Here is a 48,247-nt window from a genome sequence, read left to right on the forward strand (position 1 = left end):
TGCTCACATTTATTGACTGTTAATTGTTAAAGAACCGAATGGTGTAAATTCTTTTCCGCTCAAATCTAAGCATTTATTTACCTGATTTAGCAACGAAGCGTTGTGTTCGTTTGCAGCAGAGAAGCGATATTATGCAGCACTTTATTTACCCTGTCAACTCCCTTGCTGCTTTTGCTGTTCGTTTCGATGCATCTTATGCAGATGTTGTCGCTTTCGCGCCAACTTCATCAAATCAAACCACCGGAGTTACCTGGCTGCTGCTTTCTTCTTACTTCCCGTTTTAGCGGGAGGAGAACTATAGCAAAGGCATGCCTATGAAAGCAAGCGAATCAGAAAATAATTTATATAAATAAAACAAGTGCATTCAATAAATTCGACTCTGGAAGTCAAACGGCAGTCATCAAATCCATATACCATGGATGCATAAACAAATGATCAACACTACTAATACCGAAGATTGAATTAATTTCGCATGCTCTGCTCAGCCTGAATTTTTGACTCCTGCTACTGTTTTCTATCAATAAGGGTGGTATATGTCTCTTGCATTTCCTGATAACAACGAAGCAGAAATTATCACTTTGCCGCATCCCTCTCAACACGAACTAGAAATCGGCTTACTGGCGGATGCGGCACATACGTCCCCTAAGTACTTATATGATGCGGTGGGCTCGGTACTATTTGATGCCATCTGCGAATTACCTGAATATTACCCAACCCGCACTGAGGCCAGCATCTTCACTCAATACATGAGCGACATAGCCCATGCAATAGGACCGCACAGCACGCTGATTGATCTCGGTGCAGGAAATTGTCGCAAAGCAGCACGACTGTTTCCGCTATTGCATCCAAATCAATACGTGCCTATCGATATCTCTATTAAGTATCTGGAAGACGCGGTGCAACGTTTGCAACAGCGCTTTCCTTATATAGAGATGACAGCTCTAGGACTGGATTTTTCAAAGCCATGGACCCTGCCGGATGAGATCCGTAGTGACAAACGTCTATTTTTCTATCCCGGCTCATCGATAGGCAATTTTGAACCGAGTCAGGCACATACCTTTTTACGGCACTTACGTTCTGAATGCGATGCTGATGGTGGACTGTTGATCGGCATCGATCTGATTAAGGATCACGATACCTTGCATCATGCTTATGACGATGCATTGGGCGTTACCGCTGCCTTCAACCTGAATGTGTTACGGCACATCAATCAAATACTCGGCACCAACTTTGACGTGCACCAATGGCGTCACCATGCGCTGTTTAATACAAGTCATTCACGCATCGAAATGCATTTAGAAGCGCGGACTGCACAAACAGTCACGTGGAAGAATATGCACCGACATTTCTTGCCAGGCGAAAAAATTCATACTGAGAATAGCTACAAATATAACTTAGATAAATTTTTAGCCTTGCTTGATTCCGCAGGTTTTGGACATGCGCAATGCTGGACAGATAGTAACAACTGGTTTGCCGTGGTTTATGCTAAAGCTTTGTAAAGCGAGGATCAGATCATGCGGACAACTACCTTAGCAGAGCGTTGGAAGCAAACCAGACAGCGCACACTGAACATCGCTACGCTGGTCAGTGCTGAAGATGCCTGCGTGCAATCGATGCCTGACGCCAGCCCATTGAAATGGCATCTGGCGCATACAACCTGGTTTTTTGAAACCTTTGTGCTGGAAGCGTTCGATACAAACTTCATCCCATTCCATCCGCAGTTCAAGGTGCTGTTTAACTCGTATTACAACAGCGTCGGTGAAAAACATCCACGTGCACAACGTGGTTTGCTGACCAGGCCAGCGCTGTCTGAGATTTTAGAATACCGCCACGCTACTGATTTGCGTATACAACATTTGCTCAGCACGCTCAAATCAGAAAAACTCGCAGAGCGCATAGAACTAGGCATACAGCATGAACAACAGCATCAGGAATTGATGCTGACAGATATCAAACATCTACTGTCATGCAATCCTTTATATCCTGCACTACTGAGTGAACACCCTCACGCTGAACAAGCAGATGTCAGTGATCATTGCATCAGCAATACGCCACTAGAATGGCATCGCTTTGACGCGCACTTGCTGGAAATTGGTTATGAAGGATCTGGCTTTTGCTTTGATAATGAAAAGCCACGTCACCGACAATTTGTTGAGCCTTTTTCCCTGACATCACGCCTCATCAACAATGGCGAATATCTACTCTTTATTCAGGATGGCGGTTACCAAAACCCAAACTGGTGGCTGGCCAAGGGCTGGGATTGGTTACGTCAGCATCAAATCCGTCATCCGCTTTACTGGCACTCCGGCGCGCATTGGCAGGAATTCAGTCTGAACGGACTGCAACCCCTTGATATGCATCAAAGCGTCAGTCATCTCTCTTATTTTGAAGCGGCTGCCTATGCGAGTTGGGCAGGAGCGCGCCTACCCACGGAAGCGGAATGGGAATGCGCGGCACAAAAAGACGACAATCTGCACCAGCTATTTGATAGTTGCTGGCAATGGACCAGCAGCAGTTACGCGCCTTATCCTGGATTTGAAATTCCAGCTGGGGCAATAGGTGAATATAACGGAAAATTTATGGTGAATCAGTATGTATTGCGCGGTTCATCGAGTTTCACGCCGCCGCACCATAGCCGACTCACTTATAGAAATTTCTTCCCCAGCCATGCGCGCTGGCAAAAAGCCGGCATACGCTTAGCACGCTCAATATCCGATACCGACGATTAACCACCCACTGACAAAGAAAGGAGTAAGCCATGCCGACCGCGATCTGGAACAACAAAATCATAGCCGAAGCCTCTGAGAATGAAGTTATCGTATTGGAAGGAAATGTGTATTTCCCTCCACAAAACGTCGATCGAAATTATTTGAAGCACAGTGACAAACAAACGGTGTGCCACTGGAAGGGTACGGCGAATTATTTTGATATCGTGGTGGATGAGCAAACCAATGCCAATGCGGGTTGGACGTATCTGCAGCCCAAAGATGCCGCAAAAAAGATTACTGGCTATATTGCATTCTGGCGTGGCGTGCAAATCGTCGCGTAGGTTCGTACTTGAAAATAGAAAACATGGCGGCGACAGCAAAACCACCATGTTTTCCATGAAATCTTTATCGAACCTTAACCCGCACGCTTTGCAGCCAGCGCATTACCAGCGCGACTCACGGCTTTGCGACCGAGATGCTGAGAAATAAACTGCCCTGCATCAACGACCGCATTCAGATCGATACCGGTATGGATGCCCAGACCTTGCATCAGGAATAACACGTCTTCGGTAGCGACATTGCCTGTCGCGCCTTTAGCATACGGGCAGCCGCCCAGACCCGCGACACTGGAATGAAAAATCGAAATTCCGACTTCCAGACTCGCGTAGATATTCGCCAATGCCTGACCATACGTATCATGAAAGTGACCGGATAATCCTGTGATGGCAAATTCTTTGGCGGCATGTTGCATCACATTTTGTACCTGACGCGCGGTTCCCACACCGATCGTGTCGGCAATATCAATCTCATCGCAACCCAGATCGCGCATACGACGCACTACATCAGTCACACTGCTGACGGGCACATCGTCTTGATACGGGCAACCAAAGGCGCAACTGATGCTGCCGCGCAAGCGTATCTTGTTTTGTTTGGCTGCTGTCGCAACGTCACGGAAGCGTTCTATCGATTCTTCTATCGAGCAATTGATATTTTTTTGCGCGAACGCTTCTGAAGCGGAGCTAAAAATCACCACTTCATCCGCACCTGCCGCCAACGCCGCTTCAAAGCCTTTCATATTCGGCGTCAATACGGAATAAATCACGCCCGCTTTACGATGGATGCCCGCCATCACTTCGGCTGAAGTTGCCATTTGCGGCACCCACTTCGGTGACACGAAAGAGGCCGCTTCGATATTTTGAAAACCTGCAGCGGTCAACTGGTCAACCAGCGCGATTTTGACATCGACAGGAATACTTTCTTTTTCGTTTTGCAAACCATCACGCGGCCCGACTTCGACGATTTTGACTTGTTGTGGTAGCGACATCATTAATATCCTTTCGTTGGATCGACGATTCCGCGAATTGCTAAGCCTTGTTCAAGCGCCTGGATTTTTTCGGCAATTTGCGCAACACTTTCTTTAAATAAACTCATTGCTGCCATATGCGGCGTGATCTGTATCCGTGGTTCACGCCAGAATGGGTGTTCAACGGGCAAAGGCTCTTGCTGAAACACATCCAGCGTTGCACCAGCAATATGCCCACTTTGCACCAAAGCAAGCAAATCATCTTCGTTCACATGAGCGCCACGTGCGACGTTGATCAGGTAGGAGCCTTGCTGTAATTTTAGTAAATTTTCCTGATTTAAGAGGCCGTTCGTTTCAGTGGTCAGCGGCAAAATACACACGACCACGCGACTGGCACGTAAGAAGGCGTCCAGGCCATCAGAACCTGCGTAGCAGGTTACACCGTCGATGTGCTTGGGATTGCGACTCCAGCCAATCACAGGAAACTCAAACTGCTTCACGGCATCGACAATACGCTGTCCCAACACACCAAGACCGAGAACACCAACGCTGAAATCACTTTTCTCAAATGGCATTAAGAAATTCCATTGCTGCTGATCGCGCTGCGCCTCGTATTGGTCAAAGCGACGGAAATAGCGCAACACAGCGTGGCAAACATATTCAGCCATTTGCACCCCCATACCGGCGTCATCGAGACGCACGATAGGTACGCCAGTAGGTAACGCAGATCCCAATTGCAAAATCGCATCAGCGCCGGCGCCGAGGATGAAGATCGCCTTTAGACTGGTGCGCCCCGCCAGCATCTCTGCGGGTGGTTTCCATACAATCGCATAATCGGCTGGGGCATCATCACCTGCAGACCAAGTGCGAATTACATGCTGCGGAAACGCAATGTGCAATGTACGTAACCATTCTTGTTCGTGCTGGCTGTTGGCATAAAAAAGGATACTGGCCATAAATCAAATTATTGATTCAACGACTGGGTTTGACGAATAATGTCCATGTATTGTTTAACGACACTGTCTATGCCCATTTCCAGGCTTTCGACAATCACGGCGTGACCTATCGAAACTTCTAAAATACCCGGTATTTCTAAGAATTTTCCGAGATTATTCAGATTCAAATCATGTCCTGCATTGACGCCCAATCCGGACTGCTGCGCTAGTTTCGCGGCCACCGCAAAGCCTTTAAAAATTTCTTCGCCTAATTTTGTGCCTACAAATTCCGCATATGGTTCGGTGTACAGTTCAACACGATCAGCACCGAGCTCCTTAGCGACTGGAATATCGGGATTATCAAAATCAACAAATAAACTGGTGCGTATATTTAAAGCTTTCAGTTCAGCAATGACGCTGCGTAGCATCTCGCCATCTTTTTTAAAATCCCAACCATGATCTGAAGTCAGCTGATCTGGCGCATCAGGTACTAAAGTACATTGTGCCGGACGGTGACGCTTCACCACCTCGACGAATTCGCGTGCAGGAAAACCTTCTACGTTCAACTCCGCACCGCGTTGTTTGCATAAGGCACCCAGACTTTCGACATCAGAATAACGTGCATGGCGTTGATCTTGACGTGGGTGCAACGTAATCCCCGCAGCACCAAGATCCAGGAAACGTGCCGCAAACGCATCGACATCTGGATAATTGCGGCCGCGCGAATTGCGTAGTAGTGCAATTTTGTTGATATTAATAGAGAGTAAGGTCATGTCGTTTCCTTATAGCGCCATTCTTACGACGCAGTGTGGCAAGTAGGCAATAGCCATATTTATAGGCTTATTGTATGCTTTTGGTTTGCAATGCGTGATAACTCGCTTCTGACACTGCTGCTCTCTCGCTGTGCATTTGATTGTTCCAAAAGCGCAAAACCGTTCTCTGTTGCGCTCGCAAATCGGATTTGCAAATTCAGCAGACTACTCCCCGCTACGGCAAACGGTAGCGGGGGGAAAATTCTACAACTTACTGCGCAAACGCTAATAACTGCGCGCCTTCTGTCACCTGATCACCAACCGCATACAACACTTCATCAATCACACCATCGTGTGGTGCAGAAATTGTGTGTTCCATTTTCATCGCTTCCATAATCAATAAGGCATCGCCTTTTTTGATTTCTTGCGATTTACTCACCAACACGGCAACGATTTTGCCTGGCATTGGTGCGGTCAAACGGCCACCTTCTGCTTCGCTTTCGCCAGCGTGTGCTAGCGCATCGAGGTAATGCAAATCGGTATGCACATCTTGATTGAAAACATGGAAGTGTTCGCCATCGCGCACCACCGTTCCAGTCACGGTTTGATCATCGATCGCCAGCACAAAATCATGTCCAGATGTTGAAACCAATTTAACCTGAGCAACAACATCGGCGCTGCTGATCTTCCAGCCATCAGCAAGATAAGTGACCGTCACATCATGTGTCGTCGCTTCTTCAATAAATTGCAAACCGCGCTGCATATGGCTATTCATGCGCCAGCCGTGACTGCTTTTCCACGGATCGCTCCCGATCGCTTTTTCAGACGTCAACAAAGCGGCTACTGCTAATGCCAGACGATGCATGCTGGCTGGCTTCACCGCAGGGAACAATTCATCCTGATTACGTTCAATCAAGCCTGTATCCAGATCCGCAGAAGAAAATGCGGTGCTACTGATTAAACGCGACAAGAATGCGATATTCGAATTCAATCCAACGATCTGATATTGCGATAAGGCTTGCGCCATGCGGGCTAAAGCTTCCTGACGGTCTTTACCCCAGACGATCATTTTCGCAATCATAGGATCGTAGAAAGGTGAAATCGTATCGCCTTCACGGACACCGCTATCGATACGGAATGCTGCCGGATCGCCATTACCACCGAGCTCAAAATTCACAGCAGCAGGTGTACGTGCGTGACGCAAAGTACCAATTGAAGGCAAGAATCCTTTTTCTGGATTTTCAGCATACACACGCGCTTCAATGGCATGGCCATGAATACGCAATTCAGATTGTTGCAAAGGCAGCTTTTCGCCAGCAGCAACGCGCAATTGCCATTCAACCAGATCGGTACCGGTGATCATTTCTGTCACCGGATGTTCCACCTGCAGTCGGGTATTCATTTCCATGAAGTAGAACGAGCCATCTTGGTTGGCGATAAACTCAACCGTACCAGCACCTACATAGCCGACTGCTTTTGCCGCAGCGACTGCCGCTTCACCCATCGCGGCGCGACGCTCTGCAGTCATGCCAGGAGCGGGGGCTTCTTCTAATACTTTTTGATGACGACGTTGCACGGAGCAATCACGTTCAAACAAATAAACGCAATTACCGTGTGTATCGGCAAACACCTGAATCTCGATATGACGTGGACGTTGCAGATATTTTTCTGCCAGTACTTTATCGTCGCCAAATGAATTAATCGCCTCGCGCTTGCAGGAGGCCAGCGCATCTTTAAAGTCAGCGGATTTTTCAATCACGCGCATGCCTTTACCACCGCCACCAGCACTCGCTTTCAACAGCACCGGATAACCGATACGATCAGCTTCACCGTGTAAAAAATCAGCATCCTGATTATCGCCGTGATAGCCAGGAACCAATGGCACATTGGCTTTTTCCATTAAGGACTTCGCGGCAGATTTGCTACCCATCGCTTCGATGGCGGATGCTGGTGGGCCGATAAAGGCGATGCCGTTCTTGGCGCACGCTTCAGCAAATTCACTATTTTCAGATAAAAAACCATACCCGGGATGAATCGCCTGCGCGCCCGTCGCCAAAGCCACTTCGATGATTTTGTCAGCGCGCAAATAGCTTTCTTTCGCTGCCGCTGGTCCAATCAACACAGCCTCATCACAGACCGCCACATGTTTCGCATTGGCATCCGCTTCCGAATACACTGCGACAGTTTTGATACCCATGCGACGTGCAGTAGCAGCAACGCGGCATGCGATTTCGCCACGATTGGCGATCAGGATTTTGGTGAACATGTCTCTTCGCTCTTGGTTAATTTTTTAAATAAATGAATTTTTTGCTTAATCGTTAGCTGCAGCTACCCGCTTTGGCTTCTACTTTGCCGCGAGTCTTCAAACCGAGTTTTTCTAATAACACGCGATCGTCTTGTGCTTCGGGGTTTTGTGTCGTCAGCAGCTTGTCGCCGTAGAAAATCGAATTCGCGCCAGCCAGGAAACACATTGCTTGTACGGCTTCACCCATTTGACGGCGGCCTGCAGATAAACGCACCCGAGCTTTTGGCATGGTGATGCGAGCGACCGCAATGGTGCGTACAAATTCGAGTGGATCAAGTGGGTCCAGGCCGTGCAGAGGCGTGCCTTCAACTTGCACCAGATGATTGACTGGCACTGATTCTGGGTAAGGATTTAAGTTCGCCAATTGCGCAATCAGGCCAGCGCGTTGACGGCGAGATTCACCCATGCCGACGATACCGCCGCAGCATACTTTGAGGCCAGCATTTCGCACGTGACCTAGCGTATCAAGACGATCCTGATAATCACGGGTAGAAATTACGTTGCTGTAAAACTCAGGCGCGGTATCGAGGTTGTGGTTGTAATAATCGAGACCCGCATCAGCCAAGCGTTGTGCTTGTTCTTCTTTGAGCATGCCCAACGTGGCGCAAGTTTCTAAGCCCATGGCTTTCACTTCGCGCACCATGGTTTCGACTTTTTCCATATCGCGCTCTTTTGGTGAGCGCCATGCTGCACCCATGCAGAAACGGGTGGCACCGTTTTCACGGGCAGCTTTCGCGGCATCTAAGACTTCACGCACATCCAGCATTTTTTTGGCTTCGACACCCGTGTCGTAACGTGCAGCTTGTGGGCAGTAGCCGCAGTCTTCTTCGCAGCCGCCAGTTTTGATCGACAACAAAGTCGCCAATTCCACATCACCATCGGGAAAGTTAGCGCGATGGGCGCTTTGTGCCTTGAACATCAGATCGTTAAATGGCAGATCGAACAGTGCCAGCACATCGTCAACCGGCCAGGTTTCTGCTTCTATCTTTTTTACCGGTGCTTGAAACTGTACGGCTTGTTGCGGGATGTCATTCGCTTGCATATGTCTTCCTTCACTTCAAAGTTTACTACTCAATTATTTCAGGATATCGAGATCAAGATATGTCGCTGCGTTCTTCATATTGTCCGCCATGCTTCCGGACAGTCGTGGAATATGGCCTAACAAAGGAGCACCTATTCGCTGCTGTATCGCAGCGATGTTCTCTGCCAGATACAACATATCTTGATCAACGGTGTTCGCAACCCATGCGGCCAGACGTAAGCCACGGGCACGGATCGCTTGTGCTGTCAGCAGCGCATGGTTGATACAACCAAGTCGCAGACCAACCACCAAAATTACTGGTAAATCTAATTGCTGCGCCAGATCTGCGGTATCGACGGTGTCGTTCAGTGGCACGCAAAATCCACCCACGCCTTCGACGATTACTGCCTCTGCGGCGTGTATCAGTTGTTGATAACTCGCTAGTATATGCGGCACAGAGATATCGACATTTTCTTGTTTTGCCACGATATGTGGCGCTGCCGGGGTCTGCATCAGATACGGGCACACCAAAGCGGTATCGGCCTTTACGCTGGAAGCTGCAATCAGGCTGTCCACATCATCGTTATGCCAGACACCGTCGTGCAATTCTGCGCCCGACGCGATGGGTTTCATGCCGACGCTGCTTGTACCGCCTAGTGCGAACGCTTGCAACAAGGCACTGCTGCTGAACGTTTTACCGATCTCGGTATCCGTACCAGTTACAAAAAAATCGTAAGGACGCTTATTATTCATCAGGCAACCTCAGCAAAACATTGTGCGACATAGCTCATTTGATCAAGACGATTGATCGCTTGCGCCAATTGGTACACTTGCAATTCTGTGTGCGCGGCTGACAAGGTCACGCGCAGGCGTGCGGTGCCGACTGGTACGGTAGGTGGGCGGATTGCACCGACCCAATAACCTTGTTCTAATAGATTACCCGCAATCGTCAACATTGCCGCATTATCACCAATGACGACAGGTTGCACAGCCGTCAGCGACGGCATGAGCTTCCATTGCTGCAGGTTCAGACCAAGGCTAAACATTTGAATGAGCTTGTTCAGATGCGCGCGACGCTCGTTACCCTCAGCACCAGAAATAATGTCCAGGCTAGTCAGCAGAGCATGTGCCAATGCTGGTGCTGCCGCCGTCGTATAGATATAAGCACGGGCTTTTTGAATCAGCCATTCAATCACTGTTTCATGCGCCGCGACGAAGGCACCACCAACACCTGCGGCTTTGCCGAGCGTGCCCATGTAAACTAGGTTGGGTGACTTCAGATTGAAATGTTCTAAAACCCCACGACCATTTTCACCTAATACGCCAAAGCCATGTGCATCATCCACGATCAGCCACGCATCATATTGCTCACACAGCGCCAGCAAAGGTGGCAGGTCAGCAATATTACCATCCATGCTAAATACGCTATCAGTAACGACGACGCGTTTTTTTGCGGTACATGCTTTGAGCATTTGCTCCAGCGCCGCATAATCTTTATGCGGAAATACCTTGGTCGCTGCACGTGACAAACGCACGCCATCAATCAGCGACGCATGATTTAACTCTTCTGAAAAAACTGCCGCATCTTTCGCCGCCAGTGCGGTAATAATGGCTTGGTTTGCCATGTAACCTGTACAGAAATACAAGGCACGCGCTTGCTCGACATTGGGTGCCATAAACTCGGCCAGGCGTTCTTCCAAGGCCATATGCGCGCGGCTATGACCGCTGATCAAATGCGAAGCACCGCTGCCTGCGCCGTACAAACTCGCGCCTTGTTGCAAAGCTTGCACCACCAGCGGGTGCGTCGCCAGACCCAGATAATCATTACTACAAAACGCCAATAATTCTTTGCCTTCTGCCTGCAAGGTCGCGCCCTGCGCACTATCCACAGTCCGACGACGGCGGATCAGATGTTGCTGTTCTAATTCTGCTAATTCGTCCTGCAAAGCCTGCAACAAAGGCATTCTGGCCGCTGCTACATGCAGGTTACTACGGTTGCCACTCATGCCATTACCTCTTCAAATACGTTCATCGTTTTCTGTGCCAGCAGAGCAATTTCTTCTTCGCTCAGGATATACGGCGGCATCAGATAAACACTGCGACCTATCGGACGCATTAATAATTCTTGTTGCAAAGCGGCGCTGAAAAAACGCCGCGAAAAAGTACTTGCGCGCTCCGCATCATCGACCACCGCATCAAACGCGAAGATCATACCTTGCTGACGCACATGCTTGACGCGTGCATCGTCTTTCAGGCCAGCAAATGCAGAGGCGATCATTTGTGACTTCTGACGATTCGCCGCGATCACATTTTCATCTTCAAAAATCGCCAGTGTTGCGAGTGCTGCGCGGCAAGCCAGAGGATTGCCAGTGTACGAATGTGAATGCAAAAAGCCACGACGCACATCAGCATCATAAAAAGCCTGATACACGGCGTCGGTTGTCATTACCAGACTTAATGGCAAATAACCACCGCTGATCCCTTTAGACAGACACAAAAAGTCTGGCCATATTTGCGCTGATTCACACGCAAAAAAAGTACCGGTACGACCACAACCCACCGCAATTTCATCAGCAATCAAATGCACCTGATATTGATCGCACAATTCACGCAACCGCCGCAAATAAATAGGATCATGCATCGCCATGCCGGTGGCGCACTGCACCAGTGGCTCAATAATCACCGCCGCGACTTTGCCCTGACGTTGCTGTAAGATGCGCTCCAAATCCGCAGCGGCACGCAATGCCACATCTGCCGCGGTTTCACCGTCTTGTGCTAAGCGAGCATCGGGTGATGCCACCACATGCGCACGTTGCAACATCGGGCCGTAGGCTTCGCGGAACAGACTTACATCGGTGACCGCCAAAGCACCAACGGTTTCACCATGATAGCTACCTTGGATACAGATAAATTCTTGCTTCTCCGTCTGACCACCATTGCGCCATGCATGAAAACTCATCTTCAATGCAATTTCGACTGCCGAGGCACCATCCGAGGCATAAAAGCTATGCCCTAAGGCATGTCCCGTCAGAGCCGATAATTTTTCAGACAATTCAATCACTGGTGCATGGGTGAACCCTGCCAGCATTGCATGTTCCAACTTATCCAACTGATCTTTGAGCGCCGCATTGATCCGTGGATTAGCGTGGCCAAACAAATTCACCCACCACGAGCTGATCGCATCGAGGTAGCGTTTGCCATCCATGTCGTACAGCCAGATCCCGCGTCCATGGCTGACCGGAATCAGCGGCACGGTTTCATGATGCTGCATCTGGGTACACGGATGCCAGACATGCTGCAAGCTACGTGTGACCCAGTTATTTTGTGTTTCCAAAATGACTCCAAACTACAAGACAGACCCGTTCAATGTATAAATAACCAACATCAAGTACTGCTGGTCTGGTTAAAGAAGACGCGTATTTTATGCGACTTTTCCGGCAGCATCCGTTTTCATGGCTAATTGCTCCGTTAATTAAGGGTTTTCTCTTATTTCCACCAATCTTTATTTATCTTTATTTATCTTTACTTTAAAGCAACCACGATGGTTTGCGCTTCTCTAGAAACGAGCGTACGCCTTCTCGCCCTTCTTCCGATGCGCGAATCTGGGCAATCCCTTCCACTGTCGCTGCGACTAATTCCGGCGTGATTTCGCGGCTGGCGACATCTTGTACCAACTTCTTGGCTTGCTTTACGGCATTCGGGCTATTTGACACCAACGCTTTGACGATCTCTGCCACTTTGCTATCGAGTGCTTCTGCATTCACAACTTCATGCACAAATCCGATACGCTGTGCTTCGCTGGCGGCAAAACGTTCAGCGGTAATGAAATAACGACGTGCCGCACTTTCACCCATGGCTTTAATCACATACGGTGAAATGGTCGCTGGAATTAAACCTAATTTGACTTCACTCAGACAATAATTTGCGGTATCAACACTAACCGCGATATCGCAAGCAGCCACCAAGCCCATACCACCGGCATAGCAATCACCCTGTACTTTAGCAACGACTGGTTTGCTACAACGATAGATCGCTGCCAGCATTGCTGCCAACTGACCTGCATCAGCCAGATTTTCGGCATGCGTATAGTCGGCCATCTTTTTCATCCAGTTCAAATCTGCACCGGCGCAAAATGCCGGACCGTTCGCAGCCAGCACAACGGCGCGCACCGAAGTATCAGCGTCGAGTTGCTGAAACACCTGCGTAATTTCTGCGATCGTGGTTTCATTGAACGCGTTGCGGACATCAGGACGATTCAGCGTCACGGTGGCGAGTTGTGATTCAATCTGGAAATTCAGCGTTTCAAACATGTCGTCCTCATTACTTGTTTTCATTGTTGGCAGCAAAACCATGTGCATCCAGGAATCCACCCACCACAGGCGCCCACAGTTTGATGCCATTCGCAAATAAGCTATGTCCATTTTTGGAAAATGACGGCATCAATCGAAATTCTGCTACGCCACCCGCTTTGGTATACGCATTAAACCAAGCCTGACTATATTTAGGCGCGAAAAACAAGTCATTTTCTGTGTACACCCAGAGCATAGGTACTTTGCTGGTACTGCCAAATTTTTCATACATTTGTTCTAACTTATAAGCCTCGCAAGGCTCACCCGGATGTGTGTCAGGATCTCCACCTGCGCCACCAGCAAAATTAACCGCCGCAAGTACGCCAGGCGGATTCTTGGCGGCAGTTGCAACCGTCGTATAGCCGCCGACCGACTGCCCTACGATCAACACTTTTTTAGGATCGACATAGGGCAGTTGCTTTGCATAGTCGAGTACAGCAATAACTTCAGTTGATGCAGCCTCTGCTGACGGTGCATAATTTTTATTCCGGCAAGAACCACTATCTTCCGGATCAGGCGTTGTACCCAACTCACCATAACCAATGCGCGTGGGCACAAATACCGCAAAACCACGCTTTACGAAATATCTTGCTTGTGCGGTATAGCGAAATCGCGCTGGCTGATCGCGATTAGTTCCACTACGCCCATGATTTAAAATCATCATTGGAAATGGTCCATCACCATTCGGCTTAAACTGCGTAAGGACGACCTTCCCTGTCACTTGACGTCCCAACAGGTCTTTCACCGAAACATCAATATTCACCACAGATTCAAATAAGTCAGCCGCCATCGCTATGGGTGCAGTCGCATTGGTATTCGACTCTTGTGCCATGGCGGAAGAAGACATTGCCAACGCCACACCAATAGCGGTAAAAAAAACATATCTGATTGAAAGCCGCATCGTCATCATTACATCCGGAACACACCAAATTTCACATCCGGAATCGGCGCGTTCAATGCCGCCGACAAACCGAGCCCAAGGACCATACGCGTATCCGCCGGATCAATCACACCGTCGTCCCACAAGCGGGCGGAGGCGTAGTAAGGATGTCCTTGATGTTCGTATTGATCTTTGATCGGTTGTTTAAATGCGACTTCTTCTTCCGCGCTCCAGGTACCGCCTTTGCCTTCAATACCATCACGTTTGACTGTCGCCAATACACTTGCGGCTTGCTCGCCACCCATCACGGAGATACGCGCATTTGGCCACATCCACATAAAACGCGGTGAATAAGCTCGACCGCACATGCCGTAGTTACCAGCACCAAAACTACCGCCGATGATCACCGTAAATTTCGGTACATTTGCGGTTGCTACGGCGGTCACCATCTTGGCGCCATTGCGGGCGATGCCTTCGTTTTCGTATTTGCGTCCCACCATAAAGCCGGTGATGTTTTGCAAAAATACCAGCGGGATTTTGCGTTGGCAGCACAGTTCAATAAAATGCGCGCCTTTTAACGCGGATTCTGAAAACAGAATACCGTTATTGGCAATGATACCAACTGGCATGCCGTAAATATGGGCAAAGCCGCACACCAAAGTCGTACCGTACCGTGCTTTGAATTCATCAAAATGGCTACCATCGACAACACGCGCAATCACTTCGCGGACATCGAAAGGTTTGCGGGTATCGACCGGAATCACGCCATACAATTCGCTGGCAGGGAATTTTGGTTCTTCGACGTCTTTCATGACCACAGTTTGTGGTTTTTGACGGTTCAGATTCGAGACGATAGTGCGTGCCAGTGACAAGGCGTGCGTATCGTTTTGTGCCAGATGATCAACCACGCCAGATAAGCGTGTGTGCACATCGCCACCACCGAGGTCTTCGGCAGTGACTACTTCACCAGTCGCTGCTTTCACCAATGGTGGACCACCGAGAAAAATCGTGCCCTGATTTTTAACAATAATCGATTCATCGCTCATCGCCGGCACATACGCACCACCAGCGGTACAAGAGCCCATGACCACGGCGATTTGCGGGATGCCTTTGGCGGACATGTTCGCCTGATTGTAGAAAATACGACCGAAGTGATCACGATCCGGAAATACGTCATCCTGATTCGGTAAATTAGCACCACCGCTATCAACCAGATAAATACATGGCAAATTATTTTGCTCTGCAATTTCTTGCGCACGCAAATGCTTTTTCACGGTCATTGGATAGTAGGTGCCGCCCTTGACGGTGGCATCATTACAGACGATCACGCATTCCTGACCAGCAACGCGGCCAATGCCGGTAATCACGCCAGCAGATGGGGCTGCATTGTCGTACATATCATAGGCGGCAAGCTGCGAAAATTCCATGAATGGCGTACCCGCATCCAATAACATTTGAACCCGATCCCGTGGCAATAATTTTCCACGCGCCAAATGCTTTTTACGTGCATCGTCACCACCACCTAAAGCGATTTTTTCTATTTTGGCCTTGAGGTCATCGACCACGACTTGCATCGCAGCAGCATTGGCTTTGAATTCTTCAGAGCGAGAATTCAATTTGGAATCTAAAGTTGTCATCGTATATTTATCCAAAAATCAGTTATTCGTGTAAATAGCAAAAAAGCAGTCTGACTATGCCTGTCTAATGAATGATCCCATTGACGTAAAACCATTTGCCGTCATACCTGACAAAGCGACTCACTTCATGCAGCTTATGTGCTCGTCCGTTAATCTTATATCGGGCAATAAATTCAACCGTTGCCGAGTCACCATCATGGGTGTGCTGTTTAACTTCCAGACCCAGCCATTTGGTCGGATCATCATGCGCAATGCATTCCTGAGGGCAAGTTCTTTCATCCCAGGTCGCGCGTAAATAGGCTTCGTCATTCAAGGTATATGCGGTGTACCGGGAACGCATTAAGGCTTCTGCGCTTGCTGGAATCGCATCGCCAGACAAAAAGGTGGCACAACAATCTTTGAACTGCTTTTGTGAACCACAAGGACAGGCGCCGCTTTGCGCTTTGCCTGTCTTATTTTTGCTCTCTTTACTACGCATACTTACTTTTTACTTTCTTTCACTGCGACGGGTGCCCCTGCGGCTTTCCACGCGCCGAAACCGCCATCAATATGCGCGACATGTTCCAGTCCCATGTCTTGCACGGTCTTGGTCGTCAGCGCGCTGCGCCAACCTGCGGCGCAAAATAAAATAAATTCTTTGGCTTCACCAAAAACAGGTTTGAAATACGGTGAATCCGGATCAACCCAAAACTCTATCATGCCGCGTGGTGCATGAAACGCGCCGGGGATAATGCCTTCTCTTTCCAATTCACGGATATCACGTACGTCTACGAATTGCACTGCAGGATCGGCTAACTTGGCCTGTGCTTCGGCGACACTATACGTTTTGATTTGTGCATTTGCCTCGTCGACTAATTGCTTGTAGCCTTTTTTCATTTTTTATCTCCTGAATATCGTGTACATCAACGTTTGTTAAATTAAAACCCGCCAGTAGCAAGCCATTTCTCGACTTGCGGCAAACGATCATTACCCCAGAAAGATTCACCATCAACGACGATCCACGGCGCCCCAAATATGCCCTTGGCGATGGCGGCGTCACAATCCTGCTTCAAGCGCTCTTTACGATCAGCATCGCTACAGGCATCTGGCACTTGCGAGCCATCGAGCCCTAAACTATCGACAAAATTTGATAGCCATGTCAGATCATTAATGGCAGCCGGGCCAGAGAAATAGGCCCGCGTCACACCACGGACGAAATCACTAACACGCTCCGGCGCAATCTCTTGTAACCACAAACAAACCCGCGCCGTATTTTGTGTGCCAATCGGAATTACATCCGGCAAGACAAAGGGTACGCCCGCATAACGCGCAGAGCGTTCGAAGTCATTTTTGTAGTAGTTGGTCATGACCGGCGGACGCATCGTCAATGGACCTGAACCCGTCGATTTAAATACCTGACCAAGCAAGATCGGTTTCCACTCAACTGTACGGCCATATTTAACGGCCAAAGCTTCAATCGATTGACTTGCAATATAGGCATAAGGTGAAACAAAATCAAACCAGAATTCAATTGTCTTACTCATTGCTGTCTCCTCGTTTTTATTGTCTTGCTTTGGTCACTTGTGTTGACTACCGAAATAAAATCTCTTTTAGTTCTGCAATTTATCCCGCTGCTAAGGCACGACCGATCAAAATTTTCTGAATTTCTGAAGTGCCTTCATAGATCTGGCAAACGCGCACGTCACGATAAATTCGCTCGACTGGAAAATCACTGACATAGCCATAGCCACCATGAATTTGAATCGCATCCGAACAAACTTTTTCTGCCATTTCTGACGCAAATAATTTCGCCATGGCGGCTTCTTTTAAGCAAGGCTTACCAGCATCTTTCATGCTGGCCGCATGCCAGATCAGTTGACGCGCTGCTTCAATCTGGGTCGCCATATCAGCCAGCTTGAATTGCACGGCCTGATGTTCATAAATCGATTTACCAAAACTGCTACGGTCTTTGGCATACGCCAGCGCCGCCTCAAATGCGGCACGCGCCATGCCGACCGATTGCGACGCGATACCGATACGGCCACCTTCTAAACCAGACAAAGCAATCTTGTAACCCATGCCTTCATCACCAATCAGATTCTCAGCTGGGATGCGGCAGTTTTCAAATAAAATCTGTGCGGTGTCAGAGGAGTGTTGACCCATTTTATTTTCTAAGCTTGCGACGATGTAACCCGGCGATTTGGTGGACACCCAGAAAGCGCTGATGCCTCTTTTGCCTGCTGCTTTGTCCGTCACTGCCATCACAATCGCCACATCCGCATGTTTGCCGCTGGTAATGAATTGTTTAACGCCGTTCAAGACGTATTCGTCGCCTTCACGACGGGCGGTCGTTTTTAGGTCTGAGGCATCGCTACCGGCGTGTGGTTCGGTCAGGCAAAATGCGCCTAACATTTCACCACGCGCCAAGGGCGTCAACCATTGCTTTTTCTGCGCATCGTTTGCGTACATCATCGCGATACTGCACACTGGGCAATTATTCACCGACACCACAGTGGAGGTACCACCATCACCCGCAGCGATTTCTTCCAACACCAGCGCCAGCGACAAATAATCCATGCCTGCACCACCGAACTCTTCTGGCACCGCCACACCATACGCCCCCATCTGCGCCAATTCTTTTAATTCTTCAGCAGGGAAATGGTGTTCTTTATCCCAGCGTGCTGCATTTGGCACTAAACGTTCCTGGGCAAAGCTGCGAATGGCATCGCGTATCATTTCGTGTTCTGGTGTCAGTAACATGTGAGTCTCTTTTCAATTTCTCGTTTTTATTTCAGGTCTTACCAGCTCAGACTGGCGCCATCTTCTGCATTAAAAAAACCGCCATTGCTTTCGGCTTTTAAACCTTCAAGCAGTGTGCGTATGCGTTGTGCACTATCGCTAATTTCTAAATCAGCGCCAGCGCCACCCATATCGGTTTTCACCCAGCCAGGGTGCAGGGCCACGCAGGTGGCTTTACTGGTGTTGAGCGACACATCTTTCAATACTGAATTCAAGGCTGCTTTGCTGGCACGATAGAGCCAACCTTGTGAAGCCGAGCGACTCGCAATCGACCCCATGCGCGAAGAAATCACCGCCAATTTACCTTGTGCATTTTCAACCAGTGGCAAAATGATGGGCAAAATGCGCATCGCAGCTAACACGTTGGTGTGCATCACGTCATCAAACTGTTCTTGCTGAGGCGAAATCAAGCCAGTGGTATGCGGCCCGTAGACACCGGCATTTAAAATCGCAACATCAATTTTTTCATCATCCAGACGCCAGCCCAACCCAGCACAATCATTGAGATTATTGACATCTAACGGCAAGGCTTCAACGCCATTTGCTTGCAGCGCCGCAAGGTGATCCGCATGTCGCGCAGTCGCAATCACGCGCCATCCGGCCGCCTTGTATTGCAAAGCCAACTCGTGCCCAATACCACGCGAAGCCCCTATGATTAATGCTGTCGGCATGTTGCTTCCTTTAACTTATATCTGTGCACACTGTGCACACTGTGCATCTTCGTTTTTATGCTTTTAGTGTTTCTTGCAGTGTCGCTTTTATATCGTGCGCACGTTCATTCAATGTCCGGGATGCAAAGCAATACGTCGGTATTGCGCGCATGTGCAACGCCGCTATGCGCCAGGACTTTGAATGAGCGCAGCGCACAGCATCAATTAAACCAATTCGATGGCCATGGCGGTACCTTCTCCACCACCAATACACAACGATGCCACACCACGCTTCTTACCTTGCTTTTTCAATGCACCAATCAGCGTGATGATGATACGCGCACCGGACGCACCGATAGGGTGACCCAGAGCACATGCGCCGCCGTGTACGTTGATCTTGTCATGAGAAATACCGAGATCTTTCATGGCTGCCATAGGCACTGCGGCAAAGGCTTCGTTGATTTCGAACAAGTCAACGGTGTCAGTCGTCCAGCCAGTTTTTTTGTACAGTTTTTCAATCGCGCCAATAGGTGCGGTCGTGAACCAGCCTGGTTCTTGTGCATGGGTTGTGTGTGCCAGAATCTTTGCGATGGGTGTTAAACCTAATTCTTTGGCTTTGGATTCGCGCATCAAGACCAATGCGGCAGCACCGTCATTGATGGATGATGAAGATGCGGCGGTGATGGTGCCATCTTTTTTGAATGCTGGCTTCAAAGAAGGAATCTTATCTAACTTAGCTTTCAACGGACCTTCATCTTTATCAATCACCACGTCGCCACCACGACCAGAAACAGTCACGGGAGCGATTTCCCACGCAAATGAGCCATCGGCGGTTGCTGCTTGCGCGCGCTTAACGGAAGCAATTGCAAATGCATCCTGATCTTCACGGCTGAATTGGTATTTAGCGGAGCAGTCTTCAGCAAAGGTGCCCATGGAACGACCTTTGTCGTACGCATCTTCCAGACCGTCGAGCATCATGTGATCAAAAATCTGTCCGTGACCAATACGATAGCCACCGCGTGCTTTCGGGATCAGGTATGGTGCGTTGGTCATGGATTCCATGCCGCCAGTGACCAGTACTTCATTGCTGCCCGCTGTGATAGCGTCAAATGCCATCATGGTGGCTTTCATGGCAGAGCCGCACATTTTGGACAATGTCACAGCACCAGTGGACATCGGCAAACCAGCTGCCAACAATGCCTGACGTGCAGGCGCCTGACCTTGGCCTGCCATTAAACAGTTACCGAACAACACTTCTTCGACCAATTCTGGTTTAACGCCAGCACGTTCCACAGCTGCTTTAATCGCAACGGCGCCAAGCTGACTCGCTGTCAAAGAAGAAAAGTCACTTTGAAAAGCACCCATAGGGGTACGTGCAGCGCCAACGATAACGATAGGGTCGTTCATTACATTCTCCAAAATAAAAATGGTCGAAAAAATTATTACGTTTGATTACGTTTGATGATGTTTGATTACGTTTGATATGTTTAATTATGTTTGATGACAGAATCGGATCTCTTGCGGGTACGGAAAAACGTCATCCACTTTGCCCGCAACGATGCGCTGTTTGCGTCCATCCCAGTATTGGGCGGTCAATAAATCAGCATGATGCTTCATAAAAAATTGCTTTACTTTTTGATTACCCAGCAAGAAGGTGCCAAACTGTTCTGGAAAGACATCGTTCTTAGCAATCGGGTACCACGGCTCAGCGGACATTTCATCTTCCTCGTTGCGCGGTGCCGGGATAGTGCGAAACTTGCAATCGGTAATGTATTCGATTTCATCGTAATCATAAAAAACGACTCTGCCATGCCGTGTCACACCAAAATTTTTGTAAAGCATGTCGCCAGGGAAGATATTGGCCGCCACCAGATCTTTGATGGCGTTACCGTATTCCAGCACGCCATGTTCCATGGCTTCCATATCACCACGTTGTTCTGCTTCGGTCAGGTAGATATTGAGCGGCGTCATGCGACGTTCTATGTACAAATGTTTGATGACGACTTCATCATCATTCACTTCTAACAATGACGGTGCATATTGCTTAATTTCATTGAGCAAATCATCTGAAAAACGCGAACGTGGAAACGCGACATCGGAATATTCCAAGGTATCTGCCATGCGGCCAACACGATCGTGATTTTTAACCAATAAATACTTTTCTTTGATCAACGCTTTGGTCGTTTCTTTTGGCGGCGGGAAGCTGTCTTTAATCAATTTGAAGACATATGGAAACGATGGTAATGCAAATACCAGCATGACCAATCCACGAATACCAGGCGCAGCGGCAATTTGATCCGATGAATATTTAAGGTGATGCAAAAAGTCGCGGTAAAACAAATTTTTACCGTGCTTTTGCAGACCAATCATGGTGTAAATTTCACTGCGTGGTTTTTTTGGCAGAATACTACGAATGAATTGTACATACGCTGAAGGCACTTCCATGTCGACCATGAAATAAGCCCGCGTGAAGGAAAACAATACCGTGATTTGCATGGTATCAAACAGCACCGTATCGAGTACCAGAGATCCTTTGTGCTTGTGCATAATCGGAATAACGAACGGGTATTCGCGATTGCCGTTGATGCCTTTGCCGATGATGTAAGCGGATTTATTCCGGTAGAACAAGCTCGCCAACACTTGAATCTGATGATTTGGTTCTAGTTTCTCGCTGCCAAAATTTTCTCTTAGCCGGGCTTCAACCAGCGCCACGTCGCGGTCGAGATCTTCAAACTCAGCCTTCAGTTGAAAATTGGTGACAATGCGTTTAATCGTGAAATTGAGTCCATCGGTTGCCGGATAGTAAACCCGATAAGTGGGTGGCGTGTCTTCACGCTCCAGATATTCTGTCGACGTTGCCGGACGCACAAAAATGAAATCATTATGAAAATAATTCCGGTGGAGAAGCTTTGTGCAGACCGTATTGAAAAATGTTTCTGCCAGCTCTGGACGCAGATGATCGACCAACAAGCCCATGTAATGCAATTTGACTTCGCGCCAGACTTCATCCGTCAGATCGGCTTCTTCATATTCATCTTCCAGCGCTTGTACGCACTCGCGTACGCGTGTGTCGTAGAACTGAATACGTTCACGGGCGGCAATCTGTGCAGCTTTCCAGTCGCCTTCTTCAAAGTGCTTTTTTGCACCCTGGCTACTGGCACTAAACAAACGATAATGCTTGTCAAAACCGTCCAGTATCATGCGGGCAATATCAAACGCAATTTGTGAAGACAACAATTTGGGGAAGTGGGTATTAGGCATAGTCATTACTCAAGCGAGGTTAAACTGGGTTTTCCAAGCTTGTAGTTTAACCAAATCCACGCCAATGCCACCACAAATCACCAATAATGGTTTTTTGAACGCTTGCAATTCAGAAAGATTCTGATATGCAACTGCGAGCGTTGCACCACAGGCGGGTTCCACGAGCGCGCGCATATCATCGGCAAATTGAAGGCAGGCGTCGACGGCTTGCGCGTCGCTGACCAACACACTTCGGATATCATGTTCGCGCGTCAGGTCAAAAGCCTTTTGAGCGACCCTTCTTGAGCCTAAAGAATTAGCAATACTGGTAATTGCTGGCAAAGTCACACATTCTTTGGCGAGCATTGCTGCGTGCAATGAAGCTGCACCTTCGGTCTCCACTGCAATGACCGGAATGTGCGCCAGAGCGTTACGTTGCAGACCTTGAACGATGCCGCTCATCAGACCACCGCCGCCCACGGAACAAAGCACGACATCAAAATCCAATTGTCCCGCGACTTCGTCGATCAAGCTGGCATTGCCATCCCAGATGTCAGGATGATCAAATGGGGGAATATAGAGGGCACCGGTTTGTTGACACAAAATAAGTGCAGCTTGATTGGCGTCATCCCAGACCGTACCTTCAACAATGACGGTGGCGCCAATTGCACTAATTGCACTACGAACATTTTCTGGCGTGGTTTGTGGCACTACGATCGTCGTCTGCAAACCCAATGCAACACCAGCAACGGCGGCGGCAAATCCTGCATTGCCACCTGAAGGGCAGACGAAATGCTTTGCCCCTTGCGCTGCCGCGCGCTGGCACATTAAACCTATGCCGCGTAATTTGAAGGATCCAGAAGGCTGCAAATTGTCCATTTTCAGCCACACTTGTTTGTCTAGCGCTGATGACAGTGCTCGGTGAGCTAACAAGGGTGTATTCAGATGTAGTGGCTTCATACCTGATTTCCGGAGGCGGATGTCAAAACTTCGATGCGGCGTGCGTTGCAAAAGCGCACGCCAGGTAACGTATGCTCAAAATGCTTATCGGCGTTGCTGCGTTGCTGCAAGCAGCGCCGGACAATATGCGGATTAGCGGGTTTCAGCAAACAATTCGCGGCCAATTAACATACGGCGGATTTCACTCGTGCCTGCACCAATTTCGTACAGTTTGGCATCACGCCATAAGCGACCAACCGGATATTCATTAATATAACCATTGCCGCCCAGGGTTTGAATTGCTTCACCTGCCATCCAGGTCGCTTTTTCTGCAGAGTACAGTATCGCGCCAGCAGCATCTTTACGCAGTGCGCGGACAGCGTCGGGTGTCGTCGCACGATCGCAGGCCTGCCCAACCGCATAGACATAAGCCTTACATGCCATCATGGTGGAATACATATCCGCCAATTTGCCTTGCATTAATTGGAATTCACCAATCGGCTGGCCGAATTGCTTACGGTCATGCACATAAGGAACGACAGAATCCATACACGCTTGCATAATGCCCAATGGGCCACCAGACAACACCGTACGTTCAAAATCGAGACCAGACATCAAGACGTTGACACCTTTGCCTAAGCCACCAAGGACGTTTTCAGCAGGTACTTCGCAGTCCTCAAATACCAGCTCACCGGTGTGCGACCCGCGCATACCGAGTTTGTCGAGTTTTTGCGCAATGCTAAAACCTTTAAAGCCTTTTTCGATCAGGAAAGCAGTCATGCCACGTGGGCCAGCTTCGATGTCATTTTTTGCGTACACCACCAGCGTGTCTGCATCAGGACCATTGGTAATCCACATTTTGGTGCCGTTCAATACCCAACGGTCGCCTTTGAAATCAGCGCGTAATTTCATACTAACGACGTCAGAACCTGCATTTGGCTCCGACATTGCTAATGCGCCGATGTGCTCACCAGAGATCAATTTTGGCAAGTATTTTTGTTTTTGTTCCTCAGTGCCGTTGCGTTTGATCTGGTTCACACACAAATTGGAATGCGCGCCATATGACAAGCCGACCGATGCCGATGCGCGGGAAATTTCTTCCATGGCAATAATATGTGCGAGATAACCCATACCAGCGCCACCATATTCTTCACCAACGGTGATACCAAGAATGCCCAAGTCACCCATTTTGCGCCATAAATCCATCGGAAATTGGTCATTACGGTCGATTTCTGCGGCACGAGGTGCGATTTCTGCGGCAGCAAATTGTTGAATCGCTTCGCGCAATGCGGCGATATCTTCGCCGTGATCAAAGGTTAAACCTGGAAGATGGAGCATGTCGTCCTCACTGAATGTTGGAGTTAGTTATCGTTACGCTATACAAATTTCAAACCACAGGACTGAAATATTGGTCTTCCAACCGACTCTATCAGGCCTGTCGCCTCACTCTTGCAGTTTTCCTGTCTTGCAGCTTGGCTATTTTTTGGTTCAACACCGTGGCGCCTCATAAAAAGAATCAAGATGCCATTTGCTATCTGACCATCATCTGACCATTATCCGACGCAACCGTCGAAATTTGCATAAACAAAAATAATACTTTGAATTGACGTTTACGTAAACGTCAATTCGATTACTTTTTCTGTTTGACCCAAATTTACTCTTTCAATTTTCCCTCATTACTCATTTCCAGTAAGCGACAACTCTCCTCTTCATGGGCACTGATTTCCGCTAACATTACTTCAATATCTTCGCGTTGTTGTTCTAATGCCGCACGATGTCTTGCCAAAACAACCAGAAAACTTTGCAATTGTGTCTCTGTATCCTTGGGTGAACGATACATGTCTACCAGACTTTTAATATCGGACAAGCTTAAGCCCAGACGTTTGCCACGTAGTGTCAGTTTTAGGTGTGTACGCTCGCGCGCCGTATAGACGCGGTTACGGCCGCTAGGTCCTTCGCGCGTCGGGCTGAGTAAGCCCTGATCTTCGTAAAAACGGATCGCTCGTGGCGTAATGTCGAATTCGCGGGCTAATTCGGTAATGGTATAGGTGGCCATAGTTTTAGATACAAAAATCAGTTTTCTGATTACAATCTTAAATTGACGTTAACGTCAATTAAATAAAAACGCATTGTAGGCTATTCCGACCACAGCGTCCTATCAAGACACATTGGACTGAAAAAAATAATTCCCGACAACGGAAAACCCACTCTGACTGAGTGCTAGCAGTCCTGAAAATGAGACAAACATGAATCAGCTTGAACAGCAACTCGACTACCCTTTTGGCGATACCTTGCCAGAATCCGGCAAAACTCTGGAAATCATGCCTGGGGTGCTTTGGATACGCATGGGTCTCCCTTTTGCGCTTAATCACATCAATTTATGGCTCTTAGAAGACGAGCTTGAGACTGAACATGGCCGCGTGCATGGCTGGACTGTCGTCGATTGTGGTATTTCAAGTGACACGACACGCGATAGCTGGGAAGTACTGCTAGGCGACCAGAGCAATCATTTACGCGGCTTGCCGATTGTGCGAGTCATCGTCACACATTGCCATCCTGATCATGTTGGTTTGGCGGACTTTTTGTGTAGTCGCTGGAAAGTGCCACTGTGGATGACTGCAGGCGAATATGCGTTTGCCCGCATGATGTCAGCCAGTTTGCCTGGTGCGGATGGCACGGCCATGTTCCCGCACTTCCGCAAACATGGGTTAAGTGACCCAGCGATGTTGGAACAAATTCAGGAACGAAAATCGCACTACACCCGTTTAGTACCAACCGTACCTGCAACTTACCGTCGTTTACAAGAAGGCATACCGCTCGCTATCGGGGGCCGTCGTTGGGACATCATCACTGGTTTCGGTCATTCGCCAGAACATGCGACTTTGTATTGCGCCGCATTGAATTTGATGATCTCCGGTGACATGTTGTTGCCGCGGATTTCTACCAATGTATCTGTATTTGCAATCGAGCCTGAAGCCAACCCGGTACAACAATATCTCGATTCACTGCAGAAATATCTGCCTTTGCCCGCCGAAACCTTGATTTTGCCGTCCCACGGCAAACCATTCAAAGGAATGCATACGCGAATTACCCAGTTACAAGAGCATCATGCAGAACGCCTGGAAGAAGTACGTATCGCGTGCGCGACGCCACAGTCAGCGTGCGACATCGTGCCGATCATGTTTCGTCGTCCGCTCGATTCGCATCAACTGACCTTTGCAATCGGTGAAGCACTCGCGCATTTACACAAGCTCTGGTTTGATGGCGTATTACATCGCCAATATGGGGATGATGGCGTGATGCGATTTGTCCTTGCTACCTGAGGTAAGCAACCAAAAACCAGGCTAGGAAATTTTTTTACAGCCTGGTTTTTTCTTTTTTAAGGCAATCAACGCTGGACGTCCGGAATCTCTTTTCTGGTACGGGTCAACATGGCACGTAACTGCAAAAGCCCCCATGCTAACAAACTAAAAACCAGTAGAAGCAAAGCCGCAAAACTGACATGATTGGCCATTTTCTGACCTGCAGACATTTCAAAAGCAAACGGCTGATAATGAATAAATTTTTTCGCCTCTTCTATCTGATCGGCGCGAAATAAGTCTCCGGGGTGACAATTATTTTCTTTCGGAAAAACATAACATGCGGGGTTTTTGAGGTTCAAATGACCTTCAAAAACCCTTAATACGCTGTCTTCCGATAAACCGGCTGAAGAAAATTTCTCCAGTCGATAGCCAAAAATCGGGTTGTAACAAAAGACTTGTGAAACACCCGCAATCATTGTGTCATTGATCGCCAATTTTGCATGAAAAGCGCCAGTATTCATTTCTGCGGTGGTTCCAAGCCGTTGAATTTCAGGTTTAAAAATACCCGCTACGAACAATTCATTGGCGACGGAAATGGGGCGAACATCATAATTTTGCGCCGCATAAAAATCACGCGATTCGTAGGCAAACTGCCAAATGGTGAGACCGACGACAACGCCGACAATCGCCATTCTGCGTTTGCCACCAACGGCCCGCTCCAACAGTAAGCCAGCGCCAATGGCAATCAAAGGAATATAGACGACCACCCAACGCAAAGGGGTGCTCGTCGAATTGATCACAGGGATCGTTTTTAAGATAGCGTTCCAGGCCGGCGTATAAATATTGAACACCAACGGCCATGCGACGGCTAAGACTAGTCCACACCATAACACCGTCGTCTTGGCGCTGAACTGCCATTTCCAACCGGTACGCTGCCATCGCCACAAACCGCGCGCCAATAATCCGAGCATCAGTATCGCGATCACACTACTGAAGTTATAGGCCCATTCATGTGGTTCAAGAAGCCACTGTAAGTTGGTCATTCTCGGCATACCAAACTGATACGCGGCCTGTGATGGCAGAAATAAACTACCGCCAATCAACAGGAATGTATCCAGCAAGGATTTCCCGCCTGGCAATGTATAAAACGTTCGCGGAAAACCAGACAAAAATGCCGACGCCGCATCAATTTTTGAGATTGCTAAACACACTGCAAAAACGCTGGCGACACCAGCACGTAGCAACAGATCCCGCACATTGCCGCCCTTTAAAAGGCGAAGCAAAGCAATAATCAATACCGCTAATGCACCCGCCAATAGTAAGCTTCCCAAACCTGAATGCACCCAATACGCCACCATCGCACCAGCCACTAACGCCGCCACGAACTGGTTAAATCGATGTCGTATTGGCATAAGTAACAAAAACGCTATCCATAGTACTAACGCATAACCATGGAAAGTGACATGCCCCACCAACATACGATGAGGTAGAAAGCCATTCATCATCAACATGCTTGCTACCATTAACGCAATGACGACACTGGAGGAGAAGAGCTTTCTCATCACTAAATAGCCCCCCCAGAACATCAGACTGGCGGTGATCAGGAGCATGGAAAAGGCCACATTCAAAGGGCTCATGCTCAGGCTCAGTAACTGCGGCAAAGAATAAAACGTCGATTGTGGATCAGCGAAATAAGGTTGTCCTGCACAAAAAGAAGGGGTGAACCAGGGAATATCCCAGCCATTATTTTTAAACCAGATTGAGCCATCTAATAATGCGGGAAACAGATAAGAATAATCATGTCCAACCGCGAGTCGAGCATTCGGAAAAAAAGGCGCCATCGTATGTTCGAAGAACAGCAGCAATACGAAAAAATAAACTATCACACCAATATCTCGTCTTCTGTTCCCGCCCTCTGCCGACATTATTTTACTCATCATGCAATTTATCTCTGTTCTCTGTGCGATCGTCGCTACCTGATTTAAACGAAAAACGATTATGCGCAATATACCCAATAAGGACTGTCAAAATGACCAATGGCGGCTGCGACAATATAGGACGAAATCCACACAAATCCACTAATATCCATAACCCTGACAGCTGAATTCCTAAAACAAACAAAGAGGAAAAATTAAATCTCAGATATTCGTTACACATCGGTGCATTACTGTGGAAAACGAATTTCCGATACATCAGCCAGGATTGCAAAACGGCAAATAAATGACTCAGTATTGCCACTAGCAAATAATGTATATGTTCGCCAAATAGCATATAACTACCTGAAAAAATCGCGCATCCGATCAAGGTGTTCCAACCACCAATGACAAGGTATTTGATTTTCTTCGAGTCCAGCCTCGGGAGTCTCTGCAACCACACCATTATTTGTTCGCGATAACCGTATAACCAAGCGGATCTTCGCTGCTTCCGATAGGCAGTATTGACGATATATGACCCCAAGTCGCTAACAAGGGAATAACGGGGGTGCAGCATACCGCAATAAAAAAACTCAACACGTTAAACTGTTCTTTAGCGGGGACGAAGTTTCTAAACCAAATAACAAGCAGTTTGGCCACAATGCTGGTGACATCTGTTCCTCTCGAAATAATCTTCACTCCCGTATAGTGATCAAACATTTGTTGCAAACTACTTGGCGTATAACGAAAAAAATCAAACGGTATATAGTGAAAACGCGCACTCCAGGGAACCGTTACGATCAAACGCCCGCCAGGCTTTAGTACGCGTCGCATCTCGTCAATCAAGACTTGGTAATGCTGTACATGCTCCAACACTTCCGTACACAATACGACGTCAAAACTGGCATCAGGGAAAGGAATATGTATGCCATCAAACGCGACGATATCGCTATTGCGGAAATCAAATTTATCCGCATCAACAATATCAAGTCCGGTATAGCGTGTACGCTCAGTAGAAAGCAAAAACCGATACGGCGACGACCCGCATCCCACATCCAAAACCTCGCCCTTCGCATGTCTCAGCTCAGAACAAATACTGCGATACACACTCGCCACCTGTAAATCTAAAAACAAGCGCGCATAAAAATTCAGTTTGCCGGACAAACCGATGGGGGCTCTCAATGCGACGGGACGAAATTTTTCTGCGCTCATGCTAAATTTTCTTCGTTCCTACGGCCAATAAATTGCCGACCTTAGCAGAAATCAAGGTTTTTCCCAAAGCCGACGAAGCCACCACAGGTAATAAACTCTTTTTGATCTTTTGCGGTAATGGAATTAGCCTTAGCCAATAAGATAAGGGATAAGCATTCCTCAAGCTTTGCACCTTGACGTCAGAAAAACCAATTTTCTGATAAAGGCAGGCCATACTCTTCGTTGAGAACAATTGTAAATGCTCAATATCATAAATCGGACTTTTTTTGCCCAGGAAACGAGCGAGTGGTGCCCGGAAGTCATGTGCTACCGTCATCAACACGCCACCAGGCCGTAACAGTTGAAAAGCTGATTGACATAATTCGAGCGGATTTTCTAAATGCTCAAGCGTCTGAAAGCAGGTAATCAGATCAAAACTATTTTCCTCAAAATCTTCTTTTCTGAAAAAATCATTTCTGAGAAATTGTCGTATATTGGGGGCGGCGCGTTTGACTGGCTCGACAGAGGGCTCAACACCGATCACTTCTTCAAAGCCTGCAGCAACTAAGGCCGCGACAAACGCACCGTCACCAGCGCCGATATCCAGTGCGGCGCAACGCCCGCTGATTTGCGGTAGCAGTTTCTTTAATTCATTTGCATAGGTCTGCGCCGCATATTGGGACTCATTCTCTGCATCAAACTGGGCTTCGCGATAGCTACTCTGAAACCAATCGAGTGGCGGTACCGCATTGGCAAATACCAGATCGCAGTCGCGACATAGCGCCAAATCAAAATGCATATATTCCGGTAATTTACGCGATGCAAACGCAAATCCATCTAAGGCAGCAAAATCGACATCCGCTTTCATCCAAGAATGCTGCGCTTTTGTTCCGCAAATGGCACACGATCTTTCCCGCATCACGGGTATTACAGACTCTGTCAACGCCGCGTCGTTCATGTCTGATTCCGCCCTTGCTCTGTTGCATCCCTTACTTCGCCATCACGCACAATACTACGACGTAAAAAATGCGGGCGTTGCTTTACTTCTTCAAAAATTTTTGCGATGTATTCGCCGACCAGGCTCACAGATAAGAGCGTGCTTGCGCCGAAAAATAATTGGATCAACAAAATCGTGGTGACGCCTTTCGGCACCATTTCAGGGAATAGCAAACGGGTGGCAATTTGCAAAATTATCAGACATGAAACAACTAAAAATATCAACACGCTAAACGCGGATAAGACGTTCAATGGGGTATTGCTGAACGACAGTATGCCTTTTTTTGCCCAGCCAATATTCTTCAGAAAATTGTTCGTGCTACGACCGAACATTCTCTCCGGGCGCACGTAGTCAACACCAGTTTGACGAAAACCAGTAAATGCGCGCACACCGCGTAAAAATAAATCACGCTCCGGAAACTGCAACATGCATCGTACGACACGCTTATCGATCAGCGAGAAATCACCTGCGTCACGGGGGATATGTAAGTAAGAGAATGCGTCAAATAGCTTATAAAATAGTTTGTAGGCAATGCGCATATACCAGGAGGCTTCTCGTTTTACGCGACGGCCATACACAACCTCGCTTCCTGCTCGCCATTGTTCGACAAACTGCTCTATAAGTTCTGGTGGATCTTGCAAATCACCATCAAGTAATACGCAAGCGTTTTTGGTTGCTAATTCCATTCCACTGCGAAACGCAGATTGTGAACCAAAATTTCGTGAATGCGATATGCCCAACACGCGATGATCTTGACGACTAAGTTCGCGTATCACTTCTTCTGAATCATCGGGACTGCAATCGTTAACGAAAATAATTTCATAGTCGATGCCTATCTTTAAAAAAGTATCCGTCAGACGTTGATACATATACGGAATTGCTTGCGCGTCTTTATAGCAGGCGATGATCGCCGTCACACTGTAACGACGATCTAAACCATCTTGCTTGCTGGACGACAAATAGGCTTGACGGTCTTCTAAACTAGCATACCAGGTTTGCATTTTTTTTAAGCCGTCGGCGATGCTGGTACGTGCCGTCCAGTGCAGTACTCGCGCGGTCTTTTCCGGATTTGCGTACCAATCAGTGACATCCCAATCGCGCTGTGGCATGGTGAATGCCGGCTCAGCTTCTATTGCAAACAAGTGCTTCGCTAAGTCTGCCAATGCACCGATCGTCGTGCACTGGCCGCTACCCACATTAAATGACTCACCATAGACATCGGGTGCCAGATTTAACGCTGCATCAATAAAAGCTTCACAGGCATCATCAACATACACAAAATCACGCGATATACGTGGGTTAACAAAGGGTGGGAAAACGCCTTCTGCTGCTTTACTTATCAAGGTCGGAATAAGCCGCGCCGGATCTTCATAAGGGCCGTAGATCGAATACAAACGCAAATTGACACACGGTAAGCGCCCGACTTTTCCTTTAAATTGAATCAGGCTGGCAACCGCGCACTTAGAGACTGAATAATGGCTGTTTGGCGCCATCGGCGCGTCTTCTGTGGGGCCTTCCGCCAGATTGCCGTATTCGGATGATGAGCCTGCATGAATATACGCATGTACGCCGCGACGCGACAACTCTTCTAATAAATTGACGGCAACACCCACATTGGTCCGATAAATCAAATCGGCTTCCTGCTGAAACGAATAGGCGCCGTAAGAAATGCAATCAAAGATCGTCAATGGCCGGGTTTGATCGAGTAAAAGGCTAATATTTGAAGGCACCAATAAGTCAGCCAGAAGTACGTTTTTTTCTGGCAAACCATCAAGCCGCCATGCTGGCAAACGTGATGCTGTCCCATAGACATCACATCGATATCTCAACAAGATTCGCAGCAAATTCGCGCCAACAAATCCGCTCGCACCTAATACCAGAATAGGACCTTGGAGGGCGGCGATTTTTAATTTCAATTCATCACTCATACATTCATACACTTTTACGCTTATACATTTTTACTTTCTTGTTGCCATCGACGCCATACATTGTCAGCGTCCATTTGACTTTCAATACGGTGAAACACTTGCGAACCATAAGTCGCCGACGGATAGCCTTGCGCGCAGCAATGCAACAAACGCGGCGTAATGGCTTGCTGTGCAAGTGTTGCCAACAAAGTATAGGCGGCGCTACCGTGTGCAACATGCTCTTCCACCACCGTCAATAAGGGATGGTCTTGTAACGCCTGTAGCAGCTCAGAAGGAAGATGTTGAAAGCCGTCTGGCATGATCGCTAGTACCCATAATGCAGGCCGGTCAGAAATTGCGACATCACGCATTTTTTGCATTAAACTGCCGGCGATCGGCCCCACCGTCACCATGACGCCGCGCTCACCTTCTAGCACACAGCGCCAGGCAGTCAGCGCTGGCACCGCCATGTCGGCTGGTTTTTCACATCGTCCCAAACGTAAATACCCTGGCTGTCCAGATGCCGACATCTGACGTACAGCCGGTTCCACATCGTCGGCAAAAGCCGGCACAAAAACTTGCATACCCTGTAAGCCGAGCAAAACGCCATAGTCTTCAATCGCATGATGCGATGAACCCATCGAGCCATATGCATAGCCACCACCGTTGCCGACAATTTTTACAGGCAGGCGATTCAGGCAGACATCATTTCTGATTTGCTCAAACGGGCGCGCATAGATAAACGGTGCGATGCTATAGACCCAGGCTTGAGTACCCATTTTGCACATGCCAGCGGCGGCTGACACCATGTTTTGTTCTGCAACGCCAGCATTAATAAACCATGGCCCCATCAAATCGCGAAGTGGTTCGAGTGCCATAAAACCCAGATCGCCTGTCAAAAATGCAAACTTGTGGTCAACAAACAGGTTACGCCACGCGCTGCAGGCTGCGTTTCTCATGTTTGCTCCAATTCGCGACAGGCTTGTTCATATTGCGCGCTATTCAATGGCAAGTAATGCCATTCCAGACGATTTTCCATGAACGATACGCCTTTACCTTTGATGGTATTCATGAAAATAAAATGCGGACCTGATTCTGCAGGCTCATGCAGAATCGCTAATTGGCTAGGGTCGTGGCCATCAATCACTGTAATTTTGACGTTAAACGCGCTGAGGCGCTTTAATAGATCACCCATCGACGCTACTTCGGTGGTTGTGCCAAAGCCCTGCAAACCATTCACGTCAATCAATACGGTAAGATTGTTCAATTGTTGATGCGCGGCAAAAATCAATGCTTCCCAATTTGATCCTTCCTGCCATTCACCATCGGACATCAGACAAAATACACGTCCTGATGTTTCTTGAAGACGTTTGGCTAAGGCCATGCCCGTCGACACCGGAAAACCATGGCCAAGGCTCCCAGTTGCCACAGAAATGTCGGGCATCCAACCAGATACCGGGTGGCCAGCGAGATGCGTGCCATCTTGGTGAAATTGCGCCAGATCAGCGTCGCTTAAACGGCCGATCGACCACAAAGTGATATACAAAGCACCCGCTGCATGCCCTTTTGCCAGCACAAATGTATCGTCATTTTGCATGACTTGGTGATGAAGAAACAGCAGGGCATCAAGACAGGATAAATTTCCACCCAAATGACCTACTTTGCTATCGTAATGCATACGTAATAAACGCAGCCTGGCCTGCTGGCACAATTGCTCAAAGCTCATATCGCGGCTCAGTGAAAGCTAATTTTTGATTAGACCACCTTTTTTTACTGACTGTCAATTTCCGATAAGCAACAGTGGGTAATTTTCCTTCGTGTGCTGCATTTATGGACACTAAGAAAAGTCCATTCTCCGACATAGGTTAATGGATCCCTTACACAAGTTAGTCCCGATATTGAGTCGCCTGCATCAGCCGCCAAACTGAAGGCACCGCATACTGATAGTCCCCGCCTGGAAACTTTGATAAGTTTGTTGCACGGCTTCATCAGGATCTGCTGCACCAAGGATGTAAAGCAATGGCCAGTAATGATCGGGGCTGGGTACGGCCATCTTGGCTGCGGGGCTAAGAGACGCATAGTCAATTAATGTGGCATCGTTGCGGCTAAGCAAAGCGTTCCATACCGCATCGTCAAATTCCTGCGCCCACGCGCGGCTCGCTTTTTCACTTTCAGCCGCCTGAAAATCGAGAGCACGCAAATTATGCGTAATATTGCCGCTAGCAAAAATCAACACACCCTGTTCGCGCAATGCAGCTAATTGTTGCCCGATCGCATAATGGTAAGCGCCAGATTCTGCGTAATTGATCGAAAGCTGGAACACCGGAATGTCGGCGTCTGGATACATATGACACAACACGCTCCAACTCCCGTGATCGAGGCCCCAATCCCGGCTCAGTGTGACGTGCGGCAACTGCTTCTGCAATAGTGCGAGTGTCGTTTGCGCCAATCCTTCCGCACCCGCTGCCGGGTATTGCACATCGAAAAGGGCTTGCGGAAAACCGCCGAAATCGTGAATCGTTGGCGGCTGCGGCTGCGCATCTATCTGAGTACTGCCAGGCGTCAGCCAATGTGCAGAAACGGCCAGAATGGCCTTTGGTCTCGGTAAAGTCTTCGCCCACGCGGCCAAATGCTGGGTATAGGTATTGTCTTCGATGGCATTCATCGGGCTACCATGGCCAACGAAGATCACGGGCATGCGACCGGTATGGCGATTTATTTCAGGTTTAACATCATTCATTTGCAATTCTCACGTTAATCGATCAATTCAATATGTCTAAAAATGCATCCACTAGAAGCCAATAGCGTCCATCAGAGTCTAATAGAGCCCAATAGAGCCCACGATAACAGATTCGTCAAAGCGGTGCCGGTCACCTGAAAAATCGCAAGAGCTGAAGCTTTTAACATATTACAAGCCAATAACGAGACTCACTTCAACCTACGTCAAGGAAACCAACTAAGGCTCGTCATCGCAATGATTGTTATAGCGATGATTTTTATAGCAATGATTGTTAGTGAGATTAACAGCTGATGTCTTGAAAGTGATCGAGGCCATTGTAAACCTCCCCCAATCAGTGCCATGTATTACTAGAGTTTTGAGGTTGATGAAATAATCGGTATTCAACAGGTGTCATCCCGTTGAGAGAATCATGTGGACATTGCTCGTTGTAATCGTTCATCCACAATTCTGTTCTTTCTTTGACCTCCTGCAAGTTCTTAAAAACATACATATCTAACACCCCTTGGCGGTAGCTGCGGTTGAAACGTTCAATGAAGCCATTTTGCAAGGGTCTACCTGGCTCAATAAACTCCAGGTGGACATCATGCTTTTGCGCCCAATCTGCTAAGGTTGCTGAAATAAATTCAGGTCCATTGTCCATTCTGATCTGTGCCGGAAAGCCACGCCATGCAACGATACGCTCCAGCACCCGTACTACACGGGACGCAGGTAAATTCAGATCCACTTCAATCGCTAATACTTCCCGATTAAAATCATCGACCACATTAAACGTACGAAAACGCCTGCCACACCATAACGCGTCACTCATAAAATCAATTGACCAACTCTTGTTGATTTCCCCAGGTACTGCCAATGGATGCGGGTCTCTTGTTGGAAGTCGCTTTTTACCAATGCGTCGCCGGTTCATCTTTAGTCCACAATAAACGCGATAAACTCTCTTATGATTCCAGGTGTGGCCACGTCGCCTTATTAACTGAAAATACTTGCCAAATCCCCGTTCCGGAAAACGTTCTGCCAATTCCTGCAAAACTGCAATGATGTCGTCATCCGGTACCATCCGCCGCTGATAGCTCATGCTTGAACGTGAGAGTTGCATCGCTTTGCAAGCCTGACGCTGGCTAAGTCCAACCTCTTGCAGTTGTTTGACGAAATCCCGTTTCTGGTTCGGGGTTAGCGCTTTAAACCGATCACCTCTTTAAACGCATGGTTCTCTAGCGACAAATCAGCAACCATCATTTTGAGCTTACGATTCTCTTCCTCCAGGTCTTTGAGGCGCTTTACGTCGGCTGCTTCCATGCCGCCATATTTAGATTTTCATTGGTAATAGGTCGCTTCAGAAACACTATGTTCCCGACAAACATCTTTGACCAATCTACCAGCTTCAACCGCTTTCAATATTCCAATGATCTGTGTCTCTGTAAATCTGCTCTTACGCATTTCTGTTCTCCTTTGGCATATAAGTTTGCCTCAAGAACTCTGGTTATGCATGGCTTGATTTTACGGGAGGGTTACACCATCATCTAAGACCGGATTGACGGCCTCAGGAAAAGAAAATTCCACGTCTTCACAAACACTTCTAAAGTAAAATTCCCTACGAACAACCACATCAAAATTTGAAGGGAACAATTGACTTGAAAGTTGAGGTTCTGGATGACAGTAACCAGACCGTCTTTGACACCCTGGTCGATGGTTTTCCACAGGGAAACGGTCGATATTTTCTGCAAAAAAATATCAATAAAAGCAAATTTTGATATGCACAAATGGTTTCTTATGTTTCACTAAATACGACGTATAACTGCCATTAATTTGTCAGTAATATTGTCAGGGCTATTATTTTGATGCGCACTACTTTACCGATTGCGCTTAAATACAAAACATCAACTATTTGAGAGATTTCAATGTTGAACATCATACTCGTCGCCGTCGCGGTAATCATTGGCGTAATATGCACACTTGCTGCATTCAAACCTGACACATTTCGTATTCAACGCTCAATCAGCATTGATGCCAAGCCTGAAACATTAGCTGGATTAATTGAAGATTTTCATCAATGGAGCAATTGGTCACCTTGGGAAAGGCTAGATCCGACGCTGTCTCGGACCTATAGTGGTTCAACCAGTGGGATAGGCGCTGTCTATGAATGGGAAGGCAACAAAAAAGTCGGAAAAGGTCGCATGGAAGTCATCGATATTTCAGAGAATTCCCGCATTTTAATCAAGCTGGATTTCTTCGCGCCATTCGAAGCTCACAATACGGCCGAATTCACGTTGCATCAAGTTGGCAGTTCAACCAACGTCACGTGGGCAATGGTTGGCCCAGCCTCTTTCACGGTAAAAATCTTACATCTTCTGATGAATATAGACAAAATGGTCGGCAAGGATTTTGAGAATGGCTTGGTAAATTTAAAGATGTTGGCAGAAAAATAAACAGCATCTAAAAGAGTGCGAGCTGCACCATCGTCCGAATTCGCAAATTCTGTAGAGCGGGTACAACCCACGTTGTGTGTACGTCTTATCTGATATGGCGTGGTGCACCCGCTCTACCTTTACGTTTTAGCATAAGCCAAAAAAAAACCGATGTAATCATTTTGCACTCAAACTCAGGCCGATTGTCGGCGCTGGAGCTTGACACGATTTCTCTGGTGTAGCTCGCAAAAATGCCGTCATCGTTTGTGTGATATTTGCCGCATTTTGAGATGACAAATCGTACCCGGCAAAATTCATGTGGGTAGCACCATCAATGACACCCAACCACTTACAGCCAACTGGCATATCAGCAAATGCCTCGGTACGCTTTTTCCAGGAACCACCACCTAAACTATCATCTTTTGTCCCCGTCATCATCAACACCGGGCGTTGAATACCCGACCATGCATGATGTGGAAAAATTACGCCTTTGCCTTGCGGAGAAAGTGCAACATAGCGATCAAAAACGCTATCCAATTGCAGGACTTTGCGTTGGTTATCATCGATTCCCATGTAGTTTTCGGCACCCGCTACCATCATCACGGTAGCCGCTCCCATCGAGTGTCCTAGCAATATCGCCGCTTTTCCATTGCAACGCGGTGCCGCCCATTGACGCGCTGCGCTAATATCCATCAAGCGTGCCGTGTAAGCGGATTTATTGGCGACTAAATTCATCAAGGCATCACGATTACCTTGTCCTGTTCCACTCTTTTGCAAAGCACCCAAACCACTTTCCTGATGTCCGGGTACCACCGTCAGATAATCCTGTGAGGCCATAAAACGCGCCAGATACCCATAGCCAAGCTCTGAACCTCCTGCGCCATGTGAGATGATGGCAATACCCTGGCATGCATGAGATGGCGCGTAGACCAGCGCTGGCAAAATTTTTCCGTCTGCTCGTTGCAAACTAACCCTGTCCGCCGCTGATGTGATTGAACAGGTTGCAATACCGGCTATAAGAATAATTTTTCGCCACTTTGCTGACATCGCTTTTCCTTTGTTCGCATATACTCCCTATCTGTATATATAGACATCATTGCATTGATAAGTGAAAATCACCTATTTATAGAGATACTCCCCCACTGGCAAATTACAGGTTGCCTTCAGGTGAGTAAAACACTGGCGAGATCTGCTTACGAAAGAGCCATTTCCGCCGCTGCCAGCGCATGCAGCGCCGTCGTATCGAACAGAGGCAAATCGACATCCTCGGGACGTACTAATAGTGAAATTTCTGTACAACCAAGAATAATTGCCTCGGCACCTTGTTGCGCTAAATTCGCTATCACAGCGCGATATGTTTGGCGTGATTCTGGCAAAACGACCCCTAAACATAATTCTTCATAAATGATGCGATGAATCAACTCTCGCTCAGTCGGCGTCGGTATCACGACATCCAAGCCATGCTGTTCAATCAAGCGATCCCGATAAAAACTTTGCTCCATCGTAAATTTGGTGCCTAACAAGCCAACCTTCTTGTAACCTGCTCGCTTTATCCCCTGCGCAGTCGGGTCAGCAATATGCAGTAACGGAATCGCTACGGCCGCTTCCATCGCGGGAGCGACTTTGTGCATGGTATTAGTACACAAAACGAGAAAATCAGCGTGTGCATTTTCTAGCGTAGTGGCAGCATCGGCCATCATGGCACCAGCGGCTGCCCAGTCACCCTGATGTTGTAAGCGCTCAATCTCGTGAAAATCTACACTCAGCAAAATAATTTTTGCTGAATGCAAACCACCTAATGTTGCTTTGACGTGTTGATTGATCTGACGGTAATACGGGATCGTCGATTCCCAACTCATACCACCGATGAGGCCTATCGTTTTCAAAAGTAACTCCCTTGTTCTATGTATTCAATCACACTGCGACTTGGTTGTAATGGAAAATATTGTTAACTTTATTATTCGTCAAAAAATAATCACGCTCGAAACAAGTCTTCATCGTAATAGCACGGCAGCGATTTAGCACAGACAAGGATGAAAGGAAATTTTGCGCCGTAGCACGGTAACTTCGGCAGTACGATTCAAAAATACTCAACGCTGTCATCGCTACGACGATATTGATGATCAACGTGATACCGACAAATCAATCGGCAAATATTAGTTTCCTCCCTTAAAAATAGCATTCAACGGAAATCTGAATTGTGTTGTGATGCATCAAAAAAATAACGGAGGGAAAGAAAGTCGAGATGCATTAAAGCAAGTAACCCTGCGCCATCCTGCTAAATGGAAAAAATTAAGGAAGCGCAAAATAGCAAAACTATTTTGCGCTCTCCCTTCTTTGATTTTGTTTCATAAAAAACACAATTTGTTTCAACGAAGCCACAGACCCAACTCATAAAACGAGAGCGTATTAGTTAGCAATATGCTATTCTAAAATGCCATGACTTTATCATCGCAAAGTCATCCTGTCGGCCTCATCTAGATCGTTTTTGGGAGCTTATGCATGTCCAATATTGCTGGCAAAGCCTATGCCATGAATGTCATCACCCCAGTGCGTTGGTACACCGCCTGGGTAAATAAACTCTTCTTTTGGGTCGCCTTAAAACGTCCCAGCACACTCAATGGCTTAATGACGCTCTCACTGATCCACTATGCGCGCTGGGTCATTATCGGCAGAAACCAATTCCCTCATCTGTCACCAGAGCAGCCAAAAGAAAAGCTCAAATATTCGTACATGCTGTTCTTCAGTAACTTCAATGGCAGTTGGGATCAATACGTCGATTCGTTCACGTTTGCGATTCCAGGCGGTTTGGATTTGTTCTGGAAATGGAATGTCCGTTATTCGAAATCTGTCGCATTGACGCCGTTTCATAATTACATTCAATACAACCAGCTTGAAACGATCCATTACTACAACGCTTATCCCCTCGCGACCTCCAACGATGTGAAGTCAGCTAAAACGGTAAAAGACAGGCTCAGCGACTTTAACAAGACCGTTGAAGACGGCAGCGACGAGGAATTTTTAAAACGTTACCACGGTCTGCTGCGTGGCTTACAGCACGATTTAGGGGCAATGCATCCAACGCCAATTATCAGTATGTCTGCGTATCAAGTTGAACGACGTGAAAACTGGCATGCCTGCCAGCTAAATGAGGAGAAAAATCATGGCTAATAGTAGCGGTAACGCCTACGGTTTATCGATTCTTTCACCGATCAAAAACGGCCATGTTCCTGGTGCCGAAATCTCCTTTGCAGACTTCGTACGCAATAAGTTACAAGCATGGAATAGTGAAATCAACAGTCCGATGGCACTCGTTCCAAATACTTATTTGTGTCGTTTTTATGTGCTTGATGATGTCGTCACTGAATCGTTACCTGGTGGCAGCATGCCCGATACCTGGTCTGATATTCTGCCAATCGTGCCGGATAACCTGCGCCGTAATGTGATACCAACACAAGACCGTCTGCACTCGCGCTATCTGGTTTTTTGCTGCAATTTTTATGCTGGCCCTGATGGCACGCCGGATGCGTATCTACGGGGCATGTGGGAAGCAATTAATGGGCGGATTCACGATATCTGGGATAACTGCTACGGCTTTGAAAACGTTCACCATGCGGATGAATTTATTGCCTACATGAAAAAATGTCAGCGCACGACCTCCTTGTTTTTTAATGGATCGACGGATCAACCATTAGCGGAACAATTAAAAGCCTTGTACATGAAACAGGAGTTCACTAAATTCGCATTGGAAAATCAAGGTTTAAGCGCCGCGGCTATCCGTGCCAATTATCGTGCCTTTATGGTGCGCACTCAGCTCAATGATCTGCAATCGCCAAGCTGGCAACCAGGTCAATATCGGCTCTGATTCATCAACAGATACGCTAATTAATGAAAGCCTTTCATGACCAAACAACTTGATCTGTTAGATATTCAAGGACATATCTTGCGCGCTTATGGCCGCTTCGGCTATCCGAAAGCACGCTATGTTTTCTTAAATATCCGCAACGCGAAGCGGGCGCGTGAATTTGTCGATGCCATCACGCAGCGGGTCACCACCGCAGTGACGTGGGGGAAAGGCCCTGAAGATTTACCGCCGCCAGCATGGGCTGTGAATATTGCATTTACTTACCAAGGTTTAAAAGAGTTGGAAATACCGCGTGCATCGTTGATCGGTTTCTCGCCAGAATTTGTTGAAGGTATGAAACACCGCAAAGATATTCTTGGTGATGATGGCCCGAGTTCCCCAGAACATTGGGATCCAATCTGGCGCGAAAACCGCGAGACGCGTGATAAAGATGTGCATATTTTTATTTCCCTCAATGCTTTGGCACCGCCATCGACAGAACCCGGTTTAACTGGCATTCATACATCAATGGCACAGTGTGATGTTTTCCTGGAACAAGCTTATGCCTGGCTCACCGAAAAAGTAAAGAAAAGCGAAAATGGTGTGGTGATCCTGGGCGGCAACCGGGGCGACGACGGTGCTTTACTAGATTATCAAGACGTTAAAGTTGTCATGGAAAATGGCTTACCCACAGCCAAAGAGCATTTCGGTTATACCGACGGTATTGGCGATCCTGTGTTTGAGGGCGTGCCATATGACGAAGACCGCGTACGTGGACGTGGCAAGCAAATGGCAGATGGTAGTTGGGCGCCGTTGGCGACTGGAGAATTCTTACTTGGCCATATCGACGAAGCACATGAATATCCACCTGCACCTCGTCCCATTTTATTAGCTCGCAATGGCACCTATATGGTGTATCGAAAGTTGCATGAGAACGTGGCTAGCTTTGACAAATACCTAAAACAAGAAGGCAAAAAATTCCCGGGTGAGGAAGAATTATTGGCTGCAAAATTTGTCGGCCGCTGGCGCGACAATGGTGCACCGTTGGTGAGTGCGCCAGACCTCGCCAGCAAACAAAAATTTGACGAAAAATTTGCACAGGCGACACCAGAACAACAGGATCGCATGTTGAGCGATTTTACCTACGACGCCGATATGAGTGGCGCTAAGTGTCCTTTCAGTGCACATCTGCGCCGCATCAATCCCCGTGCATCATTACAAATGGGACGTGATCCTGGCGATGTACCCGGTTCGCTTAAAACGATTGCCGGTGCATTTGACACCCCTGGTGCATTAAGTAATCGACGTCGAATTCTGCGCCGGGGTTTACCTTACGGCGGAGTCAAAGACCGCAGCCGCGACGATGGCAATCACGGCATTATTATTATGATGTTAAACGCCGACATCAACCGCCAATTTGAATTTGTACAACAACAGTGGATCAATTATGGCAACGATTTCAAGGCGGGTAATGACAAAGAAATCATCCTTGGCAACCACAGCAGTGATCCCCGTTTTGCCAGCAAAGCCGTGCTGCAAGTCGAGCCGACCAGCGACGATGTACCTTATCTGTTATCAAAAATTCCGCGTTTCGTTGAAACCCGCGGCGGCGAATATTTCTTCATCCCGAGCTTGACTGCGTTACGTATGATAGCGCGTGGTGTGATAGATCCAACCTGACCTTACCCTATCAAGATTATCAAGTGGTATTACTCTAACAATTAATTTTCTTCCTTCAATAGTGCATGAAAAAAAGATTTATTTCATGTACTATTTCCTCTAATCCATACTTAAAAATATTTTTTGCGTTTAGAAACTGGTATGGTATCTTTCAGACAGACGCTTTCCAAAAAATAGAAACAATAAAAAAATCATCGTCATTTCCGTATCTAATTCGTATCTCATTTTTTTTAAAAAGAGTTGTCAGACAATAGATGTGAAGTGCTTGGATTGGCTCCTCACGATCTGAATTATTTAGGTGAATGAGGCATGCAAAGTTTGTTTGTGCAATTGTTACAACAAGAACCTTTGATTGCATTATTCCTGGCGCTGGCGGCCGGGTATGCAATCGGACAAATTAAGTTTGGGGCTATTCAACTGGGCGGTGTGTGCGGTACGCTGATCATCGCTTTGCTATTAGGTCAGGCGAACGTCGTACTTGCTCCTGGCATCAAAAATGTATTCTTTGTTTTATTCATTTTTGCGCTTGGATACGCTGGCGGTCCATAGTTTTTTGCTAACCTGAATGCCAAAGGATTGCGCCTCGCACTCTTATGCCTGATTGAAGTCGTGGTAGTACTTAGCCTGGTGATGGCGGTAACATATTGGCTTCAACTCGACCAAGGTACGGCAGCGGGAATTCTCGCAGGTGCGGCAACTGAATCCGCCGTAGTCGGTACTGCAACCGACGCACTTTCTAAACTCGCTTTACCCGCCGCAGACATCAGGCAATTACAGTCCAATGTCGTCACGGCCTACTCAATCACTTATATTTTTGGCCTGATCACTATTGTGATTATCACGAGTCAGATTTTTCCGTTGCTCTTAAGAATCAACTTGCGTCATGAAGCACAATTATTGTGGCAAGAAATGGGCGGTCAGGAAATCGCTGGTGATGCCGAATCAGCGGTTCCCGACGTTGTAGGTCGTAGCTACAGAATACAAACGAATGGTCAAAATTTGATGACCTTGCAAGCACAGTTAGGCAAGCACGCAAACATCATCAAATTACGCCGACACGGCCAATTTTTACAACTCGATCCCACACTCGATATACAAGCTGGAGATGAAATTTTAGTGACTGGGCTCCAGCGGGTACTTTCTGAAAAGGCGGCGCTATTGGGTGAAGAATTTGTCGATGGAAAAAATTTTAACGTCTTATTACAGCGTTACGATGTTGTATTACGCAACAAAGATGTAGATAACAGCAGTGTTGCGGAATTAAATCTTCCGGCGGGGATTATGCTAATCGGGGTTAGCAGAGGTTCACACAAGCTTCCAGCCTTTCCAGATTTACATTTGCAACTACACGATGTGTTGCAACTTTCAATCAGTAATTTGTATGATGAAGCCGCATCGCGTGCTGCAATTGCACGGCTTGGTACACGCATACGCTACACCGATAAATCGAATATCAGCTTTGCGGCGTTAGGTATTTTGACAGGAATTGCTGTTGGTACCTTAAGCGTCAAGATTGGCAGTATTCCATTTTCGCTAGGCACTGGCGGTGGCGCGTTACTAAGTGGCTTACTGTTTGGTTGGGTACAAAGCAAACGCCCGGAAATCGCTGGCATACCAGAGTCCGCACTATCTATACTCAAAGACCTGGGCCTCGCTGGTTTTATCGCTTGCGTAGGATTATCCGCGGGACCCCAGGCAATCGTTCTCATACGTCAATATGGCTTATCCTTACCCTTGATCGGCATCGTCATTACGGTCACTCCTGCGTGTGTTTCTCTTGCTGTTGGCCACTTTGTACTCCGTTTGAAAGCCCCTGTTTTACTCGGCGCTATCGCCGGACAGCAATGCAGCACCCCGGCCGTCAGCGCGATACAGACCGTAGCCGGCAATTCAACGCCACTCCTTGGTTACACCATTACCTATGCTGTATCGAATATTGTATTGCCACTAATGGGGCCGCTCATCGTTGGTTTAACAGGAATGCTGCGACATACGTCTTGATAAAACAAATCTATTTTTTGCCGCGGTCAGTCGTGCTGCGATCAACAACAAAGGAAGGTGCTCTATATGGAAAGTTTGCATAACTTGTTTGCCAAATCTCCCGAGATTGCTTTATTTTTGTCTCTCGCAGTTGGCTATTACCTTGGAAAGATTAAGTTTGGAAAATTCCAACTTGGCGGCGTAGCAGGTTCTTTGCTCGTTGCCGTCGTTGTTAGTCAAGTTGGCGTGCACGTGGATGCTGGCGTGAAATCTGTTTTGTTTGCCTTGTTTATTTATGCTGTTGGTTATGAGAGCGGACCACAGTTTTTTAACTCGCTCGGAAAACAGTCGATCCGGGAAATTATTCTTGCTGTTGTTCTGGCAGTCACCGCATTGGCAACTATCGTAATCATGGCCAAAATTTTCGGGCTGGACAAAGGCCTTGCCGCTGGCGTTGCGGCGGGTGGTTTGACACAATCTGCCATCATTGGAACAGCCAGTGACGCGATTGCCAAATTAGGATTATCTGCCGATGAAGTGACCCGACTTCAAGGTAATGTTGCGGTTGGCTATGCGGTGACTTACGTCTTTGGTTCCTTCGGTGCCATTATTGTTTGCGTCAATATGTTGCCAAAACTTATGGGACGGAGCATTAAAGAAGATGCGGTAAAAGCTGAGGCAGCGATGCAACAAGGTGTGCAGGTACTGGCCCCTGGACAACAAATGGCAGCGCCAGATTTGGTAGGTCGCATTTACCAAATCAATCAAGCCAACGGCAAAACCATCGCAGCATTAGAACAGACCAAACCCGATGTGACCTTAACGGTAGAGCGATTACTCCGCAATAAGCAATTTATTGAAATCAATCCACATTTAGTATTAGAAAATGATGACATCGTTTTAGTGGTCGGTCGCCGCGCTGCCATGGTCGAGGTTGCCACTGAACTGGGTACCGAATTGTATGCCGTCGACGGGATGGAATTGACCATGCAACGTAAAGACGTTGTTGTGACCAATCAAGCATTTCATAACCAATCTGTTGCTCAAATTCGCAGCAAGACAGCAGGCGATGTGAGCCATGGGGTATACGTTGTGCAAATTAGTCGCATGGGTAAATTACTGCCTGTACTAGCGGATACCGTCGTACAGACTGGCGATGTGGTAAGCATTTATGGTTCAGAGCAAGATGTTAAACGTGTCGCGAATGTCGCTGGTTATCTCTTGGTACCAACCGAGAAAACCGACTTTGTATATATGGGTGCTGGTCTGGTAGTTGGTTTAGCTGTGGGCTTGCTGACTGCAAAAATTGGTTCCATTCCACTCACTTTAGGTAGCGGCGGCGGCGCGTTGTTATCAGGCCTGTTGTTTGGTTGGTTCCGCGCAAAACATCAATCTTTTGGCGCCATGCCAACCGGTGCGGTGCAGATTCTGAAAGACTTAGGTTTAGCTGGCTTCGTGACTGTGGTTGGCCTCTCTTCAGGTTTACAAGCCGTTGAAACCGTCAAAGAGCATGGCATTTCCTTATTCCTGATTGGCGTCGTTGTCACGATCTTGCCTTTGGTTCTGACTATGCTCATCGGACGTTATGTACTCCGTTATGACAACACGGCAATATTCGCTGGCGCCTTAAGTGGTTCGAGAAGCGCCAATCCTGCGTTCGGTGAAGTATTGGACAAAGCAGAAAATTCGATTCCGACGGTGCCATTCGCAATTACTTATGCCCTCGCCAATGTGTTCCTGACGTTATTGGGGCCCTTGATTGTCGCTCTGGTTTAAGTTTTTGAGGTTCATCTCGCTTTAATTAAGTAAAAATTTTTGCACAAAGTTGTTCACGATTTAGATTCACTTTCACCAAAAGGAGTAATAAACATGGACTTTAGCAATCCCGATAAACTCGCATTATTAAGCCCCTTTGAACTCAAAGATGCATTGATCCAGACCGCAAAGAAAAGCAATCAGATGATGCTCAATGCAGGTCGCGGCAATCCAAATTTTTTAGCCACCACACCACGCCATGGTTTTTTCCAGTTCGGTCTGTTTGCCATGACCGAGGCCGAACGTTCTTACGTTTATATGAAAGATGTTGGTGGTTTTCCACAACGTGATGGCATCGAAGCTCGGTTTGAAATTTTCGTAAAAAATCATGCCGGGACACCAGGCGTCAAATTTATTGAGGCCGCAGTATCTTATGTACGTGATCAACTCGGCTTATCGGCCGGTGATTTCATTTACGAAATGTGTGAGGCTATTTTAGCTTGTAATTATCCTGTGCCTGACCGCATGTTGCGCCTCAGCGAAAAAGTCGTTGCCCAATATATCCATCGTGAAATGGTTGGCGAACATCCGTTCATCGGCAACTTTGATATGTATGCGGTCGAAGGTGGCACGGCAGCGATGACGTACTTATTTGCAAGTCTCAAGGCAAATCATTTGATCAATGAAGGCGATACCATTGCCTTGGGTATGCCTATTTTTACGCCTTACATTGAAATCCCACTTCTTAATGACTACAACCTGGTCGAATTGATGATCGATTCGCCACAAGAAAACAACTGGCAGTTCAGCAAAAAAGAGTTGGATAAATTACTTGATCCGAAAGTTAAAGCATTTTTCCTGGTCAATCCAAGCAATCCACCTTCCGTCAAAATCGATGATGAAACACTGGGCGGATTCAATTTCGAAGTGCAACCACATGTTGATGCGATTGTAACTGCTTCATAAATACTTGGTGCGGCGTTTTGAAGCCGAGACATTTTCTGGGACGATGATTTAAGCTGTTCATCGCCCATAA

The 48,247-nt window shown here is 47.6% G+C and carries 41 protein-coding genes and 4 pseudogenes; 12 read left to right on the forward strand and 33 right to left on the reverse strand.

Annotation, left to right across the window (positions count from 1 at the left end):
- Positions 1-533 precede the first annotated feature (533 nt).
- Genes egtD through ACO0K1_RS14990 form a run of 3 tightly spaced genes read left to right on the forward strand, consistent with a single transcriptional unit; the run spans position 534 to position 3,049 of the window.
- Entirely contained in the window at positions 534-1,499 is a 966-nt protein-coding gene (egtD, locus tag ACO0K1_RS14980) for an L-histidine N(alpha)-methyltransferase (protein ID WP_423027112.1), read from the forward strand.
- A 15-nt stretch (positions 1,500-1,514) separates the two neighbouring features.
- The gene (gene egtB, locus ACO0K1_RS14985; protein WP_423027114.1) at positions 1,515-2,729 is read left to right on the forward strand and encodes an ergothioneine biosynthesis protein EgtB; all 1,215 of its coding nucleotides are present in this window, start codon (positions 1,515-1,517) and stop codon (positions 2,727-2,729) included.
- Between the two features lie 29 nt (positions 2,730-2,758).
- Complete coding sequence (locus ACO0K1_RS14990) at positions 2,759-3,049, forward strand: DUF427 domain-containing protein (protein WP_422993930.1); 291 nt, start codon at positions 2,759-2,761, stop codon at positions 3,047-3,049.
- Positions 3,050-3,123: 74 nt separating this feature from the next.
- Here ACO0K1_RS14990 and ACO0K1_RS14995 read toward each other — a convergent pair whose 3' ends face one another.
- From ACO0K1_RS14995 to ACO0K1_RS15095, 21 genes are all read right to left on the reverse strand, one after another.
- Positions 3,124-4,032 (reverse strand): hydroxymethylglutaryl-CoA lyase, encoded by a 909-nt coding sequence (locus tag ACO0K1_RS14995; protein WP_423027187.1) that lies wholly within the window; start codon positions 4,030-4,032, stop codon positions 3,124-3,126.
- A gap of 2 nt (positions 4,033-4,034) precedes the next feature.
- Positions 4,035-4,967: a 2-hydroxyacid dehydrogenase gene (locus ACO0K1_RS15000; RefSeq protein WP_423027116.1), complete on the reverse strand. Its 933-nt coding sequence runs from the start codon at positions 4,965-4,967 to the stop codon at positions 4,035-4,037.
- An 8-nt stretch (positions 4,968-4,975) separates the two neighbouring features.
- Complete coding sequence (locus tag ACO0K1_RS15005) at positions 4,976-5,719, reverse strand: pyridoxine 5'-phosphate synthase (RefSeq protein WP_423027118.1); 744 nt, start codon at positions 5,717-5,719, stop codon at positions 4,976-4,978.
- Between the two features lie 250 nt (positions 5,720-5,969).
- The gene (locus ACO0K1_RS15010; RefSeq protein WP_423027120.1) at positions 5,970-7,964 is read right to left on the reverse strand and encodes an acetyl/propionyl/methylcrotonyl-CoA carboxylase subunit alpha; all 1,995 of its coding nucleotides are present in this window, start codon (positions 7,962-7,964) and stop codon (positions 5,970-5,972) included.
- Positions 7,965-8,016: 52 nt separating this feature from the next.
- On the reverse strand, positions 8,017-9,045 hold the full coding sequence (gene bioB / locus ACO0K1_RS15015; protein ID WP_423027122.1) for a biotin synthase BioB: 1,029 nt from the start codon (positions 9,043-9,045) through the stop codon (positions 8,017-8,019).
- A gap of 33 nt (positions 9,046-9,078) precedes the next feature.
- Positions 9,079-9,777, reverse strand: coding sequence for a dethiobiotin synthase (bioD, locus tag ACO0K1_RS15020; protein WP_423027124.1), 699 nt, complete (start codon positions 9,775-9,777; stop codon positions 9,079-9,081).
- Positions 9,777-10,988: an 8-amino-7-oxononanoate synthase gene (bioF, locus tag ACO0K1_RS15025; RefSeq protein WP_423027188.1), complete on the reverse strand. Its 1,212-nt coding sequence runs from the start codon at positions 10,986-10,988 to the stop codon at positions 9,777-9,779. The genes bioD and bioF overlap by 1 nt, the downstream gene beginning before the upstream one ends.
- 38 nt (positions 10,989-11,026) lie before the next feature.
- On the reverse strand, positions 11,027-12,358 hold the full coding sequence (gene bioA / locus ACO0K1_RS15030) for an adenosylmethionine--8-amino-7-oxononanoate transaminase (protein WP_423027126.1): 1,332 nt from the start codon (positions 12,356-12,358) through the stop codon (positions 11,027-11,029).
- Positions 12,359-12,551: 193 nt separating this feature from the next.
- Positions 12,552-13,334, reverse strand: a complete 783-nt coding sequence (locus ACO0K1_RS15035; RefSeq protein ID WP_423027128.1) for an enoyl-CoA hydratase/isomerase family protein — start codon at positions 13,332-13,334, stop codon at positions 12,552-12,554.
- 10 nt (positions 13,335-13,344) lie between these two features.
- The gene (locus tag ACO0K1_RS15040) at positions 13,345-14,220 is read right to left on the reverse strand and encodes an alpha/beta hydrolase family protein (RefSeq protein ID WP_423027130.1); all 876 of its coding nucleotides are present in this window, start codon (positions 14,218-14,220) and stop codon (positions 13,345-13,347) included.
- Positions 14,221-14,282: 62 nt separating this feature from the next.
- Complete coding sequence (locus ACO0K1_RS15045) at positions 14,283-15,890, reverse strand: carboxyl transferase domain-containing protein (RefSeq protein ID WP_423027132.1); 1,608 nt, start codon at positions 15,888-15,890, stop codon at positions 14,283-14,285.
- Positions 15,891-15,954: 64 nt separating this feature from the next.
- Positions 15,955-16,368, reverse strand: coding sequence for a YchJ family protein (locus tag ACO0K1_RS15050; protein WP_423027134.1), 414 nt, complete (start codon positions 16,366-16,368; stop codon positions 15,955-15,957).
- Between the two features lie 2 nt (positions 16,369-16,370).
- A complete protein-coding gene (locus tag ACO0K1_RS15055) occupies positions 16,371-16,766 on the reverse strand; it encodes a rhodanese-like domain-containing protein (protein ID WP_423027136.1) in 396 nt (131 codons plus the stop codon).
- Positions 16,767-16,807: 41 nt separating this feature from the next.
- Complete coding sequence (locus ACO0K1_RS15060) at positions 16,808-17,413, reverse strand: 2-hydroxychromene-2-carboxylate isomerase (RefSeq protein ID WP_423027138.1); 606 nt, start codon at positions 17,411-17,413, stop codon at positions 16,808-16,810.
- A gap of 79 nt (positions 17,414-17,492) precedes the next feature.
- A complete protein-coding gene (locus ACO0K1_RS15065) occupies positions 17,493-18,629 on the reverse strand; it encodes an acyl-CoA dehydrogenase family protein (RefSeq protein ID WP_423027140.1) in 1,137 nt (378 codons plus the stop codon).
- Between the two features lie 38 nt (positions 18,630-18,667).
- The gene (locus ACO0K1_RS15070; RefSeq protein ID WP_423027142.1) at positions 18,668-19,339 is read right to left on the reverse strand and encodes an SDR family oxidoreductase; all 672 of its coding nucleotides are present in this window, start codon (positions 19,337-19,339) and stop codon (positions 18,668-18,670) included.
- A gap of 204 nt (positions 19,340-19,543) precedes the next feature.
- A complete protein-coding gene (locus tag ACO0K1_RS15075; RefSeq protein ID WP_423027144.1) occupies positions 19,544-20,725 on the reverse strand; it encodes an acetyl-CoA C-acetyltransferase in 1,182 nt (393 codons plus the stop codon).
- Between the two features lie 84 nt (positions 20,726-20,809).
- Positions 20,810-22,579 carry a bifunctional isocitrate dehydrogenase kinase/phosphatase gene (aceK, locus tag ACO0K1_RS15080; protein ID WP_423027146.1) on the reverse strand — a complete coding sequence of 590 codons (1,770 nt, stop codon included), beginning with the start codon at positions 22,577-22,579 and terminating at the stop codon, positions 20,810-20,812.
- A 9-nt stretch (positions 22,580-22,588) separates the two neighbouring features.
- Positions 22,589-23,518, reverse strand: a complete 930-nt coding sequence (locus ACO0K1_RS15085) for a pyridoxal-phosphate dependent enzyme (RefSeq protein WP_423027148.1) — start codon at positions 23,516-23,518, stop codon at positions 22,589-22,591.
- Between the two features lie 132 nt (positions 23,519-23,650).
- Positions 23,651-24,835: an isovaleryl-CoA dehydrogenase gene (locus ACO0K1_RS15090; RefSeq protein ID WP_423027150.1), complete on the reverse strand. Its 1,185-nt coding sequence runs from the start codon at positions 24,833-24,835 to the stop codon at positions 23,651-23,653.
- Positions 24,836-25,151: 316 nt separating this feature from the next.
- Positions 25,152-25,553 (reverse strand): MerR family transcriptional regulator, encoded by a 402-nt coding sequence (locus ACO0K1_RS15095; protein WP_423027152.1) that lies wholly within the window; start codon positions 25,551-25,553, stop codon positions 25,152-25,154.
- A 190-nt stretch (positions 25,554-25,743) separates the two neighbouring features.
- On the opposite strand from ACO0K1_RS15095, the gene ACO0K1_RS15100 reads away from it, so the two are divergent.
- Complete coding sequence (locus tag ACO0K1_RS15100) at positions 25,744-26,820, forward strand: MBL fold metallo-hydrolase (RefSeq protein WP_423027154.1); 1,077 nt, start codon at positions 25,744-25,746, stop codon at positions 26,818-26,820.
- Positions 26,821-26,885: 65 nt separating this feature from the next.
- Here ACO0K1_RS15100 and ACO0K1_RS15105 read toward each other — a convergent pair whose 3' ends face one another.
- The 9 genes and pseudogenes from ACO0K1_RS15105 to ACO0K1_RS15145 all read right to left on the reverse strand — a co-directional run bounded on the left by ACO0K1_RS15105 (position 26,886) and on the right by ACO0K1_RS15145 (position 36,984).
- Positions 26,886-28,739 carry a hypothetical protein gene (locus tag ACO0K1_RS15105; protein WP_423027156.1) on the reverse strand — a complete coding sequence of 618 codons (1,854 nt, stop codon included), beginning with the start codon at positions 28,737-28,739 and terminating at the stop codon, positions 26,886-26,888.
- Positions 28,729-29,289, reverse strand: a complete 561-nt coding sequence (locus ACO0K1_RS15110) for a GtrA family protein (protein ID WP_423027158.1) — start codon at positions 29,287-29,289, stop codon at positions 28,729-28,731. Before ACO0K1_RS15110 ends, ACO0K1_RS15105 begins: the two co-directional genes overlap by 11 nt.
- Positions 29,178-29,924, reverse strand: coding sequence for a class I SAM-dependent methyltransferase (locus tag ACO0K1_RS15115; RefSeq protein ID WP_423027160.1), 747 nt, complete (start codon positions 29,922-29,924; stop codon positions 29,178-29,180). The genes ACO0K1_RS15110 and ACO0K1_RS15115 overlap by 112 nt, the downstream gene beginning before the upstream one ends.
- Before the next feature lies 1 nt (position 29,925).
- Positions 29,926-30,861: a class I SAM-dependent methyltransferase gene (locus ACO0K1_RS15120; protein ID WP_423027162.1), complete on the reverse strand. Its 936-nt coding sequence runs from the start codon at positions 30,859-30,861 to the stop codon at positions 29,926-29,928.
- Complete coding sequence (locus ACO0K1_RS15125) at positions 30,858-32,828, reverse strand: NAD-dependent epimerase/dehydratase family protein (protein ID WP_423027164.1); 1,971 nt, start codon at positions 32,826-32,828, stop codon at positions 30,858-30,860. The genes ACO0K1_RS15120 and ACO0K1_RS15125 overlap by 4 nt, the downstream gene beginning before the upstream one ends.
- A 20-nt stretch (positions 32,829-32,848) precedes the next feature.
- Entirely contained in the window at positions 32,849-33,766 is a 918-nt protein-coding gene (locus ACO0K1_RS15130) for a transketolase (protein WP_423027167.1), read from the reverse strand.
- Positions 33,763-34,533: a transketolase gene (locus ACO0K1_RS15135; protein ID WP_423027169.1), complete on the reverse strand. Its 771-nt coding sequence runs from the start codon at positions 34,531-34,533 to the stop codon at positions 33,763-33,765. The genes ACO0K1_RS15130 and ACO0K1_RS15135 overlap by 4 nt, the downstream gene beginning before the upstream one ends.
- Positions 34,534-34,719: 186 nt before the next feature.
- Positions 34,720-35,547: a 4,5-DOPA dioxygenase extradiol gene (ygiD, locus tag ACO0K1_RS15140; protein ID WP_423027171.1), complete on the reverse strand. Its 828-nt coding sequence runs from the start codon at positions 35,545-35,547 to the stop codon at positions 34,720-34,722.
- A 331-nt stretch (positions 35,548-35,878) separates the two neighbouring features.
- Positions 35,879-36,984, reverse strand: a pseudogene (locus ACO0K1_RS15145) (IS3 family transposase).
- Between the two features lie 461 nt (positions 36,985-37,445).
- On the opposite strand from ACO0K1_RS15145, the gene ACO0K1_RS15150 reads away from it, so the two are divergent.
- Positions 37,446-37,973 (forward strand): SRPBCC family protein, encoded by a 528-nt coding sequence (locus tag ACO0K1_RS15150; protein ID WP_423027173.1) that lies wholly within the window; start codon positions 37,446-37,448, stop codon positions 37,971-37,973.
- A gap of 156 nt (positions 37,974-38,129) precedes the next feature.
- On the opposite strand, the gene ACO0K1_RS15155 is transcribed toward ACO0K1_RS15150, so the two are convergent.
- Both ACO0K1_RS15155 and ACO0K1_RS15160 read right to left on the reverse strand, forming a co-directional pair.
- On the reverse strand, positions 38,130-38,999 hold the full coding sequence (locus tag ACO0K1_RS15155; RefSeq protein WP_423027175.1) for an alpha/beta hydrolase family protein: 870 nt from the start codon (positions 38,997-38,999) through the stop codon (positions 38,130-38,132).
- A gap of 146 nt (positions 39,000-39,145) precedes the next feature.
- On the reverse strand, positions 39,146-39,838 hold the full coding sequence (locus tag ACO0K1_RS15160) for an aspartate/glutamate racemase family protein (protein WP_423027177.1): 693 nt from the start codon (positions 39,836-39,838) through the stop codon (positions 39,146-39,148).
- 616 nt (positions 39,839-40,454) lie between these two features.
- On the opposite strand from ACO0K1_RS15160, the gene ACO0K1_RS15165 reads away from it, so the two are divergent.
- The 7 genes and pseudogenes from ACO0K1_RS15165 to ACO0K1_RS15195 all read left to right on the forward strand — a co-directional run.
- Positions 40,455-41,123: a hypothetical protein gene (locus tag ACO0K1_RS15165; RefSeq protein ID WP_423027179.1), complete on the forward strand. Its 669-nt coding sequence runs from the start codon at positions 40,455-40,457 to the stop codon at positions 41,121-41,123.
- Entirely contained in the window at positions 41,116-41,817 is a 702-nt protein-coding gene (locus ACO0K1_RS15170) for a hypothetical protein (protein ID WP_423027181.1), read from the forward strand. Before ACO0K1_RS15165 ends, ACO0K1_RS15170 begins: the two co-directional genes overlap by 8 nt.
- Positions 41,818-41,853: 36 nt before the next feature.
- Positions 41,854-43,476 (forward strand): Dyp-type peroxidase, encoded by a 1,623-nt coding sequence (locus tag ACO0K1_RS15175; protein WP_423027183.1) that lies wholly within the window; start codon positions 41,854-41,856, stop codon positions 43,474-43,476.
- Positions 43,477-43,785: 309 nt separating this feature from the next.
- A pseudogene (locus ACO0K1_RS15180) lies at positions 43,786-44,310 on the forward strand (aspartate-alanine antiporter); the annotation flags it as partial.
- A gap of 447 nt (positions 44,311-44,757) precedes the next feature.
- On the forward strand, positions 44,758-45,477 hold the full coding sequence (locus tag ACO0K1_RS15185; protein WP_423027190.1) for a hypothetical protein: 720 nt from the start codon (positions 44,758-44,760) through the stop codon (positions 45,475-45,477).
- Between the two features lie 66 nt (positions 45,478-45,543).
- Complete coding sequence (gene aspT, locus ACO0K1_RS15190) at positions 45,544-47,232, forward strand: aspartate-alanine antiporter (protein WP_423027185.1); 1,689 nt, start codon at positions 45,544-45,546, stop codon at positions 47,230-47,232.
- A gap of 93 nt (positions 47,233-47,325) precedes the next feature.
- Positions 47,326-48,165 (forward strand): annotated as a pseudogene (locus ACO0K1_RS15195) (bifunctional aspartate transaminase/aspartate 4-decarboxylase); the annotation flags it as partial.
- Here the strand turns inward: ACO0K1_RS15195 and ACO0K1_RS15200 are convergent.
- A pseudogene (locus ACO0K1_RS15200) lies at positions 48,128-48,247 on the reverse strand (IS30 family transposase); the annotation flags it as partial. The pseudogenes ACO0K1_RS15195 and ACO0K1_RS15200 overlap by 38 nt on opposite strands.

The sequence above is a fragment of the Undibacterium sp. SXout20W genome, from assembly GCF_049340285.1.
Classification (GTDB): Bacteria; Pseudomonadota; Gammaproteobacteria; order Burkholderiales; family Burkholderiaceae_D; genus Undibacterium.

What these genes read in the sequence shown, in the direction of transcription:
- ACO0K1_RS15045 (WP_423027132.1), bottom strand. Translation starts at nt 15,890, where the DNA reads ATGACAACTTTAGATTCCAAATTGAATTCTCGCTCTGAAGAATTCAAA.
- ACO0K1_RS14990 (WP_422993930.1), top strand. Translation starts at nt 2,759, where the DNA reads ATGCCGACCGCGATCTGGAACAACAAAATCATAGCCGAAGCCTCTGAG.
- ACO0K1_RS15050 (WP_423027134.1), bottom strand. Translation starts at nt 16,368, where the DNA reads ATGCGTAGTAAAGAGAGCAAAAATAAGACAGGCAAAGCGCAAAGCGGC.
- bioD (WP_423027124.1), bottom strand. Translation starts at nt 9,777, where the DNA reads ATGAATAATAAGCGTCCTTACGATTTTTTTGTAACTGGTACGGATACC.
- bioF (WP_423027188.1), bottom strand. Translation starts at nt 10,988, where the DNA reads ATGCCTTTGTTGCAGGCTTTGCAGGACGAATTAGCAGAATTAGAACAG.
- ACO0K1_RS15085 (WP_423027148.1), bottom strand. Translation starts at nt 23,518, where the DNA reads ATGAAGCCACTACATCTGAATACACCCTTGTTAGCTCACCGAGCACTG.
- ACO0K1_RS15165 (WP_423027179.1), top strand. Translation starts at nt 40,455, where the DNA reads ATGTCCAATATTGCTGGCAAAGCCTATGCCATGAATGTCATCACCCCA.
- ACO0K1_RS15060 (WP_423027138.1), bottom strand. Translation starts at nt 17,413, where the DNA reads ATGAGTAAGACAATTGAATTCTGGTTTGATTTTGTTTCACCTTATGCC.
- ACO0K1_RS15175 (WP_423027183.1), top strand. Translation starts at nt 41,854, where the DNA reads ATGACCAAACAACTTGATCTGTTAGATATTCAAGGACATATCTTGCGC.
- ACO0K1_RS15120 (WP_423027162.1), bottom strand. Translation starts at nt 30,861, where the DNA reads ATGAACGACGCGGCGTTGACAGAGTCTGTAATACCCGTGATGCGGGAA.
- ACO0K1_RS15135 (WP_423027169.1), bottom strand. Translation starts at nt 34,533, where the DNA reads ATGAGCTTTGAGCAATTGTGCCAGCAGGCCAGGCTGCGTTTATTACGT.
- ACO0K1_RS15065 (WP_423027140.1), bottom strand. Translation starts at nt 18,629, where the DNA reads ATGTTACTGACACCAGAACACGAAATGATACGCGATGCCATTCGCAGC.
- ACO0K1_RS15055 (WP_423027136.1), bottom strand. Translation starts at nt 16,766, where the DNA reads ATGAAAAAAGGCTACAAGCAATTAGTCGACGAGGCAAATGCACAAATC.
- ACO0K1_RS15110 (WP_423027158.1), bottom strand. Translation starts at nt 29,289, where the DNA reads ATGCTGCACCCCCGTTATTCCCTTGTTAGCGACTTGGGGTCATATATC.
- ACO0K1_RS15105 (WP_423027156.1), bottom strand. Translation starts at nt 28,739, where the DNA reads ATGATGAGTAAAATAATGTCGGCAGAGGGCGGGAACAGAAGACGAGAT.
- ACO0K1_RS15185 (WP_423027190.1), top strand. Translation starts at nt 44,758, where the DNA reads ATGCTAATCGGGGTTAGCAGAGGTTCACACAAGCTTCCAGCCTTTCCA.
- ACO0K1_RS15100 (WP_423027154.1), top strand. Translation starts at nt 25,744, where the DNA reads ATGAATCAGCTTGAACAGCAACTCGACTACCCTTTTGGCGATACCTTG.
- ACO0K1_RS15000 (WP_423027116.1), bottom strand. Translation starts at nt 4,967, where the DNA reads ATGGCCAGTATCCTTTTTTATGCCAACAGCCAGCACGAACAAGAATGG.
- ACO0K1_RS15035 (WP_423027128.1), bottom strand. Translation starts at nt 13,334, where the DNA reads ATGTTTGAAACGCTGAATTTCCAGATTGAATCACAACTCGCCACCGTG.
- ACO0K1_RS15115 (WP_423027160.1), bottom strand. Translation starts at nt 29,924, where the DNA reads ATGAGCGCAGAAAAATTTCGTCCCGTCGCATTGAGAGCCCCCATCGGT.
- ACO0K1_RS15005 (WP_423027118.1), bottom strand. Translation starts at nt 5,719, where the DNA reads ATGACCTTACTCTCTATTAATATCAACAAAATTGCACTACTACGCAAT.
- ACO0K1_RS15070 (WP_423027142.1), bottom strand. Translation starts at nt 19,339, where the DNA reads ATGCCGACAGCATTAATCATAGGGGCTTCGCGTGGTATTGGGCACGAG.
- ACO0K1_RS15010 (WP_423027120.1), bottom strand. Translation starts at nt 7,964, where the DNA reads ATGTTCACCAAAATCCTGATCGCCAATCGTGGCGAAATCGCATGCCGC.
- ACO0K1_RS15130 (WP_423027167.1), bottom strand. Translation starts at nt 33,766, where the DNA reads ATGAGAAACGCAGCCTGCAGCGCGTGGCGTAACCTGTTTGTTGACCAC.
- aceK (WP_423027146.1), bottom strand. Translation starts at nt 22,579, where the DNA reads ATGCCTAATACCCACTTCCCCAAATTGTTGTCTTCACAAATTGCGTTT.
- ygiD (WP_423027171.1), bottom strand. Translation starts at nt 35,547, where the DNA reads ATGAATGATGTTAAACCTGAAATAAATCGCCATACCGGTCGCATGCCC.
- ACO0K1_RS15040 (WP_423027130.1), bottom strand. Translation starts at nt 14,220, where the DNA reads ATGTCTTCTTCCGCCATGGCACAAGAGTCGAATACCAATGCGACTGCA.
- egtD (WP_423027112.1), top strand. Translation starts at nt 534, where the DNA reads ATGTCTCTTGCATTTCCTGATAACAACGAAGCAGAAATTATCACTTTG.
- aspT (WP_423027185.1), top strand. Translation starts at nt 45,544, where the DNA reads ATGGAAAGTTTGCATAACTTGTTTGCCAAATCTCCCGAGATTGCTTTA.
- egtB (WP_423027114.1), top strand. Translation starts at nt 1,515, where the DNA reads ATGCGGACAACTACCTTAGCAGAGCGTTGGAAGCAAACCAGACAGCGC.
- ACO0K1_RS15125 (WP_423027164.1), bottom strand. Translation starts at nt 32,828, where the DNA reads ATGAGTGATGAATTGAAATTAAAAATCGCCGCCCTCCAAGGTCCTATT.
- ACO0K1_RS15150 (WP_423027173.1), top strand. Translation starts at nt 37,446, where the DNA reads ATGTTGAACATCATACTCGTCGCCGTCGCGGTAATCATTGGCGTAATA.
- ACO0K1_RS15095 (WP_423027152.1), bottom strand. Translation starts at nt 25,553, where the DNA reads ATGGCCACCTATACCATTACCGAATTAGCCCGCGAATTCGACATTACG.
- ACO0K1_RS15155 (WP_423027175.1), bottom strand. Translation starts at nt 38,999, where the DNA reads ATGTCAGCAAAGTGGCGAAAAATTATTCTTATAGCCGGTATTGCAACC.
- ACO0K1_RS15090 (WP_423027150.1), bottom strand. Translation starts at nt 24,835, where the DNA reads ATGCTCCATCTTCCAGGTTTAACCTTTGATCACGGCGAAGATATCGCC.
- ACO0K1_RS15170 (WP_423027181.1), top strand. Translation starts at nt 41,116, where the DNA reads ATGGCTAATAGTAGCGGTAACGCCTACGGTTTATCGATTCTTTCACCG.
- bioB (WP_423027122.1), bottom strand. Translation starts at nt 9,045, where the DNA reads ATGCAAGCGAATGACATCCCGCAACAAGCCGTACAGTTTCAAGCACCG.
- ACO0K1_RS14995 (WP_423027187.1), bottom strand. Translation starts at nt 4,032, where the DNA reads ATGTCGCTACCACAACAAGTCAAAATCGTCGAAGTCGGGCCGCGTGAT.
- ACO0K1_RS15075 (WP_423027144.1), bottom strand. Translation starts at nt 20,725, where the DNA reads ATGAACGACCCTATCGTTATCGTTGGCGCTGCACGTACCCCTATGGGT.